Annotated in this window: 42 protein-coding genes and 1 pseudogene (2 of these 43 running past the window's edge); 29 read left to right on the forward strand and 14 right to left on the reverse strand. The window is 55.1% G+C overall.

Annotated elements, in window-relative coordinates; translation table 11 throughout:
- Window positions 1-745, reverse strand: partial view of an ABC transporter permease subunit gene (locus tag HC231_RS04330; RefSeq protein WP_208231217.1) — the 5' portion only. Its footprint begins 119 nt before the window's first position; the window shows 745 of its 864 coding nt (coding positions 1-745); it begins with the start codon at window positions 743-745; the stop codon falls past the left edge of the window.
- 99 nt (window positions 746-844) lie between these two features.
- Window positions 845-2,014 carry an urea ABC transporter substrate-binding protein gene (locus HC231_RS04335; protein ID WP_208231218.1) on the reverse strand — a complete coding sequence of 390 codons (1,170 nt, stop codon included), beginning with the start codon at window positions 2,012-2,014 and terminating at the stop codon, window positions 845-847.
- A 693-nt stretch (window positions 2,015-2,707) separates the two neighbouring features.
- Between HC231_RS04335 and HC231_RS04340 the strand changes: the two genes are divergently transcribed.
- Window positions 2,708-3,103 carry a DUF2502 domain-containing protein gene (locus tag HC231_RS04340; RefSeq protein ID WP_208229886.1) on the forward strand — a complete coding sequence of 132 codons (396 nt, stop codon included), beginning with the start codon at window positions 2,708-2,710 and terminating at the stop codon, window positions 3,101-3,103.
- Between the two features lie 52 nt (window positions 3,104-3,155).
- Here the strand turns inward: HC231_RS04340 and HC231_RS04345 are convergent, their stop codons facing one another.
- Complete coding sequence (locus HC231_RS04345; RefSeq protein ID WP_208229887.1) at window positions 3,156-5,108, reverse strand: bifunctional 2',3'-cyclic-nucleotide 2'-phosphodiesterase/3'-nucleotidase; 1,953 nt, start codon at window positions 5,106-5,108, stop codon at window positions 3,156-3,158.
- A gap of 209 nt (window positions 5,109-5,317) precedes the next feature.
- Between HC231_RS04345 and cysQ the strand changes: the two genes are divergently transcribed.
- Window positions 5,318-6,058, forward strand: coding sequence for a 3'(2'),5'-bisphosphate nucleotidase CysQ (gene cysQ / locus HC231_RS04350; protein ID WP_208229888.1), 741 nt, complete (start codon window positions 5,318-5,320; stop codon window positions 6,056-6,058).
- Between the two features lie 456 nt (window positions 6,059-6,514).
- On the forward strand, window positions 6,515-6,721 hold the full coding sequence (locus HC231_RS04355) for a DUF1107 domain-containing protein (RefSeq protein ID WP_208229889.1): 207 nt from the start codon (window positions 6,515-6,517) through the stop codon (window positions 6,719-6,721).
- Between the two features lie 354 nt (window positions 6,722-7,075).
- Here the strand turns inward: HC231_RS04355 and paeA are convergent.
- Together paeA and msrA are read right to left on the reverse strand one after the other, a co-directional pair.
- Window positions 7,076-8,400, reverse strand: a pseudogene (gene paeA, locus HC231_RS04360) (polyamine export protein PaeA).
- Window positions 8,401-8,593: 193 nt separating this feature from the next.
- On the reverse strand, window positions 8,594-9,232 hold the full coding sequence (gene msrA / locus HC231_RS04365) for a peptide-methionine (S)-S-oxide reductase MsrA (protein WP_208231219.1): 639 nt from the start codon (window positions 9,230-9,232) through the stop codon (window positions 8,594-8,596).
- Between the two features lie 315 nt (window positions 9,233-9,547).
- On the opposite strand from msrA, the gene tamA reads away from it, so the two are divergent.
- The 3 genes from tamA to HC231_RS04380 are packed head-to-tail and all read left to right on the forward strand — an operon-like array spanning window position 9,548 to window position 15,602.
- Window positions 9,548-11,284 carry an autotransporter assembly complex protein TamA gene (gene tamA, locus HC231_RS04370; RefSeq protein WP_208229890.1) on the forward strand — a complete coding sequence of 579 codons (1,737 nt, stop codon included), beginning with the start codon at window positions 9,548-9,550 and terminating at the stop codon, window positions 11,282-11,284.
- A 14-nt stretch (window positions 11,285-11,298) separates the two neighbouring features.
- Window positions 11,299-15,249 (forward strand): autotransporter assembly complex protein TamB, encoded by a 3,951-nt coding sequence (gene tamB / locus HC231_RS04375; RefSeq protein ID WP_208231220.1) that lies wholly within the window; start codon window positions 11,299-11,301, stop codon window positions 15,247-15,249.
- Between the two features lie 2 nt (window positions 15,250-15,251).
- Window positions 15,252-15,602 carry a gamma-glutamylcyclotransferase family protein gene (locus tag HC231_RS04380; protein ID WP_208229891.1) on the forward strand — a complete coding sequence of 117 codons (351 nt, stop codon included), beginning with the start codon at window positions 15,252-15,254 and terminating at the stop codon, window positions 15,600-15,602.
- Window positions 15,603-15,758: 156 nt separating this feature from the next.
- Here HC231_RS04380 and ppa read toward each other — a convergent pair whose 3' ends face one another.
- Window positions 15,759-16,289 carry an inorganic diphosphatase gene (gene ppa / locus HC231_RS04385; protein WP_208229892.1) on the reverse strand — a complete coding sequence of 177 codons (531 nt, stop codon included), beginning with the start codon at window positions 16,287-16,289 and terminating at the stop codon, window positions 15,759-15,761.
- Window positions 16,290-16,576: 287 nt separating this feature from the next.
- On the opposite strand from ppa, the gene HC231_RS04390 reads away from it, so the two are divergent.
- Complete coding sequence (locus HC231_RS04390) at window positions 16,577-18,163, forward strand: methyl-accepting chemotaxis protein (protein WP_208229893.1); 1,587 nt, start codon at window positions 16,577-16,579, stop codon at window positions 18,161-18,163.
- Window positions 18,164-18,231: 68 nt separating this feature from the next.
- Here HC231_RS04390 and plsY read toward each other — a convergent pair whose 3' ends face one another.
- Entirely contained in the window at window positions 18,232-18,846 is a 615-nt protein-coding gene (gene plsY, locus HC231_RS04395; protein WP_208229894.1) for a glycerol-3-phosphate 1-O-acyltransferase PlsY, read from the reverse strand.
- A 137-nt stretch (window positions 18,847-18,983) separates the two neighbouring features.
- Between plsY and folB the strand changes: the two genes are divergently transcribed.
- Window positions 18,984-19,337, forward strand: a complete 354-nt coding sequence (gene folB, locus HC231_RS04400; protein ID WP_048637641.1) for a bifunctional dihydroneopterin aldolase/7,8-dihydroneopterin epimerase — start codon at window positions 18,984-18,986, stop codon at window positions 19,335-19,337.
- A 343-nt stretch (window positions 19,338-19,680) separates the two neighbouring features.
- The gene (bacA, locus tag HC231_RS04405) at window positions 19,681-20,499 is read left to right on the forward strand and encodes an undecaprenyl-diphosphate phosphatase (RefSeq protein WP_208229895.1); all 819 of its coding nucleotides are present in this window, start codon (window positions 19,681-19,683) and stop codon (window positions 20,497-20,499) included.
- A gap of 44 nt (window positions 20,500-20,543) precedes the next feature.
- On the opposite strand, the gene HC231_RS04410 is transcribed toward bacA, so the two are convergent.
- Together HC231_RS04410 and HC231_RS04415 are read right to left on the reverse strand one after the other, a co-directional pair.
- The gene (locus tag HC231_RS04410) at window positions 20,544-21,791 is read right to left on the reverse strand and encodes a multifunctional CCA addition/repair protein (protein ID WP_208229896.1); all 1,248 of its coding nucleotides are present in this window, start codon (window positions 21,789-21,791) and stop codon (window positions 20,544-20,546) included.
- A gap of 84 nt (window positions 21,792-21,875) precedes the next feature.
- A complete protein-coding gene (locus tag HC231_RS04415) occupies window positions 21,876-22,496 on the reverse strand; it encodes a TIGR04211 family SH3 domain-containing protein (RefSeq protein ID WP_208229897.1) in 621 nt (206 codons plus the stop codon).
- Window positions 22,497-22,759: 263 nt separating this feature from the next.
- Between HC231_RS04415 and HC231_RS04420 the strand changes: the two genes are divergently transcribed.
- The 5 genes from HC231_RS04420 (at window position 22,760) to HC231_RS04440 (ending at window position 30,835) form a co-directional block, all read left to right on the forward strand.
- A complete protein-coding gene (locus tag HC231_RS04420) occupies window positions 22,760-24,094 on the forward strand; it encodes a CYTH domain-containing protein (protein WP_208231221.1) in 1,335 nt (444 codons plus the stop codon).
- A 54-nt stretch (window positions 24,095-24,148) separates the two neighbouring features.
- Window positions 24,149-27,001, forward strand: a complete 2,853-nt coding sequence (gene glnE, locus HC231_RS04425) for a bifunctional [glutamate--ammonia ligase]-adenylyl-L-tyrosine phosphorylase/[glutamate--ammonia-ligase] adenylyltransferase (RefSeq protein WP_208229898.1) — start codon at window positions 24,149-24,151, stop codon at window positions 26,999-27,001.
- 103 nt (window positions 27,002-27,104) lie between these two features.
- Complete coding sequence (hldE, locus tag HC231_RS04430) at window positions 27,105-28,538, forward strand: bifunctional D-glycero-beta-D-manno-heptose-7-phosphate kinase/D-glycero-beta-D-manno-heptose 1-phosphate adenylyltransferase HldE (RefSeq protein ID WP_208229899.1); 1,434 nt, start codon at window positions 27,105-27,107, stop codon at window positions 28,536-28,538.
- 15 nt (window positions 28,539-28,553) lie between these two features.
- Window positions 28,554-30,608 (forward strand): NAD-dependent DNA ligase LigA, encoded by a 2,055-nt coding sequence (gene ligA, locus HC231_RS04435; protein WP_208229900.1) that lies wholly within the window; start codon window positions 28,554-28,556, stop codon window positions 30,606-30,608.
- A gap of 2 nt (window positions 30,609-30,610) precedes the next feature.
- Window positions 30,611-30,835, forward strand: a complete 225-nt coding sequence (locus HC231_RS04440; protein ID WP_208229901.1) for a DUF3820 family protein — start codon at window positions 30,611-30,613, stop codon at window positions 30,833-30,835.
- A 31-nt stretch (window positions 30,836-30,866) separates the two neighbouring features.
- On the opposite strand, the gene HC231_RS04445 is transcribed toward HC231_RS04440, so the two are convergent.
- The 4 genes from HC231_RS04445 to garD all read right to left on the reverse strand — a co-directional run bounded on the left by HC231_RS04445 (window position 30,867) and on the right by garD (window position 35,683).
- A complete protein-coding gene (locus HC231_RS04445; protein WP_208229902.1) occupies window positions 30,867-31,223 on the reverse strand; it encodes a FlxA-like family protein in 357 nt (118 codons plus the stop codon).
- 213 nt (window positions 31,224-31,436) lie between these two features.
- On the reverse strand, window positions 31,437-31,793 hold the full coding sequence (locus HC231_RS04450) for a FlxA-like family protein (protein WP_208229903.1): 357 nt from the start codon (window positions 31,791-31,793) through the stop codon (window positions 31,437-31,439).
- Window positions 31,794-31,880: 87 nt separating this feature from the next.
- The gene (locus HC231_RS04455; RefSeq protein WP_208229904.1) at window positions 31,881-33,416 is read right to left on the reverse strand and encodes a methyl-accepting chemotaxis protein; all 1,536 of its coding nucleotides are present in this window, start codon (window positions 33,414-33,416) and stop codon (window positions 31,881-31,883) included.
- A gap of 701 nt (window positions 33,417-34,117) precedes the next feature.
- Window positions 34,118-35,683, reverse strand: a complete 1,566-nt coding sequence (gene garD, locus HC231_RS04460; protein WP_208229905.1) for a galactarate dehydratase — start codon at window positions 35,681-35,683, stop codon at window positions 34,118-34,120.
- Between the two features lie 500 nt (window positions 35,684-36,183).
- Between garD and HC231_RS04465 the strand changes: the two genes are divergently transcribed.
- The 4 genes from HC231_RS04465 to HC231_RS04480 all read left to right on the forward strand — a co-directional run bounded on the left by HC231_RS04465 (window position 36,184) and on the right by HC231_RS04480 (window position 40,569).
- Window positions 36,184-37,515, forward strand: a complete 1,332-nt coding sequence (locus HC231_RS04465) for an MFS transporter (protein WP_208229906.1) — start codon at window positions 36,184-36,186, stop codon at window positions 37,513-37,515.
- A gap of 77 nt (window positions 37,516-37,592) precedes the next feature.
- On the forward strand, window positions 37,593-38,363 hold the full coding sequence (gene garL / locus HC231_RS04470) for a 2-dehydro-3-deoxyglucarate aldolase (protein ID WP_208229907.1): 771 nt from the start codon (window positions 37,593-37,595) through the stop codon (window positions 38,361-38,363).
- A gap of 21 nt (window positions 38,364-38,384) precedes the next feature.
- Window positions 38,385-39,290 carry a 2-hydroxy-3-oxopropionate reductase gene (gene garR / locus HC231_RS04475; protein ID WP_281397414.1) on the forward strand — a complete coding sequence of 302 codons (906 nt, stop codon included), beginning with the start codon at window positions 38,385-38,387 and terminating at the stop codon, window positions 39,288-39,290.
- A gap of 136 nt (window positions 39,291-39,426) precedes the next feature.
- Window positions 39,427-40,569, forward strand: a complete 1,143-nt coding sequence (locus HC231_RS04480) for a glycerate kinase (protein ID WP_208229909.1) — start codon at window positions 39,427-39,429, stop codon at window positions 40,567-40,569.
- Window positions 40,570-40,610: 41 nt separating this feature from the next.
- Here the strand turns inward: HC231_RS04480 and barA are convergent, their stop codons facing one another.
- Window positions 40,611-43,388 (reverse strand): two-component sensor histidine kinase BarA, encoded by a 2,778-nt coding sequence (gene barA, locus HC231_RS04485; RefSeq protein WP_208229910.1) that lies wholly within the window; start codon window positions 43,386-43,388, stop codon window positions 40,611-40,613.
- A 109-nt stretch (window positions 43,389-43,497) separates the two neighbouring features.
- On the opposite strand from barA, the gene rlmD reads away from it, so the two are divergent.
- The 11 genes from rlmD to pyrG all read left to right on the forward strand — a co-directional run.
- Window positions 43,498-44,835, forward strand: a complete 1,338-nt coding sequence (rlmD, locus tag HC231_RS04490; protein WP_208229911.1) for a 23S rRNA (uracil(1939)-C(5))-methyltransferase RlmD — start codon at window positions 43,498-43,500, stop codon at window positions 44,833-44,835.
- A gap of 63 nt (window positions 44,836-44,898) precedes the next feature.
- The gene (gene relA / locus HC231_RS04495) at window positions 44,899-47,127 is read left to right on the forward strand and encodes a GTP diphosphokinase (protein WP_208229912.1); all 2,229 of its coding nucleotides are present in this window, start codon (window positions 44,899-44,901) and stop codon (window positions 47,125-47,127) included.
- 248 nt (window positions 47,128-47,375) lie between these two features.
- Window positions 47,376-48,176 (forward strand): nucleoside triphosphate pyrophosphohydrolase, encoded by an 801-nt coding sequence (gene mazG / locus HC231_RS04500; RefSeq protein ID WP_208229913.1) that lies wholly within the window; start codon window positions 47,376-47,378, stop codon window positions 48,174-48,176.
- A gap of 362 nt (window positions 48,177-48,538) precedes the next feature.
- On the forward strand, window positions 48,539-49,936 hold the full coding sequence (locus HC231_RS04505; RefSeq protein ID WP_208229914.1) for an NAD(P)/FAD-dependent oxidoreductase: 1,398 nt from the start codon (window positions 48,539-48,541) through the stop codon (window positions 49,934-49,936).
- Between the two features lie 161 nt (window positions 49,937-50,097).
- Complete coding sequence (locus tag HC231_RS04510) at window positions 50,098-50,937, forward strand: nuclear transport factor 2 family protein (protein WP_208229915.1); 840 nt, start codon at window positions 50,098-50,100, stop codon at window positions 50,935-50,937.
- A gap of 101 nt (window positions 50,938-51,038) precedes the next feature.
- The gene (locus HC231_RS04515) at window positions 51,039-52,520 is read left to right on the forward strand and encodes an aldehyde dehydrogenase family protein (RefSeq protein WP_208229916.1); all 1,482 of its coding nucleotides are present in this window, start codon (window positions 51,039-51,041) and stop codon (window positions 52,518-52,520) included.
- A 449-nt stretch (window positions 52,521-52,969) separates the two neighbouring features.
- Window positions 52,970-54,079 carry a spermidine/putrescine ABC transporter substrate-binding protein PotF gene (potF, locus tag HC231_RS04520; RefSeq protein WP_208229917.1) on the forward strand — a complete coding sequence of 370 codons (1,110 nt, stop codon included), beginning with the start codon at window positions 52,970-52,972 and terminating at the stop codon, window positions 54,077-54,079.
- A gap of 100 nt (window positions 54,080-54,179) precedes the next feature.
- Window positions 54,180-55,310, forward strand: coding sequence for a putrescine ABC transporter ATP-binding subunit PotG (gene potG / locus HC231_RS04525; RefSeq protein ID WP_281397385.1), 1,131 nt, complete (start codon window positions 54,180-54,182; stop codon window positions 55,308-55,310).
- A gap of 76 nt (window positions 55,311-55,386) precedes the next feature.
- Window positions 55,387-56,283, forward strand: coding sequence for a putrescine ABC transporter permease PotH (gene potH, locus HC231_RS04530; RefSeq protein WP_425490549.1), 897 nt, complete (start codon window positions 55,387-55,389; stop codon window positions 56,281-56,283).
- Window positions 56,280-57,125 carry a putrescine ABC transporter permease PotI gene (gene potI, locus HC231_RS04535; RefSeq protein WP_208229919.1) on the forward strand — a complete coding sequence of 282 codons (846 nt, stop codon included), beginning with the start codon at window positions 56,280-56,282 and terminating at the stop codon, window positions 57,123-57,125. The genes potH and potI overlap by 4 nt, the downstream gene beginning before the upstream one ends.
- Window positions 57,126-57,242: 117 nt before the next feature.
- A protein-coding gene (gene pyrG, locus HC231_RS04540) for a glutamine hydrolyzing CTP synthase (protein WP_208229920.1) crosses the window boundary here: on the forward strand, window positions 57,243-57,671 show its beginning. It continues 1,209 nt past the right edge of the window; 429 of the gene's 1,638 nt are visible here — the first part of the coding sequence; it begins with the start codon at window positions 57,243-57,245; the stop codon falls past the right edge of the window.

The following is a 57,671-nucleotide window of genomic DNA, read 5'->3' on the forward strand; positions in this document are numbered from 1 at the left end:
TCTGGATCGCCCCCAGCGTCATGGCGGCGGGAATGGTGCCGACCAGTACGTTGGCGCCGCCGACCACCACGGAAACAAAAGCCTGCACGATAAAGCTGCTGCCCATGGTGGGCACGGCGGTGAGCGTCGGCGCGTAGATGGCGCCGGCCAGCCCCGCCAGCCCGGCGCCCAGCGCGAATGTCTGGGTATAGAGACGGTCGGTTTCCAGCCCGAGACAGGCCGCCATGCGGGCATTCTGAATGGTGGACCTGGCGCAGACGCCGTAGTTGGTATGAAAGAACAGCCAGTACAGCAGCAACAGAATGGCGATGGCGAAAAGCGGCAACAGCGCTCGGTAGGTGGCGAAAGAGTAACCGCCTAGCGTGAAGGAGCCGAAAGGCGTGGACAGCCCTTCCAGCGACGGGCCGGCCAGCAGCAACATGCTTTGCTGCACGATCAGGCTGATCGCCCAGGTCGCCACCACCGAGTCGTACAGCCGGTGGTACAGATGACGCACCACCAGCCGTTCAATCACCCCGCCGGCGAACGCGGCGGCCAGTGAACCGGCCAGCATCGCCAACGGCAGCGGCAGACCGGACTTGTTCAGTGAGATCGTGACGTAGGCGCCGCACATGATGAATTCGCCGTGCGCCAGATTGATGACCCCCATCATGCCGAAGATCACCGCCAGCCCCAGCGCCGCGAGCACCAGATAGGCAAAGTTGTCGCCGAACTGATAAATCACCGAATAAAGAAAGGAGAGCATCTGCTGATAATCCTTGGTGCCCCGCGCGACACCGTAAGAAAGGGACAACACCAGGGAAGCGCCGTTTGGCCGACGCTTCCCTGACCGTAAACCGCCGGGTTATGGCTTGGGCGGATTAGACGGCGTGTACTGGCTGGTATCCGGCTTCACCGGCAGATTGCAGCCCGCCTCGCCCAGCCAGTATGGTTTGATGTCAGGCCAGACCTTGGGGATCTCGACGGAGTGATCTTCTTTGACGTGGGCCAGATAGATGGTATGGCTCAGGTGATGGCTTTTAGGATCGATGCAGACCTTGCCGGATGGGCCATCGGTACAGATATCCCCGCTTTCCAGCGCCTTGCGGACCGCCGTCTGATCGGTGCTGTTGGCGCGCTCAACCGCGAGTTTATATAGGTAAACGGCATCGTAGGCGTTGGCCGCTTCCTGATTGATGTAAGGCTCGTTGGGGAATTTGGCGCGGAAGCGCTGCTTAAAGTCGTTGCTGGCCGGCGTATCCACTTCCTCCATGTAATTCGCGGTAATGTACATGTCTTTCAGCGCGGGCGCCTTGAAGCGTTTATGCTCGTAGGCCTGAGCCACATTGACGGAACTGGCCATCGGCAGATTAAGTTTCGCCGCCGCCTGCTGCTCGTAATAGGAAGACTGATTGGTGCCCACCAGCAACGTCATAACGAAATCGGGCTTGGCCTGCTGGATATTCTGAATGGTTTGACCGAATTGGGAGACGCTGAGCGGGATAAACTCTTCGCCGACCATGGTGCCGCCGTTGGCTTCGACTATCTGGCGCACCCATTCCGCCGAGATCTGGCCGAAGTTATAGTCGGCGGCAATGGTGTAAACTTTCTTGCCGTATTTTTCCATCATCCAGGGGATGAGGGTGGAAAACTGCTGTTCGGGCACCGCGCCGGTAACGAAGACATTGGTATCGCATACGCCGCCTTCATACTGGTTGTTGTACCAATAGAGCTGTTTTTCCCGATCCATGATCGGCCGGATAGCTTCGCGCGACGCGCTGGAAAAGGCGCCGAAAATAACATCGACCTTATCGTTTCTGATTAAACGGCGGGCCATTTGCTGAAAACGGGTATTGTCGGACTGCGTATCATATTTTATTAATTCAACCGGGCGGCCAAGAATACCGCCTTTGGCATTGATCTCTTCGATCGCTAATTCGGTCGCATGAATTTTGGGAATAACGGGCAGAGCAAAATTACCGGAAGCGTCTTCCAGTAGGCCAATCTTTATCGGTTCGTCTGCTGCGGACGCCATACCTGAAAAGGTCACTGCAAGTGCGGAAGCGATCGCAAGTGTCAGAGCGGCGTAATTACCTTTTGTTCTGGACATAAATACCCCTGGCGTTGGTCTGGAAAGAAGCAAAAAAAAGAGCCCTGCATAGTCCGAAGACCTTGCATGGGCTCTATTGCCTTCACCACAAACCGACATCATTGGCGGCCTTGCGGAGAGTGAATGCCACTATAAAAAGCAAATCGAAGCGTTGTCAATGGTTAATTTTTCAATATAAATCATATAGTAAAAACATATGCCGGCGCACTATTATTGAACACAGTCGCACGAATTTTGTGCAGTTCGCCAGGTTGCGCCGGCAGTCCGCTAACGTCTGGTTATTTATAAAATATCCCTATGCTGTTATTTTCGCGGACGCCGTTAATCGCAATGAAGAAATAATAATTGTTAATAGAATGCACTGCATAAGGAATGAGAAAAAATTTCCGTCCGACGATAAATAACGATCAAACCGGCCGCCGTTTTATATTTTTATCCCCAGCAACCATTCGTGAAAATTACCGGCGAATATTTCGCCCAAGCAGGGGATCGTTGCCTTGTGGACCAATTGTTAAGAACTGTAAATCCCTGCAAATGGGTATTTATCTGATAGTGGCCGCCGGGAAATCCCCGTATATCTTCGCCTATCCGCCATAGCGGCAAGGGAGGAGTCACCCTATGTTTAAACCACTGTTAGTGAGTACGCTGTTAGTTGGAATGTTTGCCATGACGCCGGCGGCGGAAGCCAGCAGCGTTAGTATCGATCTGATGCCCGGCGTCACGTTGAATATCGGCGATCGCGATCGGCGTGGTTATTACTGGGACGGATATGACTGGCGCAGCGAGCGCTGGTGGCGTGAGCACCGGGGTTATCATCACGGCGAACGTAACCGGCATGGTTATTATTGGGATGGCTGGCGCTGGCGTGACGTCGGCTGGTGGCGCGAACACAACCGTGGCCCGCGTCATTTCGATCGCGGTCCGCGCGATTTTGATAGACATCATGCGCACCGCGATTCCCGGCGTGGACCGGGGCCGGGCTGGGACGACAGACGCGGTCCCGATCGGCACTAAGCGGATGTGAAAAACCGGGAGCCGGAAGGCTCCCGGTTTTGTTTCATGCCGTTTACCCGCCGTGTTGCAGATCGAGACGATAAACGGCGAATCCCGCCTGGTCCGTGCCGATGGCGCTCATCGGATACTGCGCTTTCTCTTTAATAAATGCCGCCGCTTTATCTGACGGCGAGGTTTCAAACCGTATATCCAGCGGCGTGTCGCTGGCGATTGGCGCCAGCCGCCAGTTATTGTCGGCCTGCGGCTTCACTTCCCCTGATTTTTGGGTTTCCGCGCTGATATAGGCGGCCAGTACCGCGCGGTTTTCATCCGGAGAGGCGAAGGCGATATGTTTTTCCCCGGTGCCGGCGAACTTCTCGCCATAGGCGCGATAGTTATTGGTGGCGATGAGGAAGACCGCATTGGGATCGATCGCTTTACCGTTGAAGGTCAGGTTTTTGATGCGGCGCGCGTTATCGTTGATTAAGGCGCACTCGCCGTCATAACGGGCCGGCTGAGTCACGTCGATCTGATAGCTCACGCCGTCGATGACATCGAAATTATAGGTGCGGAAACCGTCCCAGTTGAGCAGCTCCTGGGGTTTGTCGCTGCGAACGTCAATCTGATTGAACTGGCCCGCCGAGCACTCCAGCCATTCCCGCACCTCTTCCCCTTTCACTTTCACCACCACCAGCGTGTTGGGATACAGGTAAAGATCCGCCGCATTACGGAAGGTTAACCGGCCTTTTTCCACTTCGACGAAGCTGGCCGGATCGTTTTTGCGTCCACCGGCCTTAAAGGGCGCGGCGGCGGACAGCACCGGCAGATCGGCCAGGTCGGGATCGCCCTGAATAAAGTGTTCGACATAAGCGCGCTGGGCGTTGTTGACGATCTGCACCGTCGGATCGTCCTGGATCAGCGACAGATAGCTGTACATGTTATCGGCGGATTTGCCGATCGGCTTGCTGACGAAGTCACGTGTGTTGCGGTGCGCTTCGGACAGCACGCCGACCAGATTGGCGTCTTCCGCCGCCAGCGATTTTTTCTGCGCTTTATCATATATCGGCCTGGCTTCCGCTTTGGCCTTCTCAACCCGCCAAACGCCGCTGTCGTTATTCAGCGTGAAATCCACCACGCCAAGATGATCGCCCCACTGGCCGGGCATAACGGCAGGAATGCCATTGAGCGTACCCTGAGCGATATCGGCGCCTTTTATGGCGGCGAAATCCTGGCTGGGGAAGACGGCATGGGCGTGACCGAACATGATGGCGTCAATGCCCGGAATTTGGCTGAGGTAGTAGACGGAGTTTTCCGCCATGGCTTTGTAAGGCTCGGCGGAGAGGCCGGAGTGTGGGATCGCCACCACCAGATCGGCTCCTTGCCTGCGCATTTCCGGCACCCACTTTTTGGCGCTTTCGGTAATGTCTTCGACCGTAACTTTGCCCGACAGATTGGCTTTATCCCATACCAGTATTTGCGGCGGCACAAAACCAATGTAGCCGATGCGCAAAATATGGGCGTTGCCTTCGCGGTCGGTTACCGATTTATCTTCAATGCGATAGGGCGTAAACAACGGTTTGCCGGTTTTGGCGTCCAGCACGTTGGCGTTCACATAGGGGAATTTTGCGCCGGCCAGCGCCTTATGCAGGTAATCCAGACCGTAGTTGAACTCGTGGTTGCCAATGTTCCCCACGGAGTAATCCAGCGTATTGAGCGCCTGATAGACGGGATGAACTTCTCCCTCCTTTAAGCCCTTGGCCGCCATGTAATCCCCTAACGGGCTGCCCTGGATGATATCGCCGTTATCCACCAGCACGCTGTTCGCCGCTTGGGCGCGCGCCGCATGAATCAGGCTGGCGGTGCGCACCAGACCGAATTTATCGGTCGGCATATCTTTGTAGTAATCGAAATCCATCATATTGCTATGCAAATCGGTGGTTTCCATTACCCTTAAATCAACGGTGGCGGCGTGGACGGTGGCGGAAATAAGCGTGGCAAGCAGGCTTAATGCCAGCGAATGCTTCATTACATTGACTCCTTTGCAGCTGTTATTGGAGGTATATCTCATATAATGATGAATTTATGGTTAAGCATCACTGGGAAATGTGAAGATAATCATAAAATAACGCCCCTAATCGTAGTTTGTTTCACCGTTGTATAATGATAAGTATGGATCGTGTGTGGCGGCGGGGAGTTATCCGTTCCACGGCATAACCGATAACAATGAGGTAGAAAATGCTGGAACATATTTGCCAACTGGCCCGTGATGCAGGGGATGCCATCATGCAGGTATATGACGGGCATCAGCCAGTTGAGGTGGCGCATAAGAAAGACGATTCGCCGGTGACCGCTGCCGATCTGGCTGCGCATCGGGTGATTAAAACCGGCCTGGCGGCGGCATACCCGGATATTCCGCTGCTGTCGGAAGAAGATCCGCCGCAGTGGCCGGAGCGCCGGCATTGGCAACGTTACTGGCTGGTCGATCCGCTGGACGGCACGAAAGAGTTTCTCCAGCGCAATGGTGAATTCACGGTGAATATCGCGCTGATTGAAAACGGTCAGGCGGTGCTGGGCGTGGTTTATGTGCCGGTTACGGGGGTAATGTATTCCGCCGCAGAGGGCAAAGCGTGGAAAGAAGATAAAGAGGGCCGCCGGCAGATTAGCGTTCGGGATGCGCGCCCGCCTCTGGTGGTGGTGAGCCGTTCCCATGTGGATAAAGAGCTGAAAGATTATCTTGCCCAATTGGGGGAACACCAAACGGTCGCTATCGGCTCGTCGCTGAAATTTTGCCTGGTGGCGGAAGGGAAGGCGCAGCTTTACCCCCGTTTCGGACCAACCAATGTGTGGGATACGGCCGCCGGACATGCGGTTGCCGTGGCTGCCGGCGCACAGATTCATGACTGGCAGGGTAAACCGTTGTCGTATGCGCCGCGTGAATCGTTCCTGAACCCCGGTTTCCGCGTATCGCTGTTCTGATCCGTTCCCGTTTTTCCCTCCAGCGATCGCTATGCGGCAGGAAACGCCTGCCGCGATTATCTCGCCGTTTTTTTCATCCGCGTGCTTTTTCGCCAGGCGTCGAGCAAGGGGCGATCGCTGTCGTCGTTTTGTCATGTACGTTCAGTAGATTAGCCAGCGGTCGGAAACGAGGCGGAAAAATCCGCCTGGTTTGGAGAGACCGGTCTGCCCTGCAATCCGTTGGCGCAGAAATCATGAATACTGCTTTTTTTGAATATTTACACTAATTGTGGGTGAAATATTTGAATACCGCTCTGTAAAAGTGTGTAAAAGCAGTTAATGATACTGTTCAGCGCGGAACTAAATGTCGTTTAATAGAACTAAATCAGTGTCCATTATTTCATTAGCGCTCTGAATCCTTTGCCTTGTTGGTCAGAGGAAGCGCGTAAAACAAGAAAATGGGAGGAGAGTACAACGATGAGGATCTTCGAACGCTACAATCCTATGAAGGTCGCCAAGTATGTAAAAACCCTGTTCCGTGGACGAATTTACATTAAAGGTATTGGCGCTTTTGAATTCGATTACGGCAAAATTTTGTTGCCAAAGACGCAAGACAAACAGCATTTGCTGGTGATGTCTGAAGTGAACCGTCAGGTCATCCGATTACAGGCCGAGATGGGGTGAGGGTAAACCCGCCGCGATCGATAAGGATCGCTCGCCTGTAACGATAACGGCCCATTAAGGGCCGTTTAGTTTTTTACGAACAAATAAAGTTTTAGCCCGCTTATCCCTGCGCTGGGCCTGTTTGTGGTTCACATAATGCGGGGTTGATGGCGGGTTTTGCCGCTACTCGGCGTAAGAAATTATACAGCGTTGAACTTGGCCGCCGGGCGCGAGCTGTGATATCGCCGATCTATGATATCGCATAGAAAGGCGGTATTGCGGCGCATAAAACTGTCTCCGAGTCAGCATAAATAACCGTGACTAAGAGACGGCCGGCAAGGGAGAGAGGTTGGGCGGGGATAAACCGCCGACAGGCTACTTTTTCTCTTCCGTTTTCGCTTCGCCGGAGGCGGCGGGTTTATCCTCCAGCCGGGTGACCAGCAGTTGGTCGATTTTATAGCTATCAATATCCACGACTTCAAATTTGAAACCAGAGAAGCGGACAAAATCGGTGCGTTTCGGGATCTTGCGCAGGGTGTACATCATAAATCCGCCGATGGTTTCATAATTACCCGCATGAGGGAAATCATCGATGCACAGCGCGCGCATCACATCTTCTATCGGCGTTCCCCTTCGATCAGCCAGGAGTTTTCATCACGGGCGACGATCTGTTCCTCCATCCCCTGACCGACGAGATCGCCCATCAACGTGGTCATGACGTCGTTAAGGGTAATAATGCCGACCACCAGCGCATATTCGTTCAGAATAACGGCAAAATCTTCTCCCGCCGTTTTAAAACTCTCCAATGCCTCGGACAGAGTCAGCGTATCCGGGACGATCAGCGCGGGACGAATTTGCACGCCGCTATGCAGTTCAAGGCTTTGGTTGCCCAGCACGCGGTTAAGCAAATCTTTTGAGTCCACATAGCCGACAACCTGATCGATATGGCCATTGCAGACCAGGAATTTGGAGTGCGGCTGCTGGGCGATTTTCTCTTTGATCTGCGCTTCTTCTTCATGCAAATCGAAAAACACCACGCTTTCGCGCGGCGTCATGGAGGAAGGCACCGTGCGCGACTCCAGTTCAAACACGTTTTCTATCAGTTCGTGTTCCTGCTTGCGCAGCACGCCCGCCAAGGCGCCGGCTTCGACTACCGCGTAAATATCATCGGAGGTGATGTCATCCTTACGCACCATCGGCAGCTTAAGCAGCCGGAAAATAACGTTTGCCAGGCCGTTGAACAACCATACCAACGGGCGGAAGATAAACAGGCAGAAGCGCATAGGATTGATAATGCGGATAGCAACGGCCTCTGGGGCAATCATGCCAATGCGTTTCGGGGTGAGATCGCCAAATAGAATAAACAGGCTGGTGACGAGCACGAACGAACAAACAAAGCTGACTTTGTCGGCCGATTCCGGCGACATGAATTGTTCAAATAGCAGAGTGAAGGTGGGTGAAAAGGCGGCATCGCCGATAATACCGGCCAGAATGGCGACCGCATTGATGCCGATTTGAATGACGGTAAAGAAAATGCCGGGGGTTTCCTGAAATTTCAATACCATATCGGCGTTGAGATTTCCCTCGTCGGCCAGCTGTTTGAGTTTTATTTTACGGGACGCGGCCAGCGAGATTTCGGACAGCGCAAAAAATGCACTAAGGGCAATGAGAAGAATAATAAGTAATAGACTGTTTAACATAATGTTTTCGCTTTGACCCGGAAGCGGGAAAGGCAATCCTCAGAAAGGCAAAATATCTTAAATAACGCACTGGAAGCCGTTAACGGGGCTGGGAACCAGCCCAAATCTTTACGATACCCGTCATATTTCATATTGAAGTCTATTGGGTATCCGGCGGGGATTATAACAGGAGTGGTGAATTTACTGCCATATCTCAATGCTGAGGGGGCAGACAAATGCCGATACCGCCTAGTCCGCAGTAACCTTCCGGGTTTTTATACAGATACTGCTGGTGCTCGTCTTCCGCATAATAGAAAGGGCCGGCGGCAACGATTTCCGTGCTGATGGTCCGGGTATCGCCGTTGTCTTTCATCGCCTGTTGAAAACGCTGATAACTCTCCTTGGCTTCCTTTTCCTGCTCCGGCGTAAGCGTATAAATCGCGGAGCGGTATTGGGTGCCGATATCGCCCCCCTGGCGCATTCCTTGTGCTGGATCGTGGTTTTCCCAGAAAAGTTGCAACAGCTGGCTATAAGCGATCTCTTTGGGATCGAACACCACGCGCACCGCTTCGGCATGGTCGGTTTTCCCGCTGCAAACTTCGCGATAGGTGGGGTTGGGCGTATAGCCGCCGGTATAGCCCGCGGCAGTGCTGTAGACGCCGGGTTGCTGCCAAAAAAGACGCTCTACCCCCCAAAAACATCCCATCGCAAAGAGCGCGACTTCCATATGGTCGGGCACATGGGTCATGGAGTGACCATTAACGGCATGCAGTCTGGCGACCGGCATCGGCGTGATGCGTCCGGGCAAGGCCTCTGATTGTTTAATTCGCTGCGTTTTATCGACGTTACCTATCACTTTTTGTGCCCTCAGCGTTACAAATCAACGTTATGTCTTCTGAAGCATAACCGAGAAGTTTTACTCTGTCTTTATAACCTATATATGTTTAATGTTAAGATTATGTTCACTTGTAACGCTGCATTTTAGAATTTACCGATTAAAATCTATAGCTAAAGGAAAATATTAATATTTCCTGCTAACGTTGCGGGCAAATGGCGTTTACCGACATAACGCAATATTAAACGATATACTTGATGTAATAGAACACGGTTATCAGGGAGCTAAGTGATTATTTCCACTGGACAAAAAAACTGCCATTCGGGTTTCTGTATGCCACATCGCCGTATTTGGGGTTTATTGTGCGTACTACTCTTTCCCTCCGCCAGTTTCGCCGCCAATGTACGTTTGCAAGTCGTTGGATTGGATGGCGCGCTGCAAAAGAATGTGCGGGCGCGTTTATCCACGATCGCCGCCGATGAAGTTAATGCCGATGGCCGTTTCCGGTCGCGCGTAGATGATGCGATTCGTCAGGGGTTGCGCGCCCTGGGATATTATGATCCGCAAATTGCGTTTGAATTTCGTCCCGCGGTCAATGGCGGACGTCCGGTCCTGATCGCCACCGTAACGCCCGGCGAACCGGTAAAAATAGCCGACGTGAACATTGCCCTGCGGGGCGGCGCTCATGACGACAAAGATTATCAGCAGCTGGTGAAGGATGATGCGCCCAAGGTAGGCTCCGTGCTTAATCACGGCGATTACGACAGCTTCAAAAACTCTCTGAATAGTTTGTCGTTGCGTAAGGGGTATTTCGATGCCCGCTTTCTGCAGAGTCAGTTAGGCGTTATACAGGAAGAGCGGCAAGCCTTTTGGGATATCGATTTTGACAGCGGCGAGCGTTACCGTTTCGGCGAAATTAAATTCCAGGGATCGCAAATCCGTGAGGATTACTTGCGCAATCTGGTGCCGTTTCACGCCGGCGATGCCTACAGCAGCGAAAATCTGGGGGAATTCAACCGTCGTTTATCGGCCACGGGCTGGTTTAATTCGGTGGTGGTCTCGCCTGATTTCAGCCACTCGAAGGAAACTAAAACCCTGCCGCTGGATGCGGTCGTCACTCCCCGCACCCGTAACCGTATAGAGACCGGGGTCGGGTATGCGACCGACGTGGGGCCGCGCTTCAAAACCACTTGGAACAAGCCCTGGATCAATTCCTACGGGCATAGTCTGGAGAGCAGCCTCAGCGTATCCGCCCCTGAACAGTCCCTCGATCTAAGTTATAAAATTCCGTTGCTGAAGAACCCGTTGGAGCAGTATTACCTGCTGCAAGGCGGTTTCAAACGTGAAGATCTTAACGATACGCAGTCCGACTCGACCACGCTGAACGTAGCGCGTTACTGGGACTTATCCAGCGGTTGGCAGCGGGCGGTTAATCTGCGTTGGAGTCTCGATCACTTTACGCAGGGCAGCGTGACGGACACCACTATGTTGATCTATCCCGGCGTAAGCATTAACCGTACCCGTCAGCGGGGCGGGCTGATGCCGGTGTGGGGAGACAGCCAACGTTACTCTATTGATGTTTCCGATACCCTATGGGGATCGGATATCGACTTTGTCGTTTTGCAGGCGCAAAACGTCTGGATCAGAACGCTGGCGGAGAAGCACCGTTTTGTCGCGCGCGGCAATCTGGGGTGGATCGAAACCAACAGCTTTTCGCGTGTTCCGCCGTCCCTGCGTTTCTTCGCCGGCGGCGATCGCAGCATTCGCGGCTATAAATACAAATCCATATCGCCGCGTGACAGCGAAGGTAAATTGACCGGGGCGTCTAAGCTGGCCACCGGGTCGCTGGAGTATCAATACAACGTGTCGGGAAAATGGTGGGGGGCGGTGTTCGTGGATTCCGGCGAGGCCGTCAACGATATCAAGCAGAATGATTTTAAAACCGGCGCGGGCGTCGGCGTTCGCTGGGCGTCCCCTATTGGTCCGGTGAAGTTTGACCTGGCGACGCCGATTGGCGACCCGGAGAAACACGGCGTGCAGTTCTATATCGCTTTGGGGCCTGAATTATGAGTGTGATGAATAAAATGGGCCTGATGAAAAAAATTGGCATTGGTTTTCTCGCTTTCCTGTTGTTATTGCTTATAGCGCTGGTGTTGCTGGTGGGGACGACGCCGGGTTTGCATCTGTTGCTGAATGGCGCCGCGCGCTTTGTGCCTGGGCTGGAAATCGCCGAGGTCAACGGCGGCTGGCGCGACCTGACCTTGAAGAACATGCGTTATCAAATGCCGGGCGTTACGGTTAAGGCGGAGGTGTTTCATTTGTCGCTGGCGCCGGGCTGTCTGTTGAGAAGCCAGCTATGCGTCAACGATTTGTCGGCGCAGAATGTCGACGTGGCCGTGGATACCAAATCGTTGCCCGCCTCGGAGGAAACCCCGGCGCCCAGCGAACCGCTGACCGAATTATCCGCGCCGTTTCCCATCGCCTTACGTCAGTTGGTGTTGAATAACGTCCATGTCACCGTAGACGATACGGCCATATCACTGGGCGAGTTCCGCACCGGTATGGAGTGGAAAGAGCGGATGCTGACGCTGCTGCCCACCAAAATCGGCGCGCTGTTGGTGGCGTTGCCGAAAACGCCGGTCGATGTGCTTGAGGATGGCAAAGTGACGGCGGCGGAAGTGGCGGCGGCCGTCAAAGAAACCGCCGCCGACGTTCGCGCGTCGGTGGAAAACGGAACGACGCAGACGATTGAAATCAATAAGACGTTGCCCGGCGCGCAAACGCAGCCTGGCGAGACGGCCACGGCCGCCGCCGATAAAAACAACGCGGCGCAGAAAACCGCCCCCGCAGGCGACGCCACCCCCGCTCAACCGGAGCAGCCGCTCGGCGAGCGCTTGGCCGAGCTATTCTCCAAGCCTTTATTGCCCGATTTGCCGCAATTTACCCTGCCGCTGGATCTCAACATCGCGGAAATTCATGGTGAACAACTGCGGCTGACGGGCGATCAGGACATCCTGATCTCCGATCTGCGGATCCAGGCATCAACCCGTGAACAGCGCCTGAGTCTGGATAAGTTTATCGTGCAGTCGCCGCAGGGCGGGCTGAACGTGAGCGGGAATGCAACGCTCAGCGATAGCTGGCCGGTCTCCTTCACCGCCAACGGCGTACTGAACGTCGATCCGCTGAAGGGGGAAAAACTCAAACTCACCGTTGGTGGCGGACTACGTGAACAACTGAATGTCGCGCTCAACCTGTCCGGCCCGCAGCGGGCGCAGCTCAATCTGCAAACCGAACTGGCGCAGGCAGGGTTGCCGCTGGGGCTTACGCTGCAAACCGATCGGGTGCGCTGGCCGTTAACCGGAGAGGCGCAATACCAGGCGAACGACCTGCAATTGCAGTTGAACGGCAAAGCCACGGATTACACCCTCTCGCTACGCAGCGATGTGCGCGGAACCGATTTGCCGCCCGCCTCGCTGGCGCTGGACGGGAACGGTAATGTACAGCAGTTTAATCTGACGCGTCTGCGTCTGTCCGCCCTGGAGGGGCATGCCGATCTGAGCGCCGTGGTGGACTGGAGCAAGGCCATTAGCTGGCGCAGCGAACTGGTTTTGAGCGGCATCAATACGGCGAAACAGTGGCCGGAGTGGCCGGCGAAAATTGACGGCAAGGTGACCACGCGCGGCAGTCTGTATGGCGGCAACTGGCAGCTACAGGTGCCGGAGCTGCGTCTGGATGGCAATGTGAAGCAGAACAAGCTGTCCGCCAGAGGCGAACTGCGGGGAAACGCCGCCGGCCAGTGGCAAATTCCGGGGCTTAATCTGGCGCTGGGCGTCAACCAGCTTAACGTTAAGGGCGAACTGAGCGATAAGTGGCAGTTGGATGCCGATATCAATGCGCCGTCGCTCACCGGCACGCTGCCCGGTCTGGCCGGACGCGCCGTCGGTACGCTGAAACTGCGCGGCAACCTGCGTGAACCGCAGATATTGGCGGATATCACCGCATCCGGTCTGCGCTGGCAGGAGATGACCATCAGCCGCATCAAAGTGGATGGCGACGTACGATCCGAGCAACAGATTCAGGGTAAGCTGGCGGTGCGTCTGGAGCAACTGCATCAGGAAGGTCTGGATATCGGTTTGCTGACGTTGAATGCCGACGGCAATGAAAAACAGCATCAGCTGCGCCTGAATATGGAAGGCAAGCCGGTATCGGGGCAGTTGGCGCTGTCCGGCAGCTTCGACCGCCAGACCCAGCGCTGGCGGGGGACGCTGAACAATACCCGGTTTGATACGCCGGTCGGCGAATGGCGTTTAACGCAGTCGATGGCGCTGGATTATCAGAATCTCCAGCAGAAAATCAGTATCGGTACGCATTGCTGGCGTAACCCTAATGCCGAGCTTTGCGTGCCAAGAACCATTGAAGCCGGGCCGAGCGGTCAAGCGAGTATCAGATTAAACCGTTTCGATTTAGCCATGCTCAAGCCTTTCCTGGGGGAAGATACCGTCTTGGCGGGAAGTTTCACCGGGGGGGCCGATGTAAGCTGGCAGCCTGGGCAGAGTCTGCCGCAGGCGAAAGTGACGTTGGTGGGCAACGGCGTGAATGTTCGTCAGCAGGTGCAGGGCAAAACGCTGCCCGTTGCATTTGAGACGCTGACGCTGAATGCCGGGATCGATCGCGGCCGCGCGCAGCTTGGCTGGCTGATAGCCATTCGTGATAACGGCCGCTTCAGCGGCGATGTGCAGATTACCGATCCGCAGGGGAGACGTAATCTTGGCGGAACCATCGCCATCAATAACATCTCTCTGGCTTTGCTTACCCCGGTGTTGCAACAAGGGGAAAAAGCCACGGGCATGTTGAACGCCAATTTGCGTCTGGCGGGGAATGCGGCGCGCCCGCAGGTATTCGGTCAGGTGGCGTTGGATCAGTTTGACCTGGACGGCAGTTGGATGCCGATTGATTTGACCAATGGCCAGTTGGCGGTGAATTTCAACGGCATGTCTTCAACGTTGCAGGGTTTTCTGAAAACGGACAACGGGCAGTTAAATCTGAGCGGGAATGCCGATTGGGCGCAACCGGAGGCATGGCGGGCCAGTATTGCAGCCAAAGGGGATAAAATTCGGGTAACCGTTCCGCCGATGGCGCGTCTGGACGTCTCGCCGGACATTGTGTTTGAGGCGACGCCGCAGTTGTTCGCGTTGAATGGTTCGGTCAATATTCCCTGGGCGCGTATTGTGGTCAATGAACTGCCGGAGAGCGCGGTGGGCGTTTCGTCCGATGAAGTGATGCTGGATGCGAATCGTCAGCCGCTGCGGGAAGCCTCGACTTCCATCCCCATCAACAGCAATCTGACCATCCGCATCGGCGATGATGTCCGGCTGGATGCCTACGGACTGCGGGCCCGTTTGCAGGGCGACCTAAAAATGATACAGGATGAACGCGGGCTGGGGATCAACGGACAGGTCAATATCCCTTCCGGCCGCTTCAAGGCCTACGGACAGGATCTTATTGTGCAAAAAGGCGTGATTCTGTTTTCTGGTCCGCCGGATCAGCCGGTACTCAATATTGAGGCCGTGCGTAATCCCGATAATACGGCTGATGACGTGACTGCCGGCGTGCGCGTCACCGGCATGGCCAGCGCGCCCAAGCTGGAGGTGTTCTCCGATCCGACCATGTCGCAGCAAGAAGCGCTGTCATATCTGCTCAGAGGCGAGGGGCTCGACAGCAGCGGCGCCGATAGTTCGGCAATGACTTCGATGCTTATTGGTTTAGGGGTTGCACAAAGTGGTCAAGTTGTGGGTAAAATCGGCGAGGCTTTTGGGGTGAGTAATTTAGCTCTGGATACACAGGGCGCTGGCGATAGTTCTCAAGTGGTCGTCAGCGGTTACGTTCTTCCCGGCCTGCAAGTCAAATATGGCGTTGGCATATTTGATTCTTTGGCAACGTTAACGCTGCGTTACCGTTTGATGCCAAAGTTATACTTGGAAGCGGTGTCTGGTCTCGATCAGGCATTAGATGTGCTCTATCAGTTTGAGTTCTAGCGATGCGAATTATTGTCTACGGCAGTTTACGACGCAAACAGGGAAACAGTCACTGGATGACCAATGCTCAATGGTTGGGGGATTGCCAACTCGCTGGATACGAGTTGTATAACCTCGGCCATTATCCGGCGGTGGTGCCTGGTGATGGGAAGATTTATGGCGAAGTGTATCGTATCAGTTCGTCGATACTGGCGGAGCTGGATGCATTGAAACGAGATGGTCACGAATACCGACGTGAACTGATCGGCACCCCATTGGGGAACGCCTGGATCTATTTATATAAACATTCGGTCGCGGGCTTGCCGCGCATCCCCAGCGGGGATTGGCTGCAGCGTGAAGAAGAAGAGCCATAAACAATTTTCGGAAGAATTTTTTCAACGCCGCTTGCGGCGTTTAGTTTGCAAACAATCCTTCATGGTCTAACCCCGCCCGTTCGCTTAATGGATTAACTCCTCCCCCAGACAAGAGGGAGGTTGGGCGGGGTTATAGCGGCAAACTGTCAGCCAACCTTATTTCTTCTTGGCGCGTTCGAAAGAGGCGACGATCTCCGCTTTAGCGGCTTCGGCGTTATCCCAACCTTCTACTTTTACCCACTTGCCTTTTTCCAGATCTTTGTAATGTTCAAAGAAATGGCCGATCTGCGCACGCAGTAATTCCGGCAAATCGTTGACGTCTTTGATGTGATCGTACTCTTTTGTCAGCTTGCTATGCGGCACGGCGACCAATTTGGCGTCTTCGCCCGCTTCGTCGGTCATTTTCAGTACGCCGACCGGGCGGCAGCGAATAACCGCGCCGGGCTGCAGCGGATAAGGCGTCGGCACCAGCACGTCAACCGGATCGCCGTCCAGCGACAGCGTATGGTTGATGTAGCCATAGTTGCATGGGTAGAACATGGCGGTAGACATGAAGCGGTCGACGAACAGCTCGCCGGAGTCCTTATCAATTTCATATTTGATCGGATCGGCGTTAGCGGGGATTTCAATAATTACATAGATATCTTCCGGAAGATCTTTACCTGCCGGGACATTGTTCAAACTCATGTCGTTTTCCTTCTCTTCAAACATGAAATGGAGTGGCGGTCATTATAGCCAAAACAGGCTTAATGTCCCCGACTTTTAGCGCTTTCTGCTCGCCCCTGATTCTCCTTGCGCGGTATGTCATTACTTATGTAATAACGTAACAAACTTATTAATTCGTTCTTAAGTTACGAAACCGGAGCCGGGTTAAAGATGTGGCAAAAGGCCGCCGATAAGATGTGCCTCGCGCAAATGGCGTTAATCAGTTGTTGTTTTTATGGGATCGAGTTTTATAAATTCAGGAGGGAACGATGTTGAAAAATATCACCATTAAGGTGAATTTGATTGTGTTGCTGAGCGTGATGGTATTGCTCTTGACATTGGTTAGCGTTATTGGCGTCAGCTCTATTAGTCAGGGAACCAAATCACTGACGACGATTGACAAAATACAGGGAAAAGAGGTTAGCGCGTTGGCGAGCAGCTACGCCGCGTCATTACGCGCGCGGACCGCAGCCGCGCTGGGCGCACAGCAGTTGAGAAGCGGAGAACTGCTGCTGGCCAAGGAATCAATCGCGCGGGCGCAGAACTATGCCGAGGTTTCCCATAAGGAGATGGAGCGGTTTTTGGCATACGGCACCGTTACGGCGCACGGCGCGAAGCTGGCCGCGGATATCAAAAATAGCTACGAAATTTATGTCAACAGCGGCATCCATCCTATGCTCGACGCCCTGAAGCGCGGCGACGTGACCGGTTATGAAACGCTGTTGCAGCATGTCGTTCCTTCTCTCAGCGCCGAAATGGATAAGGCCAACAATGCCTTTCGCGATTTCGCGCTGGAAGTCGGGCAGGATATGCTCGACCAGGCGGAAAGTTTTGCTTTTAGCCGTCTGATCACCATCGGTTGCTCCCTTGCGCTTGCCCTTGTGGTGGTGCTGATCGCCTGGCTGGCATTGAAGAATCTGGTATTGAGTCCTTTGAATAAAGCGATATCTCAGCTGGAATTTATCGCTCTTGGCGATCTAACGCATCAGATTGAAGAGGGCGGCAAAAATGAAATCGGCCGCCTGATGCAGTCGATGAAAAGCATGCAGCATTCGCTCTCTCTGGCCGTGGGACGGGTGCGTGATGCCGGCGGGCAGATTGATATCGGCACCGGCGAGTTGTCGATGGGAAACACGCATTTGGCGGCGCGCACCGAAGAATCCGCCGCGTCGATCGAACAGACGGCGGCCAGCATGGAGCAGTTGAATGCGACCGTGAAGCTGAATGCCGAGAACGCCGAACAGGCTTATAGCCTGGCGCAGAATGTGGCGGATATTTCCGATCGGGGCAGCGACGCGGTGGAGCAGATGGGTGAGAAGATGAAGCTGATCTCCCAAAGCTCGGAACGCGTCGCCGATATTCTGACGGTCATCGACGGTATTGCCTTCCAGACCAATATCCTGGCGCTGAATGCGGCGGTGGAAGCCGCGCGGGCGGGCGAGCAGGGCAGAGGATTCGCGGTGGTGGCCGGCGAGGTGAGAAATCTGGCGCAGCGCAGCGCCCAGTCAGCCAAGGAAATTAAAGCGCTGATGCTGGATTCTCAGCTGCGCGTCACGGAAGGCGCTCAAATGGCGAAGACGGCCGGCGATATCATGAACGAGGTATCCGAGGCCGTAGCGCATATGACGACCCTGATGCGAGAGATATCCAGCGCGTCGCGCGAACAGAGTCACGGTATTGAGCAGGTGAATGTCGCGGTGTCGCAGATGGATGAAGCGGCGCAGCAGAATGCGTCGCTGGTGGAGGAGTCGGCGGCGGCGACGCGTTCGCTGGAAGAACAGGCGCGGCAGTTGGCGGAGAGCATGGCCGTATTCCGACTACCGCGTCAGGAGTTAGTGGGGATCGGCCGGTATTGAGCCTGACCGGATAGCGTTGTACGCCGGCCATCTCCGCCGCGGTGGGATGGCCGGCGCGTAGCGGGATGTTACTCGGCTGGTTTTTTCTTCTTCCGTAGTTTGTTCCAGATTTTGCTTTCCTGACCGCGCCATAAACGCTGAATGTTGTCGTGATGACGCACCAGTATCAGGCAGGAAAGCATGGCGACGGGAAAAGTAAACTGCGGCTTAAACCACCAAACATAAAACGGCGCAATCAGCGCGCTGATAATCGCCCCCAGCGACGAGTAGCCGCTCAGCAGCACGGTAAGCAGCCAGGTTCCCGTCATCAGACCGGTAAGATCCCAGCCGATTGGCGCAATGGCGCCGAATGCCGTGGCGACGCCTTTGCCGCCCCGGAAATGAAAAAATACCGGATAGATGTGGCCGAGACAGGCGGCGATGGCGGTCAAACCCAGGTAGAGCGGAGGAACGCCCAACGCATACGCCGCCCACACGGGCAGCATTCCTTTCAATATGTCGAAGACCAGTACGGTGGCGGCGACGGATTTGCCGCCGATACGTAATACGTTGGTGGCGCCGGGATTTCCTGAGCCATGCTCGCGAGGGTCCGGCAGTCCGGCGATCCGGCAGACCAGAATCGCGCTGGAAATGGAGCCACACAGATACGCGATTAATATCATACCAAGCGCGGTAGCACTCATAACGCGGTTCCGTTTAATAGAAAGACGTTCAATAAAAGGACGTTTAATAAGGGTCGTTTTACTCTTTGCATCTGTGGATAATACGCATATTCCGTCGGAAGTGGTATCCGACAACGACAAAAACAGAGAATGGCGTGATGGATATCGTATTTATTGAGGAACTTACCGTAATCACCACTATTGGCGTTTACGACTGGGAACAGACCATCCAGCAGAAGCTGGTGTTCGATATCGAAATGGGCTGGGATAATCGTCAGGCGGCGGGAAGCGACGACGTTAACGACTGCCTGAGCTATGCCGATGTCAGCGAGGCCGTGATTGCGCTGGTGGCGGGACAGCGCTTCGCGCTGGTTGAACGGGTGGCGGAAGAGGTGGCGACAATGCTTATGCAGCGTTTCTCCATCCCCTGGCTGCGCATTAAGGTTTGCAAGCCGGGCGCGGTGGCGCAGGCGCGGCAGGTCGGCGTAATTATTGAGCGCGGGACGCGATAAATCCGATTTTACTTAAATAATGCTGCGCTGCGCGTAACGAAACAGTAACCTGCGAGGTCTATAAAACGGGTATAGCGGCCGCCGGCAACGCCGCCGCTTTTTTATGGGCCGTCGCAAGCGACGAGCAGAATCGTTTCAGGCGTTTTTGTATGGCGGGCTATCCCTGCCCGCCCCCTTTCGGGCCGTCGCAAGCGACGTTCAAAAACGCTCCGGGCGTTTTTGTATGGCGGGCTATCCTTGCCCGCCCCCCTTCGGGCCGTCGCAAGCGACGTTCAAAAACGCTCCAGGCGTTTTTGTATGGTCTAAAGTTGTTGTTTTAATAATAAGAAGCAAAGGATTCTAGATGGCAGATCTGCATTCATTGTTAGTTGCATTTATTCTTGGTGTGGTTGAGGGGCTTACTGAGTTTTTACCCGTATCTTCCACCGGTCATATGATTATTGTCGGTCATTGGCTGGGATTTGCGGATGACAAGGCAAAAACCTTTGAGGTGATCATTCAGCTCGGCTCGATTCTTGCGGTGGTCGTGATGTTTTGGCGTCGCTTGTTTGGCCTTATCGGCATCCATTTCGGTCAGGTTCCGCATGAAGGCCATACCCCCGGGCGTTTAAAACTGAGCCATATCCTGCTGGCGATGATCCCGGCCGTGGTGCTTGGCCTGATTTTTCACGATGTGATCAAATCGCTGTTTGAACCCAGAAACGTCATGTATGCGTTAGTGGTCGGCGGCCTGCTGCTGCTGGCGGCGGAATGGTTGAAGCCCCGGCATCCACGGGCCGTCGGGCTGGATGACATTACTCACCGCCAGGCGTTTATGATCGGCTGCTTCCAATGTCTGGCGCTCTGGCCGGGTTTTTCCCGCTCCGGCGCCACGATTTCCGGCGGGATGCTGGTAGGCGTCAGCCGTTATGCCGCATCGGAGTTCTCTTTTATTCTGGCGGTTCCCATGATGCTGGGCGCGACGGTGCTGGATCTTTATAAAAGCTGGCATTTTCTGTCGCTGGCCGATGTGCCGATGTTCGCCGTAGGTTTTATCACGGCCTTTATCGTGGCGCTGATTGCGATTAAAACCTTTTTGCAGATTATCAAACGCATCTCTTTCGTTCCTTTCGCGATTTACCGCTTTATCGTCGCGGCGGCGGTGTATGTGGTGTTTCTGTAATTCTGCCGCAAAGTAAAAAAGCCGCGCTGTGGCGCGGCTTTTGCTTATATCGCTGACGGGGCGTTATCCGCCAGTTGCGCTTTCCACCGTTGCAACGCTTTGCTACGGCGGCGATTAAGCTCGTTGCGTACCTCAATGCCCTGAAAACCGTCGGCGACGACTTCCGCGCTGGTGACGCCGCACGCGACGCGAAAAGCCTCGCGCAGATAATCGCCTTGCGGGTAAGCGGTTTCCTCAAAGCCGGCGCGCCCGCGGGCGTCCGCTTCGCTGGTGATCGCCAACTGTTCCAGCCGCTGCGGTTTCCGCCAGACATCCAGGGCGTCAAACAGCTTCAGCAACGTCTTAGGCTGCAATACCTGAACCGTATGCACCAGATCGTGATATTCCGCGACCAGTTTCGCCAGATCCCGAATATGGTTGGGAATTCGCAGTCGCAGGCACAAAGCCTCAACCAGTTTCACCCCCGCCGGACCGTGACCGTGATGCCGGGGCCAGAGTTCCGGCGGCGTCAGTCCTTTGCCAAGATCGTGGCACAGGGTGGCGAAACGCACGTCGACATCCGGGGTGAGACGGGCGGCGATAGCCAGCGTCATTAGCGTGTGAACGCCGGTGTCGATTTCCGGGTGCCATTTGGCCGGCGCCGGAATGCCGTAAAGCCTATCGATTTCGGGAAACAGTACGGCAAGCGCGCCGCAATCTCTGAGCACCTGAAAATAGACCTGCGGGGATTGGGTTGCGAGCGCCTTTTCGGTTTCTTTCCAGACGCGCTCCGGCGTCAGATAAGCAAGTTCGCCCTCATGCGTCATTTTTTGCATCAGCGCCATGGTTTCTTCGGCGATCTGGAAACCAAGGTCGGCGAAGCGGGCGGCAAAGCGCGCCACACGCAATACGCGTAGCGGATCTTCGCTAAAGGCGTCGGAAACATGGCGCAGCAGGCGGTGTTCCAGATCCCGGCGGCCGTGATAGGGATCGACCAACTCGCCCTGTTCCGTACGGGCAATCGCATTAATGGTCAGATCCCGGCGCAGTAAGTCCTGCTCCAGCGTGACATCCGGCGCGGCATGGCAAACAAAACCGGTATAGCCGTTGCCTGATTTTCGCTCGGTACGGGCCAGCGCATACTCCTCATGGCTGACCGGATGCAAAAATACGGGAAAATCTCTCCCTACCTGCTGATAACCCTGCGCCAGCATTTGCTCCGGCGTTGCGCCAACCACTACCCAGTCTCGTTCGGTAACGGGCAAATTAAGCAGACTGTCCCGTACGGCGCCGCCGACAAGGTAAATATTCAACCTCTGGCTCCTGTGAATGTATCGTCATATTCATGACATATTACCATTTTTGCGCATTATTACCGTTACAGACAGCAGATAACGCTAACTCATCCAGCGGTCATTCTTTTTGCGGCGGGGGATAATATGCGGCAGCAGCAGGCCCAACAGGAGTCCGGCGCCGGCCACGCCGCCGCCGTACAGGAACCATTGCAGAATGATGGTTCGCTGTTTATCGTCAAGCTGGACATTCGCGGCGCTGACTTTCTTCTGAGCCACGATGAGCTGATTTTTCAATTCCTGATTTTCGTTACGCAACCCGTTGATAATACCATCGCTGGCGGCGACTTTCTGTTGCATTTCGGCCGTGCGCTGGTTCCAGGTTTGATCGATATTCTTCAGTTTTTCCGTCAGATCGTTGACCTGATGTTCCAATTCCGGCACGCGGGTTTTCAGGCTGGGGGTTTCGCTCAACTGATCGAGCGGGATCCAACTGGTGCGGTTTCTGTCATCGCGGATTTGCGCGTAGCCCGCGGCTTGATTAACGCTGAGCACCGCCACTTCATCGCCCGCGTTCAACGTACCGACGATACGGTATTGATTGCCTGGGCCGCTATGAATATAGGTCAGTAACTCATCGGAAATATAACGTTTTTCTTCCGCATGAACGGTCAAACTTGAAGCAAGGGTCATCAAGGTAAAGCAAATCAGGAGTAATTTCTGCATAAGATCATCATGTTGCGTGAGTCATAGGATGATAGTAGAGGGTTAAGTCTGACGAGGCAATGGTTAAACCTGAATGAGAACTTTCTCACTCTTGTTCAGGATGCCAGCTTTCCAGGCCGTTGATATTGCGCGCTGATGGGAATCGAACCGATAACCGCGCAGGCGGAAACAAGCAAAAATCAGAGGGTGCGGCAAAAGTGGCAAGGTGAAGTAAAATGTTATCTACTAACGGAATTGGCGCTGAACCCGATGTGGTAAAAGTTATGAGTGAAGAAATTGAACTGAAATTTATTGTTCACCCCGACAGTGTTGATTCGCTGCGCAAACAGCTATCTGTCTGGCAGAGCGAATACAGCCATGCCGAGCATATCCATGCCCAGCGGCTGTCGAATACCTATTATGAGACGGCGGACAATTTCCTGCGCCGGCATGGCATAGGGCTGCGCATCCGCGGCGAGAACGAACGCTATGAAATGACGGTGAAAACCGCCGGTAAAGTGATTGGCGGGCTGCATCAGCACTCGGAATACAACGTGCCGCTGGAAAAAGCGGAACTGGATCTTGCTCTCCTACCGGCGGATATCTGGCCTGAAAACTGCGATCCCGCAGCGCTTCAGCACGCGCTGCAACCGTTGTTCAGCACTGACTTCACCCGCGAGAAGTGGGTGGTCACTTATCATCAAAGCCTGATTGAGGTTGCCCTTGATCAGGGCGCGATTCGCGCGGGCGAACTCAGTGAACCGCTGAGCGAGCTGGAGATGGAGCTTAAGCTGGGGCAGACTTCGGATCTGTTTGAACTGGCGGCGGAAATCGCCGAGTTTGGCGGTCTGCGTCAGGGTAGCCTCAGTAAAGCCGCCCGCGGGTATCATCTGGCGAAAGGCAATCCACCCCGCGAGTGCCGTCCGGTCGGCATCCTGGTTCTGGAGCCGAAAACCAATATCGATCAGGCGATTGGCGCGGCATTGGAGTACGCGCTGGGCCATTGGCAATATCATGAAGAGCTGTGGGTTCGCGGCAATATGGAGGCTCGCCGCGCATTGCCGCAGGCCGGCGCGCTGATTCGCGAAATGCTGGTGTTGGTCGGGGGCGTGATTCCCCGCAAGGTAACGACTCTGTTCCGCGCCGCGCTCGCCAGCCTGGAAGATAAAGTACAAGGTTCCGAAAATGCGGAACCCCTATGCTACAGCGTGGAGTATTTGCAAAGTAAGCTGGTGCTTACTTCATGGCTGGTCGAGGCAGGCTGGCGCAGCCATATGGATAATAAAGAGCGTATTAAGCTACAGGGTTCTTATAAACGTTTCGCCGACATCATGCTGGGGCGTAGTTGCGCCGAGCTGAAACACACCTTCGTCGACTCCCTGAGCGACGTACAATATGTACAGCAACTGCCTCGTTTACAGCGCAATATTTGCGCTCTTCAGCTGTTATCCGGCGCCTATCCGGCCGAACAGGTGGAGGCGTATATCGAGCGCTGGCGGGCTTTAATCAAGGCGGTTGAACAACTGTCAGACGAGCGCTCGCCGTCGCCATATCTGGAAACCTGCCGTAAACAGGCGTTGGCTCAGCCGCCGTTCTGGTTACACAGCGGCGAAAATTAACCGTTAACTGCGCTCACCCGCGCTTGAAGCGGGCGGCGTCTCAAGGGAATCACCATGTCGACACTTCCTTTGCCGTCTTTGCCGCCGCTGCTGGCGGAACAGTCTCAACGGGCTCTGTTCCGTCTGCAAGAGGTTGCCGCCGACCACGCTCCGGCGACGGAGAGCGATCTCGCCGTATTGGCGATGAGCGATTTCGTCGGCGATGCGCTGATTCGCTACCCGGACTGGTGGGAGGAACTGCGCCGGCAGCCGCCGCAGCCGGAAGAGTGGCGGCATTATTCCGCGTGGCTGAGCAAGGTTCTGGCGGAAGCGCGTGATGAAACGGCGCTGATGAAGGTTCTGCGGCAGTTTCGCCGTCATATGTTGGTGAGGATCGCCTGGTCGCAGGCGCTGCGCGTCAGCAGCACGGAGCAAACGCTGCGGCAGCTCAGCGAGCTGGCGGAAACGTTGATCATCTCGGCCCGCGACTGGCTGTATCAAGCCTGCTGCCGGGATTGGGGCACGCCCGTCAATGCGCAGGGCATTCCCCAACCGCTGCTTATTCTGGGTATGGGCAAGCTGGGCGGCGGCGAACTGAATTTTTCTTCCGATATCGATCTGATTTTCACCTACCCGGAGAGCGGTCAAACGCAGGGCGGACGGCGCGAGCTGGATAACGCGCAGTTTTTTACCCGTTTAGGCCAGCGGCTGATTAAGGTGCTGGATCAGCCCACGGTCGATGGCTTTGTGTATCGTGTCGATATGCGGCTGCGGCCGTTTGGCGATAGCGGTCCGCTGGTGCTGAGCTTTGCCGCGATGGAGGATTATTACCAGGAGCAGGGAAGGGACTGGGAGCGCTACGCCATGGTTAAAGCCCGGCTGTTGGGCGGGATGGACGATGAATACAGCCAGGAGTTGCGCCGTACGCTGCGGCCTTTTGTCTTCCGGCGCTATATCGATTTCAGCGTTATTCAATCGCTGCGCAACATGAAGGGGATGATTGCCCGCGAGGTCCGCCGGCGGGATTTGCGCAACAATATCAAGCTGGGCGCGGGCGGCATTCGTGAGATTGAGTTTATCACCCAGGTTTTCCAGCTTATCCGCGGCGGCCGCGAGCCGGGGCTGCAGGAAAGGGCGCTATTGCCGACGCTGCGTCATATCGGGGAACTGGGCCTGCTGGCGCAGTCGCAGGTGGTTGAACTCAGCGAGGCGTACTGCTTTCTGCGCCGGCTGGAAAATCTGCTGCAGGCGATTGCCGATGAGCAAACGCAAACCCTGCCCGACGATGAACTCAATCAATCGCGGCTGGCATGGGGCATGGGCTTTGATGACTGGACGATGCTGCAGCAGGCGTTGCTGCGGCACACGCAGTCCGTACGCCGCGTGTTTGATGACTTAATTGGCGACGACGTACAGGATAATAGCGCTACTCCCGAACACGACAGCTATCGCAGCCTGTGGCAGGATACGCTGGATTACGCCGATCTGGCCTCGCTGACGCCGCACCTGACGGAAAGCGTGCGGGAAAAATTGCTGCGCGAGGTGGTTGATTTTCATCATGATGTGACCAAGCGCACTATCGGCCCGCGTGGACGCGACGTACTCGATCAACTGATGCCCAATCTGCTGGCGGAAGTGTGCGCCCGGCAGGAAGCCGATATCATTTTATCCCGCTTAACCCCGCTGCTGCTGGGGATCGTCACCCGCACCACCTACCTGGAGCTGCTGCTGGAATCGCGGCCCGCGTTGGCGCAGTTGATTCGGTTGTGCGCGGCTTCGCCGATGGTGGCTAGCCAACTGGCGCGCTATCCGCTACTGCTTGATGAACTGCTCGATCCCGCCACCCTCTATCAACCGACCGCGCCGGAAGCCTATGCCGATGAGTTGCGTCAATATCTGATGCGCGTCCCGGAAGACGATGAAGAGCAGCAGTTGGAGGCGGTGCGCCAGTTCAAACAGGCTCAATTGTTGCGTATCGCCGCCGGAGATATTGCGGGCGCGCTGCCGGTGATGAAAGTAAGCGACCACTTAACCTATCTGGCCGAAGCGATTATCGCCGCGGTTGTACAGCAGGCATGGTCGCTGATGGCCGCGCGTTACGGTCAGCCGTCGCATTTGCGCCAGCGCGAGGGACGCGGTTTCGCCGTCATCGCCTATGGCAAGCTGGGCGGTTGGGAATTAGGCTACGGCTCCGATCTGGATCTGGTTTTTCTGCTGGATTGTCCGCCCGATGTCATGACTGACGGCGAGCGCAGCATCGATGGCCGCCAGTTTTATCTGCGGCTGGCCCAGCGCGTGATGCATCTGTTCAGCACGCGCACGTCGTCGGGCATTTTGTATGAGGTGGATGCGCGTCTGCGGCCCTCCGGGGCGGCGGGCATGCTGGTCAGCACGGTTGACGCGTTTGATGATTACCAGCGTAACGAAGCCTGGACCTGGGAACATCAGGCGCTGGTGCGGGCGCGTATGGTTTACGGCGAAAGCGGCATACAGCAGCAGTTTGAGTCGATACGCCGCAATATTCTCGGCCGTGAGCGCGATCCCGACAAACTGCGCACCGAAGTGCGTGAAATGCGCGAGAAGATGCGCCAGCATCTGGCGAACAAAGACAAAACGCTGTTTGATCTGAAAACGGACGCCGGCGGGATCACCGACATTGAGTTTATCGTTCAGTATCTGGTGCTGCGCTATGCTTCACAAGAGCCGCGTTTGACTCGCTGGTCGGATAATGTGCGAATTCTAGAGATGATGGCGCGCTACGGCGTGATGGAAGAGAGTGAGGCCGATGCCCTGAAACTGGCTTACGTCACGATGCGCAATGAGCTACACCATCTGGCGCTGCAGGAGATATCCGGCCGGGTAAGCCAGGATAGGTTTACGGCTGAACGGCAACAGGTTTTACAAAGTTGGAGCAAGTGGCTGGGTTGAGAAGCGCTTCGCATTCTGTTTAACCGGGGAGCGCTTTTTGCTGGTAATAATCAGGCCTGTGATATTATGACGCGCATTATGCGAAATGAGCTTGGAGTATGGGATGAAAGTTACGCTGCCTGATTTCCGCCGCGCGGGCGTATTAGTGGTTGGGGATGTCATGTTGGACCGCTACTGGTATGGGCCGACCAGCCGGATTTCGCCGGAAGCGCCGGTGCCGGTGGTGAAGGTGGATACGATAGAAGAGCGGCCGGGCGGGGCCGCCAACGTGGCGATGAATATCGCATCCCTGGGCGCGCTTTCCCGCTTGGTCGGCCTGACGGGGATTGACGACGCCGCGCGCGCCCTGAGCAGCAAACTTAACGAAGTCAACGTGAAGTGCGATTTCGTCTCCGTGCCGACGCATCCGACGATTACCAAACTGCGCGTGTTGTCCCGTAATCAGCAGTTGATCCGGCTGGATTTTGAAGAGGGTTTCGACGGCGTCGATCCGCAGCCGATGATTGAGCGTATCCAGCAGGCGTTGCCGAATATCGGCGCGTTGGTGCTGTCCGATTACGCGAAAGGGGCGCTCGCCCATGTTCAGACGATGGTCCAGACGGCAAGAGCGGCGGGCGTACCGGTATTGATCGATCCGAAAGGAACGGATTTTGCCCGTTACCGCGGGGCGACGCTGTTGACGCCTAACCTGTCGGAATTCGAAGCGGTGGTCGGGCGTTGTCAAAATGAAGAGGAACTGGTGTCGCGCGGTATGCAACTGGTGGCTGATTACGATCTCTCCGCGCTGCTGATCACGCGTTCCGAGCAGGGTATGACGCTGTTGCAGCCGGGAAAAGCGCCGTTGAATCTGCCGACGCAGGCGCAGGAAGTGTATGACGTGACCGGCGCGGGAGATACGGTTATCGGCGTGCTGGCCGCGGCGCTGGCCGCAGGCAATCCGCTTGAAGAAGCCTGTTTCCTGGCTAATGCCGCGGCGGGCGTGGTGGTCGGCAAATTGGGCACTTCAACGGTAACGCCGATCGAGCTGGAAAACGCCATTCGCGGCCGCGCGGAAACCGGGTTCGGCGTGATGAGCGAGCCGCAACTGAAAGAAGCCGTGGAGCAGGCGCGTCAGCGCGGCGAAAAGATCGTCATGACCAACGGCTGCTTCGATATTCTGCATGCGGGACACGTCTCCTATCTTTCTAATGCCCGCAAACTTGGCGATCGCCTGATTGTCGCCGTGAATAGCGATGCCTCGACCAAACGCCTGAAAGGGCCGAGCAGGCCGGTTAACCCGCTGCCGCAGCGCATGATCGTGCTGGGAGCATTAGAGTCCGTTGATTGGGTAGTGGCGTTTGAGGAGGATACTCCGCAGCGTCTGATTGCCGAAATCCTACCGGATATTCTGGTAAAAGGTGGCGATTATCAGCCGCATCAAATCGCGGGCAGCGAAGAGGTATGGGCCAACGGCGGCGAGGTTAAGGTGCTGAATTTTGAAGACGGTTGTTCCACCACCAACATTATTAACGCCATTAAAGCCGGTAAGTCTGAATAACTGACTGAAATAAGTATGAATCCATTGAATATAGCGTCAGACGAAGTGCGTGAGGCCACCTCACGGATAGCAGAACTGCGCACGTTATTGCGCCATCATGAATATAAGTATCACGTGGAAGACGCGCCGGAAATTCCCGATGCCGAATATGACCGGCTGATGCGCGAGCTGAAAAGTCTGGAAGAGGCTTATCCCCAGTTGGTGACCAGCGACTCGCCGACTCAGCGCGTCGGCGCCGCGCCGCTCGCGGCGTTCGAGCAGGTTCATCATGAAGTGCCGATGCTGTCGTTGGATAACGTATTTGATGAAGAAAGCTATCTGGCGTTCAGCAAACGTATCGGCGATCGGTTGAAAAATGAGGAAGACCTGACCTTCTGCTGTGAATTGAAGCTGGACGGACTGGCCGTCAGTCTGCTGTACGAAGACGGCGTGCTGGTGCGCGCGGCGACGCGCGGCGACGGCACTACCGGCGAAAATATTACCTCCAACATTCGCACCATCGGCGCGATCCCGCTTTGTTTAAGCGGTGAGGGCATTCCGCGCCGCCTGGAAGTGCGCGGTGAAGTTTTTATGAAACATAGCGGTTTCGAGAAACTTAATGAAGAGGCGCGCCGCACCGGCGGTAAAGTCTTTGCTAACCCGCGGAACGCGGCGGCGGGTTCGCTGCGTCAGCTTGATCCCCGCATTACGGCCAAACGTCCGCTGACCTTTTTCTGCTATGGCGTGGGGCTGCTGGAAGGGGGAGAGCTGCCGGGCAGTCATTGGCAGCGCCTGATGCAATTCAGGGCGTGGGGCTTACCTGTCAGCGACCGCATCAAGTTGTGTACCGGCAGTCAGGAAGTGCTTGATTTTTACCGTCATATTGAGCAGGAACGCGGTTCGCTGGGTTTTGATATCGACGGCGTGGTCATCAAGGTGGACGACCTGGCGCTGCAGGAGCGGCTGGGGTTTGTCGCGCGTGCGCCGCGTTGGGCGATAGCGTTTAAATTCCCCGCGCAGGAACAATTGACCTGGGTACGCGATGTTGAGTATCAGGTCGGCCGCACCGGCGCAATTACGCCGGTGGCGCGTCTGGAGCCGGTAGCCGTGGCGGGCGTGATGGTCAGCAATGCGACGCTGCATAATGCTGATGAGATCGAACGCCTTGGATTACAGATCGGCGATCGGGTGATTGTGCGCCGTGCCGGTGACGTTATCCCGCAGATTGTGGGCGTGGTGGCATCGGAACGCCCGCAAGACGCCCGGCCGATCGTGTTTCCCACCGCTTGCCCGGTTTGCGGTTCCGACGTGGAGCGCGTCGAAGGCGAGGCGGTTACCCGCTGTACCGGCGGTCTGATTTGCGGCGCGCAGCGTAAAGAGTCCCTGAAACACTTTGTTTCCCGCCGGGCGCTGGATGTGGACGGTTTGGGTGACAAAATCATCGATCAACTGGTGGAAAAAGAGTATGTCAAAACGCCGGCCGATCTTTTCCGCCTGAGCGCCGGGATTTTAACCGGTCTTGATCGCATGGGGCCGAAGTCGGCGCAAAATCTGGTCAACGCGCTGGAAAAAGCGAAGAACACCACGCTGGCGCGATTCCTGTACGCCTTGGGGATCCGTGACGTCGGCGAAGCGACGGCGGCCAACCTGGCTGCGCATTTCGGTTCGCTTGATGCGTTGTTCGCCGCGGATGAAGAGGCGTTACAGGAGGTTCCCGATGTGGGAACGGTGGTCGCCACCCATGTGCGTCATTTCCTTGAGGAAGAGCACAATCAAAAGGTGATCCGTGAGTTAACCGATCCTGACGGCATCAATATTCACTGGCCCGCGCCGGCGCAGATCAAGGCTGAAGAGATCGACAGTCCGTTTGCGGGTAAGACGTTGGTGCTGACCGGCTCCCTGAGTATCCTGTCCCGCGATGAGGCCAAAGATCGGCTGACGGCGCTAGGCGCGAAAGTGAGCGGCAGCGTATCGAAGAAAACCGATATGGTCATTGCGGGCGAAGCGGCCGGCTCCAAGCTGACAAAAGCGCAGGAGTTGGGGATCCCGGTGATTGATGAAGCTGAGATGATTCGTTTGCTGGGAGAGTAGCGGTGGAAAAAGAAGACCTGATTGAGATTGCCAATATGCAGATGCCGTTTGGTAAATACCAGGGGCGTGCTCTGATCGATCTCCCGGAAGAGTATCTACTGTGGTTCGCCCGTAAGGGCGAATTCCCGCAAGGGCGTCTGGGCGAGCTGATGCAAATTACGCTGGCAATCAAAATAGAAGGTCTGCAAGGTCTGGTTAAGCCATTGAAACGTAATCACAAGGCATGATTTTATCTCATGCCTTGCCTGCTACTTGCCGTTAAACATAAAGGTTAATTTGATTTTCTTCCGTTGGGCGATTAACGCCATCGGCCTGCGCTGACAGACTATTCTCATCTGTTCCGGTATCTTCTACAGACTGCTTCGCCTGGGCGCTTTCTTGCGCTTGTTGGGCCTCAAGTTGAGCGATCTGCGCTTCAATAGCCTGGATCTGGGCCTGCAACGTTTCGCTCTGAGTTGACGCTGTTTCTGAGTCTCCAGATGAACTTGATACGTTCTCAAGCTGCTCTGTCAGTTTTTCAAGCTTCTGAGTTAATTGATTGATCTTCTGAGCATAGGTTTGCGAATCGCTGCCCGAAGATGACGTTACTGATGAAACCGCACTGATGCTGGACATTTCTCCTCCTGATAAAGATCACACATAGTGTGAATTTATTATCGGTAAATACGCTTTCGTATTGAGGATAATTGGGTTGTTAAGACGAATGATTGTCGTCAAAACTTGGTAATACATGTAACAAAAGGTGTTTATCTTGTTTTTGTCGCCGCCTTGCCATTGTTTACGTTTTCATCGCAACTGATATTTCAGTCGCGTATTTTTATGATGACATTATACGTAAAGATCAAGCCGGCCGTTTTCCGATGCGGCGTCGCCTATATCCTGGGCTTCCGATATGTTGGCGTCCGCCGGCGGCGGAGAAACCGGTTGACCCTGTTGCAAGGCGGATACCTGGGAATGGAGAGCAACCAATTGCGCTTGGATAATCTGTTTCTGTTCCTGAATTTGAGTATTACTTAAACCGTCATCTCCACTGACGGCGGTGGTATTGAGTTGCGATAGCTTTTCGTTAAGATGGCTAATGCGTTGATTAAGCTGTGTAACCTGTTGGTCGACATCGTTAGCAGTATTAGATGTGATCGGCGCAATAGAAGAAACTAAAACCAGAGCAATAGAAGATGTAGACATCGTTTTATCCTCAACGTAAAAATTCCTGACGGCAACTTTACGATTATCGGTTAAATTTCCCCCAACTTTAATATTTAGAAACAATAATCAGCGGCCATAGACACTAATCGCGCTATTTAAGCGTTTCGCCTGGTTGTTCAACCCTTCGGCGGTTTCTGTCGATTGCGTAACCATATCCGTATTGTGCTGCGTCATCTCTTCGATATGGGCAATTGATGTATTGATTAATTCCAGCGCGGATGTTTGCTCGTGGGCGGCATTGCTGATCTCTTTGATCATCGTTGAAACTTGCAGCACCTCGTTCACGATATCGCCGATATGTTTACTGGCATTTTCCACCATCTCCCCGCCTGACTTAACGCTTTTTACATTGTCGTCAATCAGCGCTTTGATCTCTTTCGCCGCGGATGCCGAGTGTTGCGCCAAATTGCGGACTTCGGCGGCCACTACGGCGAATCCTTTACCCTGCACTCCGGCGCGAGCCGCTTCAACGGAGGCATTCAAGGCAAGGATATTGGTCTGAAAGGCGATACTGTCGATCACGCTGATGATATCGACGATTTTATTACTGGCATTGGAAATCGAATCCATCATGCCGCTGGTTTCCTGCATGATTTCCCCGCCTTTGATGGCGGTGCGGCTGGCGGTCTCCGCCATTTGTGTGGCCTGAGCCGCGGTTTCAGAGCTCTGCTGAACCGCAGCGGTAATTTGCTCTATGGCCGCGGCCGTTTGTTGCAGATTGGCGGCGGTTTCTTCCGTCCGGCTATTCAGCGCGACGTTGTTTTCGGCCAGTTTCTGGCTGACATCCGTCATTCCGTTTACCTGGGTGCTGACATCATCGACCAGCGAGTGCAGGTTGAGCCCGAATTGGTTGATGGCCCGCAGCAACAGGCCGATCTCATCAACCCGGTTCAGTCGTATCGGTTTTGCTTTACGGCCTGAGACGACATGCTGCGCCTGTTTCAGAATCGTTTTTAGCGGTTGGGTAATTTGCCGTTGCAGAAAGGTATCCAACAGCAGGATTAACGGCAGAGTAATGGCCGTTAGCCAAAGCGGGTTCACGCCGGCAAGAGAGAGTAAAACCGGGATTATTCCAGCAGTTAGCATCGTCAGACGTAGGCGCCAGCGAACGGACAATTTTTGTAATATTGATAACGGGGAGAATATGCCGCTTCGCACCACTAATCCTTTATATAGCTTACGATTCCCGGCCTGCTTTTTCTTCATTGCAGCATATAGAGGTTCAGCCTGTTTGATTTCATCCGCGCTCGGCGTATTGCGCACGGAGATATAACCCGTTAATTGATTTTGATGATAAACCGGTGTGACATTCGCCCGAACCCAATAATAGTCGCCATTGTTACGTCTGTTTTTTACCAGTCCGGTCCAGCTATCGCCTTGCTTTAAGGTCGACCACATATCTGCGAACGCTTCGACGGGCATATCCGGATGGCGTACAATATTGTGCGGTTGGTTGATTAATTCGGATTCAGCGAAACCGCTGACGTTGATAAATGCAGAATTAGCGTAAGTAATATGACTTTCTCTATCCGTTGTGGACATCAATGTCGTATCCATATCCAACAGATATTCCTGCTGTGTGACAGGCGTATTTAATCTCATCAGAAACCCCTGAGTGTTCATACCCTTATTTATTTGAAGTTTCAGCATTTTTCCGCTAACGCGCAGCTAGCGATAGTCATCCGCCTGACGGTTTATCGGAGAAATAAACGTATCGGGATTGATTAATATTTCTTACTGAAACGCCAAATTTTTGGGGTATATTGCTGTGTAAATTAATCAATGTTCAAAATATGCTCCATCCTTCAGGCTACTGCCATGCCGGCGTATCGTGAAGCGTATGGAGGATATATACCGTTATTGTAATAAGCGTACCGTCGATTTTTAGCGATAACTTGACGTTTCGCCAACGGCCTTCTTTTTAAGATCAATACCTGAATATATTTTCTGTCTTGTCAGGTATTGTAAATTTATGATGAGGAGGATCCCGATGTCAATGAATTCATTTAATTATTAATAAATCAATAGTGAAAAAGCGTTATTAAAGCGAGTAATTAAGAATGATAGGCATATTCAATAAATGGATGGCGGATAGGATGGATGGAAAGATGATATTGCCTATTTGTTAAATATTATTATGCAATAATTTTTGATTTTACTTCGAATGTTGCAAATTATGGTTTTTTATGCGGGCTTATTGCTAATTCGGCAAGGGTGAATACTGGCTATATTGATCCCACATCAAAAACGGTAATAAATAAAATGGCCGGAATTTGTTCCGGCCACAAGAGGAAATATTTCAATCAGGTAACAGGCGCCGGGTTAAAAACGGCTAATGCATTGTGGAGGCCCCATTGATCGGACCAGGTTTTCTTCCGGCCGCTGGCGATGTCCAGAATGAAGCGGAAAAGTTGCCAGCCGACATCTTCAATCGTTGCGTCGCCTGTCGCAATGGTGCCGGCATCAATATCCATCAGGTCGTACCAACGATTCGCCAGCACGGTGCGGGTAGCCATTTTGATGACGGGAACGGCCAACAGTCCGTAAGGCGTGCCGCGACCGGTGGTAAATACCTGCACGGTGATGCCGGAGGCAAGCTGTTGCGTGCCGCAAACAAAATCGCTGGCAGGCGTCGCCGCGTAAATCAGGCCGCGTTTGGTCGGCCGCTGCCCCGGAGAAAGCACTTCGACGATGGCGCTGGTGCCTGATTTGGCGATTGAGCCCAGCGCTTTTTCCACTACGTTGGCCAGTCCGCCTTTTTTATTGCCCGGCGAGGGGTTGGCGCTGCGGTCGGTTTGGCCGTTATCGAGATAATTATCGTACCAGGCCATCTCTTCCAGCAGGCGCTTGCCGACGTCTTCGTTTATGGCCCGCGGCGTCAGCAAATGGATGGCGTCCCGCACCTCGGTAACTTCGGAAAACATCACGGTGGCGCCGCAGCGCACCAGCAGATCGGAGGCGAAGCCGACGGCCGGATTCGCCGTCACGCCGGAAAATGCATCGCTGCCGCCGCACTGCATGCCGACGACCAGTTCGGAAGCGGGGCAGGTTTCACGCTGACGTTTGTTCAATCGCTGTAGGTGCCGATCGGCCGTGGTCAGAATATCGTCCACCATCGATTTAAAACCGACGTGGTGTTCGTCCTGCAAACGCACGATGCTGCTTTCATCCAGCGAGATAGCCTGCACATCCGGCGTTCCTTCCAGCAGACGTTCTGGCTGCAATTTTTCACAACCCAGACCGACAACCAGCACCTCGCCGCCGAAATTGGGATTCAGAGACAAATTGTGAATGGTGCGGATAGGCACGACGGCTGCCGGAGCATTGATGGCTACGCCGCACCCGTAGAGATGATTGAGTGCGACAACGCCATCAACGTTCGGATATTTAGGCAATAAATCCCGCTCGATGATTTTAACCACATAGTCAACCACGCCCGCTACGCAGTGTACGCTGGTGGTGATGCCGAGCAGATTTTTCGTGCCGACGCTGCCGTCCGGATTGCGGTAGCCTTCAAAGGTGTACCCCTCCAGCGGGGGAAGCGCGGCGGGAACTTTGGTCGCCAATGGCAACGTTTCCAGCGCCGGGGCTTTGGGCAATTCGACCAGTGACTCATCAATCCAGCTGCCCTGGGGAATATCCCTTAAGGCATAGCCGATAATTTCGCCATAGCGAATAATGGGCGCGGATTTGGCGATATTAACCAAGGCGACTTTATGACCCTGCGGGATATGCTCAATTAATTCTAATCCAGTATCAAAACGAGTGCCTGCTCGTAAGCCGTTGTCATTAACAATGATGGCGACGTTATCGTCATTATGAACTTTAATGTAAAATGCTTTCGAGGAATTCTGCGTGTTCTGCGACATAGTCTCTCCAGTCAAATACTTATTTCAGAAAACCAATGGTTTTTGTTTTGTTATAGAGTGGGTAATGTAAGTGCTGGCTACATCATATCTGATTTTTAAACGCACTGAATTGTGCAATTGAATAATATTTTTAAATTTTAACCGGGGATGATCTGGCGAATATCCAGCATGTTGTGATCTTCCTCACTTTGTATTTTTTAAACGCGTATCATGCGGATGATAGTGTGATTTTTATCGCAACTTTCTGTGCATAACACATAAAATATTATTTATTGAATGATGATTGTTGTGCATTTTAACAGTGCTATTCCGTACCGCTATTTTTATACTGATAACGTTTTATAAGAACTCGAAGTAAGGTCCGCTAATGTGAGGTTTATTGATAATGCTCTTTGTTTAAAGCGCTTGAATAAATAAAACCCTCAGTATTCTTTTAGCGCTGGCGACTATGTTGATTTATTTGACTTAACATTCTAATAACGATACTCAAGGGGATTTTTATGAATTCCGATGCGGTTGTTGCACATAAAAAAACCTATGTGCGCTACATCATATTATTAATTATATTTACTGTTACCGCGATAAATTATGCCGATCGCGCAACGTTATCAATAGCAGGTACGGAAGTTGCAAAACAGTTGCAGTTGGATGCGGTACATATGGGGTATATTTTTTCCGCGTTTGGCTGGTCGTATTTGGTAATGCAAATACCGGGCGGATGGTTGCTTGACCGCTTCGGTTCAAAAAAGGTTTACGCCTACAGTATCTTTTTCTGGTCGCTGTTCACCTTCCTGCAAGGGTTTGTGGATTGGGTTCCTTTAGTGTGGGCGCCGATGACCCTGTTTGTTCTGCGCTTTATGCTAGGTTTCTCTGAAGCGCCGTCTTTCCCGGCCAATGCCCGTATTACCGCGGCCTGGTTCCCGACGAAAGAGCGTGGCACGGCATCCGCTATTTTTAACTCGGCTCAATACTTCTCGCTGGCGATTTTTTCTCCGCTCCTCGGCTGGTTGACCTATCAATGGGGCTGGGAACATGTCTTTTTAGTAATGGGGGGATTAGGTTTTATTCTAACCGTGGTATGGGTGAAGTTTATTCATAATCCTACCGACCATCCCGATGTCAGTCCGCAGGAATTGGAATATATTTCTAAAGGCGGTGCTGTCGTCGATATGGATCATAAAAAAGAAGGCGGCAAGAAAGATGGCCCTAAATGGAATTATGTAAAACAACTTCTTACTAATCGTATGATGTTGGGCGTATTTATGGGGCAATATTTTATTAATAGTATTACCTGGTTCTTTCTTACCTGGTTCCCTATTTATCTGGTTCAGGAAAAGGGCATGTCTATCCTGAAAGTCGGATTGATTGCCGCCATTCCGGCGCTATGCGGTTTCGCCGGCGGCGTGCTGGGCGGCGTAGTATCGGATATATTGCTTAAGCGCGGCTTCACATTAACCGCCGCCCGTAAAATTCCTATCGTGCTGGGTATGCTGCTTGCCTCAAGCATTATTCTCTGTAATTACACGGAAAGTAATGTTTTGGTTGTGTTTCTGATGGCGTTGGCCTTCTTTGGCAAAGGCTTCGGGGCATTAGGTTGGCCGGTTATTTCCGATACCGCGCCTAAAGAAATTATTGGCTTGTGCGGCGGCGTATTTAATGTTTTTGGCAACGTAGCGTCAATTGTAACCCCGCTGGTTATCGGCTATTTGGTTAAAGAACTTCATTCATTCAATAGCGCGCTGATTTTTGTCGGTATCTCCGCGCTAATGGCGATGTTCTGTTATCTGCTGGTGGTGGGGGAAATTAAACGAATGGAGTTAAAGAAAAATTAATGATGGGTGATGATGATCTTTATTCATTCATTACCGGGAATGCTAATTAACGAACTTTAATTAAATAGAAGGTTATTATGAGTAACGCGATACTGCCTAACCATTTTCGCCGGAATTTATGCCAGGGAAAAAACCTGATTGGCTGCTGGTGCGCGCTGGGCAATCCCATTTCCACCGAAGTGCTGGGGCTGGCGGGGTTTGACTGGCTGGTTCTGGACGGCGAGCACGCGCCGAACGACATCAGTACCTTTATTCCGCAGCTTATGGCGCTGAAAAGCAGTGTCAGCGCGCCGGTTGTCCGCCCGCCGTGTAATGAGCCGGTGATTATCAAGCGGTTATTGGATATCGGCTTTAATAACTTTCTGATTCCTTTCGTGGAAAGCGAGGATGAAGCGAGCCGAGCCGTCGCGTCGACGCGCTACCCGCCGGCCGGGATCCGCGGGGTTTCCGTCGCGCATCGCAGCAATGCCTATGGGACGGAACCCGACTATTTCGCCACCATTAACGACAACATTACCGTCCTGGTTCAGATCGAAAGCCAGCAAGGAGTCGACAATCTGGATGCCATCGCCGCCGTTGACGGCGTCGATGGCATTTTTGTCGGTCCGGGCGATCTCTCCGCCGCGCTGGGCTATCTGGGGCAGCCGAACCATCCCGAAGTGCAGAAAGTGATCCGCCATATCTTTGAACGCGCCGCCGCGCACGGCAAGCCGGCCGGTATTTTAGCGCCGGCCGAAGCCGATGCCCGCCGGTATCTGGAGTGGGGCGCGACCTTTGTGGCGGTCGGCAGCGATTTGGGCGTATTCCGCGGCGCCACGCAGGCGCTGCGCGACAAGTTTAAACAGTGATTTCCGCACGGTGACAACTACATCAGACATGAGGTGACAACGATGAAAATTGGTTTTATTGGACTGGGCATTATGGGGAAACCGATGAGTAAAAATCTGCTCAAGGCGGGTTACTCATTAGTGGTGATGGACCGTAATACCGAGGCCGTCGCGGAGGTGGTCGCCGCCGGCGCTACGTCTGCGGCATCGCCGAAACTGGTGGCGGAGCAGTGCGACATCATCATCACCATGTTGCCTAACTCTCCGCACGTAAAAGAGGTCGTGCTGGGAGAGGACGGGGTGATTGACGGCGCACGGGCTGGTAGCGCCGTGATTGACATGAGTTCGATCGCTCCGCTGGCCAGCCGTGAAATTGCCGCGGCGCTGGCGGAAAAAAATATCGGGATGCTGGACGCGCCGGTCAGCGGCGGCGAACCGAAAGCGATTGACGGTACGCTATCCGTGATGGTCGGCGGCGATAAGGCGCTATTCGATAGCTGCTTTGACATCATGAAGGCAATGGCCGGTTCGGTGGTGCATACCGGCGATATCGGCGCGGGCAACGTCACCAAACTGGCGAACCAGGTGATCGTGGCGCTGAACATCGCGGCGATGTCGGAAGCCCTGGCGCTGGCGACCAAAGCCGGCGTAAATCCCGAACTGGTTTATCAGGCGATCCGTGGCGGACTGGCGGGCAGCACGGTGCTGGACGCCAAAGCGCCTATGGTGCTGGATCGCAATTTTAAACCGGGTTTCCGCATCGATTTGCACATCAAGGATCTGGCCAACGCGCTGGATACCTCGCATGGCGTAGGCGCGCAGCTGCCGTTGACCGCCGCGGTGATGGAGATGATGCAGGCGCTGAAAGCCGACGATCTGGGAACGGCCGATCACAGCGCATTGGCTCGCTACTACGAAAAATTAGCTAAAGTTGAAATAACGCGGTAGGCATTACGTGATGGTTGTCGGAGCGGCATACATGGCTGTACGCCGCTCTGGTCGTCGGGGTAATCATTCTGATAAACGCCGGTTCAGCAGTTCGGATTATTGATGAAATCGGATCGTTTATGAAATCGGATCGTTTATGAAAATAGTTATCGCACCGGATTCTTATAAAGAAAGTATGTCTGCGCAAGATGTCGCTACGCAAATTGAGAACGGGTTTCGTGAAATATTTCCCGATGCCTGCTATGTCAAATTGCCGGTTGCAGACGGTGGCGAAGGGACCGTTGAGGCTATGGTGGCGGCCACAAATGGAAAGATCGTTAATGTTAAGGTCACCGGTCCGTTAGGCGATAAGATTGAAGCCTTTTTTGGGCTGTCGGGCGATGAAAAAACGGCCTTCATTGAAATGGCCGCCGCCAGCGGTCTGGAACAAGTGCCGGCCCAGCAGCGTAATCCGCTGCTAACCACCAGCTATGGCACGGGCGAGTTGATCCGCTGCGCGCTGGATTACGGCGTGGAGCATTGCATCATCGGCATTGGCGGCAGCGCCACCAATGACGGCGGCGTGGGGATGGCGCAGGCATTGGGCGCGAAGCTGCTCGACGCCTCCGGCGGACAGATCGGTTTTGGCGGCGGCGAACTTGATAAGCTGGCCAGCATTGATATCAGCGAGCTGGATGCGCGCATAAAAAGCTGTCGTTTTGAGGTGGCGTGCGACGTCACCAATCCGCTGACCGGTAAGCAAGGGGCGTCGGCGATTTTTGGCCCGCAGAAAGGGGCGACCAAACAGATGATTGAGCAATTGGATAATGCGCTCAGGCATTATGCTTCGGTCATCCGCCGTGATTTGGATACCGATGTAGAGCAGGTTCCCGGCGCGGGCGCGGCAGGGGGAATGGGCGCCGGATTACTGGCGTTCTGCGGCGCTGATTTGCGGCAGGGAATTGAGATCGTCACGGAAGCCTTGGGGCTGGATGAGATCGTGCGGGATGCGTCGCTGGTGATTACCGGCGAGGGCCGCATTGATAGCCAGACGATTCACGGCAAGGTACCGATTGGCGTCGCCAGAGTGGCAAAGCGCTACAATAAACCGGTTATCGGCATCGCGGGCAGTTTGACCGCGGATGTCGGGGTGGTGCATGAGCATGGTTTGGATGCGGTATTCAGCGTGCTGTACAACATCTGTACGCTGGAAGAGGCGCTGGATAACGCCGCGGACAATGTGCGTATGACGGCGCGTAATATCGCCGCCGCCATTAAGCTGTCGCAGGAGTTATCCTAGGCGGATGCCCTTGGATGAACGCAGGCGCCGTCCGCCGACGCTCAGCGCAGGGCGGTTATATTCAAGTGCCGCCGGGCCGCGTCGCTGACATTGTTGATTTCATCCAGCAGTTCCAGCCACTCCGGCTCCAGCTCGCTGGCATCGATCCCTTTGCGAAGCTGCTGCTCCAGATAGCAGCAGATCTGCTTCAGACGCGGAACTCCGCTGTAGCTGCAACTGCCGTGTAGCTTGTGGATCAGATCGACGATGGTATCGCTCGGCCGATCGTTCATCATATCTTCTACCTGCCGGCGTACCTCCGGCAGGAAGTCGAGCAGCATCTGCAATAGCTCGCGCGCCAGTTCCGGCTTATTGGCCGCCTGCCGCTGCGCCAGCGTCCAGTCCAGAGAGAGCTGCTTGTCCAGGCGCTCATCCGCGGGGGCGGGAATCGTCTCTTTTCCGTGGGAATAGCGGGCCAACACTTTTTTCAGCATCTGTTCATCAATCGGTTTCGCCAGATAGTCATCCATACCGGCCTGCAACAGATGATCGCGTTCATCGCTGATGGTGTGGGCGGTGACGGCAATAATCGGCGTTTCCGCGTGATTGGGGAGTTGACGAATCAACTCGCTGGTGCGGATGCCGTCCATGCCCGGCATCTGGATATCCATAAGAATAACGTTCACATCCTGTTCTCTGGCTTGATGAATGGCCTCTGCGCCGTTTTCGCACAAAATGACCTTCTCTACCTGTTCTTCCAGCAGCGCGCCGATCAATTTCAGATTGGCCGGGTTATCATCCACCGCCATCACGCTCAGCGGCAGCGGTTCGGCGGGATGCGACGGCGGCTGCGGCGTCTTGATGACCTCAGGCAGAAGAGGCAGTTGGAAAAGCGAGTTGTCTTGCAGCAGCGGCAATAAGCGGGGCGCCGAGATCGGTTTGCTCAGGCAGGCGTGAACGCCAAACAATTTCAACTGTTCCGCATCCATTTGCGCCAGGCTGGGCAGCGCCAGGATCACGCAGGGCGCCCGGCGGCAGACGTCGCGCAGCTTGGGGGTGTAATCGAGCAGCGTGTTGCGGTAATGCACGGGAATGCCCAGCAGCAGGATATCAAAAGGCGCGTCGGGGAGTTGCTCCAGCGTAGCGCTGTGGCTTACCGTCAATGGCGTTTGTTTCAGAATATCCAGCGTGGCCTGCGCCGCCGCCGGGTTGGATTCGATGTACGCCAGGCTTTTGCCGCGCAGCATCGGATACATATTATGTTTGGGGGTGGCCTGGGGGTTTAACGGCAGGCTGATATGGAACCAGAACGTAGAGCCTTTATTTAACTGGCTGTGGAAACTGATATCGCCGCCCATCTCTTTGATCAGCCGTTGCGTGATCACCAGACCAAGCCCGGTTCCCCCGTGCCGCCGCGAAATACTGGTGTCCGCCTGGCGGAATGCCTGAAAAAGTTGCGACTGCTGCCGTTCGGCGATGCCGATGCCGGTATCGCGGATTTGAATTTCCAGATGAACGTGATGGCGCTCCTGCCGGCGTTTTTCCACCCGGATATCAATGTTGCCCTGTTCGGTAAATTTAATGGCGTTACCCAGCAGGTTGGTGATGATTTGCTGGATCCTCATCGGATCGCCGATGAACTGTTCCGGCACATCATTCTGGATGGCGAGGGTAAGCTCCAGCCCTTTTTCATGGGCGGTGTGGGCCAGCAGCATGACCACTTCATCCAGCGTGTTATGCAATGAAAAGGGAATGTTCTCCAATACCAGTTTGCCCGCTTCCAGCTTGGAGAAATCCAGCACATCATTAATGATATTCAGCAGGTTATTGGCGGAGCGTTCGATGGTCAGCAGGTAGTCGGTCTGTGTCGGGTTCAGCGATGTTTTCAGCATCTGGCGGGTAAAGCCGATAACGCCGTTAAGCGGCGTTCTTAATTCGTGCGACATATTCGCCAAAAACTCGGACTTGATTCGCGCCGCTTCCTGCGCCCGCTTTTTGGCCAGATCCAGCTCGACATTCTGGATCTCCATCTGTTCAAGCGTTTCCCGCAGATCGTAAGTAGCCTGATCGATGTTTTGCTGCATCTCTTCATGATAAGCGGTTAATGACATGGCCATGGAATTGATGCCGTTTTTCAGCATATCCAGCTCACCGAGCATATGGCCTTCGACCCGGCTGTCCAACTGTCCGCGCCGGATCCGGTCGACCGTTTCGACCATATTGCGGATCGGCGCGGTGACGTCGCGCATCAGGCGATAGGCAAACAGCGCCGCTACGCCCATACATAACAGCAGTAGCAGGCCGGCGATACAAATTTCCTGATATTGCAGCAGCTTGATGGAATTGATATCCAGCTCAACGGCAAGATAGCCGATCGGCTCCATGGCGTCGGGCAAGGCTGGTTTGATGTCGCGGGTAAACTCGCTGTCGGCCATGATGGGCATATGCAGGATCAGTAAGTTGCCCGAATGGTGGAGATTCGGCTCGCCGTTATTGGGCGTTTGCTGGGTTAGATGCTCAGATACGGCTTCATGATGAATGTTAGTCGTGACGATCAGCCGATCTTGGCCGTCGAAAATGCTGATGGCCCGGATGATATCGGAGTGCCGGCGGTGAAGGGTATTGATCAGCGGCTGAAGAGTGTCCCACTGATTTTTGGCAATGGCATAAGCGCTGGCCACCGCCAAAGGCTCAATGATGCTGGTGCCCGTGTCGGCCAATTGCGCCTGTAATTGGTTATATCGGTTGATGCCGAAAAAGATACTGAGTAACAGCCCGATCAGTAACGTCGGCGCTAAAATCAGTATTAACATGCGTGCACGCAGACTGTATTTGGTCATGGGGCTCCAATGTGGGAGAATTAATTAACGAATTACCCGGCATCTTGAAGTCTATTGGGTATCAGTATTCAGCTTGAAAATTAGAGTTTTTATAAACCGATTATAAATTATGGCGCAATTCTACTCTCCAAACCGGCGTGTGACGACCCGGCAAATAATAATCGTCGCGGTAGACACCCTTGATCCCTTTGGTCAGGGCGTCGCGCGCCATCAGGGTAAAACCGTTTTTGTCGCCGGCGTGTTACCGGGTGAACAGGCGGAAGTGCAATTGACGGACGAAAAGCGCCAGTTCGCGCATGCCAGGCTTAAACGCCTGCTGACGCGCAGTCCGCAACGCGTTGAGCCGCAGTGTCCGCACTTTAACGTTTGCGGCGGATGCCAGCAGCAGCATGCCGATATTGCGTTACAGCAGCGTAGCAAGTCGTCGTCGCTGATTCGGCTGATAGAACGGGAAACGGGCGTGACCTCACAGATTGCGGCCCCCATTGCCGGACCGGCGTACGCATACCGGCGGCGGGCGCGGCTTGCGTTATACTATCAGGCGAAACAGCAACGCCTGTTGATGGGATACCGTCAGGCGGGATCGCACGATTTGGTCGATATCCGGGCTTGCCCGATATTGCGGCCGGAACTGGAAACGCTATTGACGCCGCTGCGCGATTGTCTGAGCCGGTTACAGGCGGTAAAGCGATTAGGGCATGTTGAACTGGTGCAGGCGGATAACGGCCCGTTGCTGGTGTTGCGCCATCTGGATCCGTTGAGTCAGCCGGATAGCCGGACGCTGCGTGACTTTGCGCAGCGGCATGCGGTATCGGTTTATCTGGCGCCGGATGCGCAATCCCTGACCTGCCTGCACGGCGAATCCCCGGTGTACCACGTCGCGGGGTTAACGCTGGCGTTCAGTCCGCGGGATTTCATTCAGGTCAACGATGCGGTCAACCAGCAGATGATCGACCAGGCGTTGAGCTGGCTGGATGTTCAGCCTCAGGACCGGATACTGGATCTGTTCTGCGGGATGGGCAACTTCACGCTGCCGTTGGCCCAGCGGGCGGCCAGCGTCGTTGGCGTTGAGGGCGTGGTTGCGTTAGTGGAAAAGGGGCGCGAGAACGCCCGGCGCAACGCCCTGTCCAATGTCACATTTTTTCACCAAAATCTTGAGGATGACGTTACTCGGCAGCCATGGGCCGCTCAAGGTTTTGATAAAATATTACTTGATCCGGCGCGAGCTGGCGCTGCAGGCGTGATGGCGCAGATTGTCAGATTGTCTCCCCGGCGGGTGGTTTATGTTTCCTGTAACCCGACCACGCTGGCGCGCGACAGCAAGATATTGCTCGATGCCGGTTATCGATTATCGAATGTTACTATGCTGGATATGTTTCCACATACCGGGCACCTTGAATCGATGGCCCTGTTTTTGCGCGATTCCGGTGAGGCGGATACCCAGTAACTTCAGGAGGGCAGACAACACGCCTGAGGCTTGAAAGATGACGGGTATAAGTAGGGAGAAATTATGGTTGCGGTAAGAAGTGCGCATTTGAATACGGCTGGCGAATTCGTACCTGACGCGTGGATTGCTTCGCTTGGAATAACCAGTCAGCAATCGTGTGAACGTTTAGCCGAAACCTTGCGTTACTGTGAACAACAAACCCAGGATCATCCCGATGCCATGCTGCTGCTGTGGCGGGGTATCGAGATGGTGGAGATCCTGTCCACGTTGAGTATGGACAATGACAGTATGCGCGCCGCGCTGCTGTTCCCGCTCGCCTACGCCGACGTCGTGGATGAAACCACGCTGGGCGAAAAATTCGGCAAAAACATTGTGGATTTGGTGCACGGCGTGCGCGATATGGACGCCATTCGCCAGCTAAAAGCCACCCAGAATGACTCCGTCGCCTCTGAGCAGGTGGATAATATCCGTCGTATGCTGCTGGCGATGGTGGAGGATTTCCGCTGCGTGGTGATCAAACTGGCGGAGCGAATCGCTCATCTGCGGGAAGTGAAAGACGCCCCGGAAGAAGAGCGGGTTTTGGCGGCGAAAGAGTGTACCAATATCTATGCGCCGTTAGCCAACCGGCTGGGGATCGGGCAGCTCAAATGGGAGCTGGAAGACTTCTGTTTCCGCTATCTGCATCCTGAAGAGTACAAACGCATTGCGACGCTGCTGCACGAGCGCCGTATCGATCGCGAACAGTATATCGATGATTTCGTGAAAACGCTGCGCGCCGCCATGAAGGAAGAGGGCGTGCAGGCGGAAGTCTACGGGCGGCCTAAACACATTTACAGCATCTGGCGCAAGATGCAGAAAAAATCGCTGTCATTTGACGAACTGTTTGACGTGCGGGCGGTACGTATCGTGGTGGAGCGGTTGCAGGATTGCTATGCCGCGCTAGGTATCGTGCATACGCACTATCGTCATTTGCCCGACGAGTTTGATGACTACGTCGCCAATCCTAAACCGAACGGCTACCAGTCTATCCATACGGTCGTGCTGGGGCCGAAAGGCAAAACGCTTGAGATCCAGATCCGCACCCGGCAGATGCACGAAGACGCGGAACTGGGCGTGGCGGCGCACTGGAAATACAAAGAAGGCACGGTGGTCGGCGGCCGCGCGGGTTACGAAGGCCGGATCGCCTGGCTGCGTAAGCTGATCGCCTGGCAGGAAGAGATGGCGGATTCAGACGAAGTGCTGGATGAAGTACGCAGCCAGGTGTTTGACGATCGGGTTTACGTGTTTACGCCGAAAGGCGACGTGGTCGATCTGCCGGCCGGCTCGACGCCGTTGGATTTCGCCTATCACATTCACAGCGATATCGGTCACCGCTGCATTGGGGCGAAAATCGGCGGGCGGATTGTTCCGTTCACCTACCAGTTGCAGATGGGCGATCAGATAGAAGTGATCACTCAGAAACAGCCGAATCCAAGCCGCGACTGGCTGAATCCTAACCTGGGCTATATCACCACCAGCCGCGGGCGCTCCAAAATCCATAACTGGTTCCGCAAGCAGGATAGAGACAAGAACATTCTGGCGGGCCGTCAGATTCTGGATGATGAGTTGGAACATCTGGGGATCAACCTGAAAACGGCGGAAAAACTGCTGCTGCCGCGTTATAACGTGAATTCGCTGGATGAGCTGTTGGCGGCGATTGGCGGCGGAGATATTCGTCTTAACCAGATGGTGAATTTCCTGCAGTCGCAGCTTAAGCAGCCCAGCGCCGAAGAGCAGGATCGGGAAGCGCTGCGTCAGCTGACGCAGAAATCCCCGCCGCCGGCCGCGCGTAACAAAGACCACGGGCGCGTCGTCGTCGAAGGGGTCGGCAATCTGATGCATCACATTGCGCGCTGCTGTCAGCCGATCCCCGGCGATGATATCACCGGGTTCATCACCCGCGGGCGGGGGATCTCCATTCACCGCTCCGACTGCGAGCAGTTGGAAGAGCTGCGCAGCCATGCGCCTGAGCGGATTGTGGATGCCGTGTGGGGGGAAAGTTATTCCAGCGGCTACTCTTTGGTCGTCAGGGTAACGGCCAACGATCGCAGCGGCCTGCTGCGCGATATCACCACCATCCTGGCGAATGAAAAAGTTAATGTGCTGGGGGTTTCCAGCCGTAGCGATACCAAGCAGCAACTGGCCACCATTGATATGGAGATCGAGATCTATAACCTGCAGGTGCTGGGGCGCGTGTTGGCCAAACTTAACCAACTGCCGGATGTGATCGACGCGCGCCGCCAGGGGGGATGAGTGGATTTTGGGGCTGCCTTTGGGGGTTTTTCAATGGCGTGATTTCAGCCAAAAGCCCGGGTTCAAAGGGATGCGGCGTTTGAGCATCCCTTTGTCGGGCGTGGCGCAATGCGTCAGAGAAATACGGATATTTATCACGCACGACATTATTCACCGGCCTGCAATATGAAGCGTTTTTTGTTTAATTACTATCCGTATGTCGCTATCCGGCAGCATATTATTTACCCTATTTTTAAATTGAGATACCAATGATTTCACCCGCTATTGAGCGCTTGCTCGCCGTTATGAAAACTCTGCGCGATCCGGAAAACGGCTGTCCGTGGGATCGTAAGCAGACGTTTGACACCATTACCCCTTATACGTTGGAAGAGACTTACGAAGTGCTGGACGCCATCAGCCGTAAGGATTTTGACGATCTGCGCGACGAATTGGGCGATCTATTGTTCCAGGTGGTGTTTTACGCGCAGATGGCGCAGGAACAGGGACTATTCGATTTCTCCGATGTCTGCAACGCCATCAGCGACAAGCTGGAACGCCGTCATCCGCATATCTTCGCGGATGCGGAGACGCCGGCAGACAGCGAAGCCGCGCTGGCAAGCTGGGAACAGACCAAGTCGCAGGAGCGGTCGGCAAAGGATCGCCGTTCGCTGGTGGATGATATTCCCGATGCGCTGCCGGCGCTGATGAAAGCGCAGAAGATTCAGCAGCGCTGCGCCTCCGTCGGCTTTGATTGGAATAGTCTGGGCCCGGTCGTCGATAAAGTTTACGAGGAAATCGACGAGGTCATGTATGAAGCCAAACAGGCCGTCGTCGATGAAGAAAAACTGGGCGAAGAGATCGGCGATCTATTATTCGCCACCGTCAATCTTTCGCGCCACCTGGGGCATAAGGCCGAACGGGTATTGCAAGAGGCCAATCGCAAATTCTGCCGCCGTTTTCGGCAGGTAGAACAGATTGTTAGCCAATCCGGCCGTACCATGGAGCAGGCCACGCTGGAACAAATGGAGGCCGCCTGGCAGCAGGTAAAAACCAGGGAAAAACAGAGTTAACCGCAATACGCGCGCCGCCGGCGAAGGTTCCATTTCCTTTTTTCGTCATTCCGTAAACGGGGATCTATGGCGGAACCGCGCGCCGTTTCTTCAATGAAAGCCCGTCGTTACGGCGGGTTTCCCCGTCCGTCTCCCTGAACGCCGCGCGGCGAGTAATCAACGGGGGTGACGGCCAATCCGATAGCTTTTCCTGATGGCTCCCTGAATATCCATGCGTCACATCCTCGCTAATAGCGCGGCTTTTTGCCATTGCGCTTTTTCTTGCGGACCCGCACGGAAAATGACGGTCTTTGTTTCATCTCGTGCTGTGTTTAGGCTCAAAGCATGAGTAGTTGAGACCAGTTGTTTTTTAGGAGTCTTTTATGACGCTGCATTTGAATCAGGACGCGTTTGTCAACGTAAAACCTTATCCTTTCTGGCTGGAAACGCTCGCTGAGGAAGCGCCGGCCCCTGAGCTGCGGGACAGCATTTTCTGCGATCTCGCCATCGTCGGCGGCGGTTATACCGGCCTGTGGACCGCGCTGCTGGCCCGCCGGCGCTGGCCCGAAAAAAAGATCGCCGTTATCGAGGCCAAACGCTGCGGTTCCGAAGCGAGCGGCCGCAACGGCGGCTTTTGCTCCCCAAGTATTTCTCATGGCGTTTCCATCGCGGCCAGCCGCTGGCCGCAGGAAGCGGAAAAGATCATTGCCATGGGGATAAACAACCTGGATGAACTGGCGGCGGATCTGGATGATTGGGGCATGCAGATTGAATTCGAACGCACGGGGCAGTTGAATCTTGCCCGCCATCCCTGGCAAATAGAGGGGTTGCGTTCGATGCAGGAGGAGTACCGGCGCTTCGGCCTGGCGTGCGAATATCTGGAAGGCGACAAACTGGCCGAAAAAATAAACACCCCCTTTTATCGCGCCGGGATTTTCGAGCCGAATTACGCGCTGGTCAATCCGGCTAAAATGGTAAGCGAACTACGCCGGGTTTGTCTGTCGCAAGATATCGCCCTGTTTGAAAACAGCCCGGTAACCACATTGACGCCGCATAAACGGCATGTCCTGCTACAAACGCAGTCCGGCGAGGCCATCGCCAAACAGGTGGTGCTGGCGACGAATATCTCCAAGCCGCTGCTGCGCCACCTGGAGTCGACCGTCATCCCCGTCTATGACTATGCGATCGTCACCAATCCGCTGAGCCGGCAGCAGTTGGAGGCGATTGGCTGGGTCGGACGCCACGGCATCTCCGATAGCGGCAATAAGTTCCACTATTTCCGCAAAACCGCCGATAACCGTATCCTGTGGGGCGGGTACGACGCCATCTATCATTTCGGCAGCCGCCGCGACGAGTCGCTGACTCAGCGGCCTGAAACCTTTAACCGTCTTGCCGAACAGTTTTGCGAAGTTTTCCCCGCCATCAAGGATATCGGATTCAGTCACGCCTGGGGCGGCATCATCGACGCCTCCGCCCGTACGACGTTTTTCACCGGCTGTGAAGCCCAGGGCAAGATTGCTTACGCTTTGGGCTTTACCGGTCTGGGCGTCTCGGCCTGCCGTTTCGCCGCGTTGAACATGCTGGATCTCCTCGCCGGGGAAAAAACGGAGCGTACCGAATTGCGTATGACGTCCAGGGCGCCGTTCCGTTTTCCGCCGGAGCCGCTGCGTTTTGCCGGCGTGCAAATGGCTGTCCGTTCATTGGCGCGTGAAGACCGGGACGGGCATCGCAACATTTTGCTGAAAACGTTCGATGCTCTCGGCATCGGTTTCGATTCCTGATTGAACGCGCGCTCTTGCCGGCGGAACCGTCCGGCGAGTGGCCTAAGTCTGCCGTTGCCCAACGTACGCGTCATCTTCGTTCGGCGGGTAATGGTGTAAGACGGCCGTTATTTTATAGTATGAATCGGTGATTATATGATGAACCAGCGATGAGAGTGATTATGGACGATGATGCCCACTGGCCTGCCCGGCTTGAGACCGCGCCTTGTCCCCCTGGGACGGCAAATCTTCAAACGCAGACGGTCATGATGAATTATTATCAGGCCTGGTGGCGGCGTGACATTGACATGCTTATGAGCCTGTTTTCTCCGCAGGTGGAGTATAACGACTTTTTTCAAGGGTGCCGCATCGCGCCGGCCGAACTGCGCGACTATCTGCTCGCTTGCCTGTCGAAATCGGCGGATGAAGCGCTGCGTTATGTCGATCGCCTGCGTATCGACGGCGATACCGCGCTCTTGCAATATCAGACGCCGCTCAGCGATAGCGATAACCACACCTTTCTTTGCTGCTGCGAGATCGTCACGGTAAATGACGGCCGGATCGTCAGGATAAACGAGTATGCATCCCTGCTGTCCCAGCATAAAACTCCGCAGGGCGGCGCGGACCGGAGGATGACGATCCAGCGGCTGGGATTGTCCGCCCGGCAGTTGAGCATGATGACCAGCGATATCCAGCAGTACTTTTCCCAGCAGCGGCCTTATCTGAACGCCGAACTGGATATGGCTCAGGTCGCGTCCGCCACCGGCTATACCCGCAACCAGATATCCTTTTTTCTTAACCAGGTGATGGGCTGCACGTTCTACCAATATCTTAACCGGCTCCGGCTGCGCCACATATTGGCGCTGTGGGACAGCGATCCGCGTCCGCCTACGCGCATTGAAGATGCCTCCAAGGCGGCGGGCTTTCATTCCTTGTCGACCTTTTATCGCTGTTTCCGGGAAGAAACCGGGATGTCGCCGAAATCTTATCTACAGCAAAAGTTTTCCGGGGGAGATTTTTGACGCCGCAGAAAAGGGGAGACCAGTAATCCGATCCCGGCGCTTTCTTTAAATGTTTACCGTGGCGTAGCCGAGGCATCCACGTGTTCAGGGAGACAACAATTATGCACGATCAGCTTTACATCGATGGCGAATGGCAAACGGCGGCGAGCGGCGCCCGTTTCGCGGTGTTCAATCCGGCTACCGGAGCTGAAATACGGCATGTCGCGGCGGCCGGCGCGGAGGATGTCGGGAAAGCGGTGGACGCGGCCAGACGCGCCTTTGATGACGGCCCCTGGCCGCGCTTGAGAGGCAAAGAACGCGCCGGCTATCTCCGCGCCATCGCCAATATCATGCGTCAGCGCCACAACGCGCTGGCATGGCTTGAGGTTGAGGATAACGGCAAACCGCTGCCGGAGGCCCGGTGGGACATCGACGATGCGATTGGGTGTTTCGAATACTACGCCGATCTGGCCGAAGAGCTGGATACGGAAGAACAGCGCATACCACTGCCGGATGAGCGTTTTAGCTGCCGGGTAGTGCGCGAGCCGGTGGGCGTCGCCGGACAGATCATTCCCTGGAATTACCCGCTGTTGATGGCCGCCTGGAAAGTTGCGCCGGCATTGGCCGCCGGTTGCACCGTCGTACTCAAACCATCGGAACTGACGCCGCTGGGGGCATTGGAGCTCGCCGCCATCGCCGACGAAGCCAGTCTGCCGGCGGGAGTCTTGAACGTCGTGACGGGATTGGGCAATGAAGCGGGAGCGCCGCTCGCCGGCCACCCCGGCGTCGATAAGCTGGCCTTTACCGGCAGCGTGCCGACGGGACGCGCCATCATGCAGGCGGCCGCTCAGGATATCAAAAACGTCAGTTTGGAGCTGGGGGGCAAATCCGCGTTTATCGTTTTCGATGATTGCGACATCGACGCCGCCGTGGAGTGGACGCTGTTCGGCATTTTCTGGAATCAGGGACAGGTCTGCTCCGCCACCTCGCGCCTTCTGGTGCAGGAAGGCGTATACGAACGCCTGATCGAACGGTTGATCGAAGAAACCCGCCGTATCCGCATCGGCGAAGGCGGGCAGGAGGGCGTCCTGCTTGGCCCTTTGATCGGCGCCGGACAGTACGAAAAAGTGTTGCAGGCGATCGAACGGGGCCAGCGCGAGGGCGCCGTCTTGGCGTGCGGCGGCCGGCGTCCCGCGCATTTGTCGCGGGGCTGGTTCGTCGAACCCACGATATTTCTGGATACCCCGACGCAGAGCGCGCTGTGGACGGAAGAGATTTTTGGCCCGGTGCTCGCCGTACGCCGGTTTAGCCATGAAGAAGAAGCGGTGCGCCTGGCGAACGACAGCCGCTACGGTCTCGCCGCGGCCGTCATGTCGGCCGATGCGCAACGCTGCCGGCGCGTCAGCCGGGCTTTGCGCGCCGGCATCGTGTGGGTCAATTGCTCGCAGCCCACGTTTACGCAAGCGCCCTGGGGAGGATACAAGCAAAGCGGCATCGGCCGTGAACTAGGCGTCTGGGGACTGGACAACTATCTGGAGACTAAGCAGATCACGGAATATATCAGCGAAAGCGAGTGGGGATGGTATCTGAAGCGTCAGGAGTGACGCCGCCATCCTGGGGCCGCGGTTACAGGACGGCCCGAAGAAGTTAGGTTGCGTTGCAGGCTTGACCCGGCGCTCTGATTCGGCAGGCGGGCGTTCGGGCTGGTTTTCTGGCTGCACGTTTATTGATAACCGGGACGGTAATCGATCTAGACCGTCCGTCCGTCTGCCGTTTAGCGTTTTTGCAGCACAACATCTGTTTTTCCTATTTCTCATCAACGGCATTTTATTCTATAAATAAAGTATTAACCCAGTAACAATGAGATATTTTCCTGGTTTATTGCTATTTTTCACTATTAAATATCAAAATATAGTAAGTAAATCCTTTTTTCGTGAAGAGATGTTTGTTCCTGTCCGCCGTTTTGCGGAGCGTCGCCATGCGACGTGAAAAAACATTCCCGCAATACGCGTCATCGTTTTTTATTTACCCCCAGGTATGGAGGAGGCAACGGATGTTCACCCAATGTAAGGAATGGTTTCTAAGGGCTGTTGCAGGTTTGCTGATGGCCGTGTCCGCCATCGCGTCTGCGGAAGATAAGGTATTGCATATCTACAATTGGTCCGACTATATCGCGCCGGATACGCTGGAAAAATTCCAGAAAGAGAGCGGCATAAAAGTCGTTTATGACGTTTTCGATTCCAACGAGGTGTTGGAAGGCAAACTGATGGCCGGAAGCACCGGGTTCGATCTGGTTGTTCCGTCGGACAGTTTCCTCGAACGGCTGCGGGGCGCGGGCGTCTTCCAGCCGTTGGACTGGAGCAAACTGCCGAATGCGAAAAATCTCGATCCCAAACTGATGAAGCTGATCGCTCAGCACGATCCGGGCAATAAGTACGCGGTGCCCTATCTGTGGAACACGACGGGGATCGGTTACAACATCGATAAGGTGAAAGCGGCGCTGGGCGAAAACGCGCCGCTGGACAGTTGGGATCTGGTGCTGAAGCCGGAGAACCTGGCGAAGTTGAAGAACTGCGGCGTCGCGTTTCTGGACGCGCCGGAGGATATCTTCGCCGCCGTGCTGAACTATCAAGGGAAAGACCCCAACAGCAACAACGAGAAGGACTACAGCCAGTCGGCCACCGATCTGCTGCTGAAGCTGCGTCCCTACATCCGCTACTTTCACTCATCCCAGTACATTAATGACCTGGCCAACGGCGATATCTGCGTGGCGATCGGCTGGTCAGGCGACGTCATACAGGCGGCTAACCGCGCAGTCGAGGCGAAAAACGGCGTAAACATCGGCTACAGCATTCCGAAGGAAGGCGCGCAGGTGACGTTCGACATGTTCGCCATTCCGGCGGACGCCAAGAACGTGGATGAGGCCTACCAGTTCCTGAATTATACCATGCGCCCGGAAGTGATCGCCGATATCAGCGACTACGTTTTCTACGCCAATGCGAACAAGGCCTCGGAACCGTTGATCAGCGAAGAGGTGCGCAATAATCCGGGCATTTATCCGCCGGATGAGGTCCGCGCCAAGCTGTTTATCACGACGGACAAGTCACCCCGGCTCGATCGTACCCGCACCCGCGCCTGGGTCAAGGTGAAAAGCGGCCAATAACCGCAGGCAAACGGGCGCCCGCCCGCCTGTTTGCGTGATATCCGCGTCATGCCTTGTGGCAATGACGTCGTTTTCTGCTTCCGACGAAGGAGAGTAGCAAGTGAAAGAAGCAGCGATTTCCCAGTCCAAACCCCAGAAAGCCGCGATGCCTTTGTTGGAGGTTCGCAATCTGACCAAAACCTTTGACGGACAGGCCGCGGTCGATGACGTGAGCCTGACGATCTACAAAGGAGAACTGTTCGCGCTGCTCGGCGCGTCCGGCTGCGGCAAGTCCACGCTGTTGCGTATGCTGGCCGGATTCGAACACCCCACCCAGGGACAGATTGTGCTGGACGGGCAGGATCTTTCCCTGGTGCCGCCGTATCAGCGCCCGATCAACATGATGTTCCAGTCCTACGCTTTGTTTCCCCATATGACGGTGGCGAAGAATATCGCCTTCGGCCTGACGCAGGACGGGCTGTTCAAGTCCGAGATCAACGAGCGGGTGGATGAGATGCTGGCGATGGTGCATATGCGGGAGTATGCCGACCGCAAGCCGCACCAGCTTTCCGGCGGTCAGCGCCAGCGTGTGGCGTTGGCGCGCAGTCTGGCCAAGCGTCCGAAGCTGCTGTTGCTCGACGAGCCGATGGGGGCGCTGGATAAGAAGCTGCGCGACCGTATGCAGCTCGAAGTAGTTGATATTCTGGAGCGGGTCGGCGTGACCTGCGTGATGGTGACGCACGATCAGGAAGAGGCGATGACCATGGCCGGGCGCATCGCCATTATGAACCGCGGCAAGTTCGTGCAGATCGGCGAGCCTGAAGAGATCTACGAACACCCCAGCACCCGTTTCAGCGCCGAATTCATCGGCTCCGTCAACATGTTCGAGGGGCTGCTGAAGGCGCGCCAGGATGATGAGCTCATCATAGAGAGTCCGGGGTTGGATCATCCCCTGAAGGTAGACGCCGACGCCTCCGTGGTGGACGGCGTGCCGGTATATATCGCGCTGCGTCCGGAGAAGGTCATGCAGTGCGAGGATGAGCCCGCCGACGGCTGCAACTTTGCCGTGGGAGAGGTTGTGCATATCGCCTATCTGGGCGACCTGTCCGTTTATCACGTTCGGTTGGGCAGCGGCCAGGTGATCAGCGCCCAATTGCAAAACGCCTACCGCTACCGCAAGGGCGCGCCGACCTGGGGCGACGAAGTGCGCCTGCGCTGGGATGCGGACAGCTGTGTGGTTTTAACGGTATAGAGAGGAACGAACGATGACATTGTTTACCGAACATCACACGGCAGAGACGCCGGGCAAGACCGGTTTATTGCGGGTGATGGCCCGCTGGCGCCTGAAACACGGCCGCAATCTGGTGATCGCGCTGCCGTACCTGTGGCTGCTGCTGCTGTTTATGCTGCCGTTTCTGATCGTGTTCAAGATCAGCCTGGCGGAAATGGCGCGCGCCGTGCCGCCCTACACCGATCTGCTGTCCTGGGAGGACGCGCGTTTGGCGCTGGTGCTCAACCTGGATAACTATCTGCATCTGCTGAGCGATCCCCTGTATATCGAGGCGTATCTGCAATCGTTGCAGATAGCGGCGGTATCGACCCTGTGCTGCCTGCTGGTGGGTTATCCGCTGGCGTGGGCGGTGGCGCACAGCCGGCCGGAGATGCGTAATATTCTATTGCTGCTGGTGATTCTGCCTTCCTGGACCTCGTTCCTGATCCGCGTCTATGCCTGGATGGGCATCCTGAAAAACAACGGCGTGCTGAACAACTTCCTGATGTGGCTGGGCGTGATTCATGAGCCGTTGGTGATTCTGCATACCAATCTGGCGGTCTACATCGGCATCGTCTATTCCTATTTGCCGTTCATGGTGCTGCCGATCTACACCGCGCTGACCCGGCTGGACTATTCGCTGGTGGAAGCCGCAATGGATCTGGGCGTGCGTCCGATGCGGACTTTCGTCAGCGTTATCGTACCGCTGACGAAAGGGGGCATCATCGCCGGCTCGATGCTGGTGTTCATTCCCGCGGTGGGCGAGTTCGTGATCCCCGAACTGCTGGGCGGACCGGACAGCATCATGATCGGCCGCATCCTGTGGCAGGAGTTTTTCAATAACCGCGACTGGCCGGTGGCGTCGGCGGTGGCGACGATCATGCTGTTGCTGCTGATCGTGCCGATTATCTGGTTCCACAGACATCAGAGCAAAGACATGGGAGAGCCGACATGAACAATCTACCCGTCGTGCGTTCTCCCTGGCGCATTCTCATCCTGGTATTGTGCTTTACCTTTCTGTACGCGCCGATGCTGATGCTGGTGGTGTACTCGTTCAACAGTTCTAAGCTGGTGACGGTATGGGCGGGCTGGTCTACGCGCTGGTACGTCGAACTGTTTCATGATTCGGCGATGATCAGCGCCGTGGCGTTAAGCCTGACCATTGCCGCTGCTTCCGCCTCGATGGCGGTGATTCTGGGCTCGCTGGCGGCGGTGGTGATGGTGCGTTTCGGCAGGTTTCGCGGCTCCAACGGCTTCGCCTTCATGCTGACGGCGCCGCTGGTGATGCCGGACGTGATTACCGGCCTGTCGCTGCTGCTGCTGTTCGTGGCGCTGGGACACGCGCTGGGCTGGCCGTCGGAGCGGGGCATGCTGACCATCTGGCTGGCGCACGTGACCTTCTGTACCGCCTATGTGTCGGTGGTGATCGGCGCCCGCCTGCGCGAACTGGATCGCTCTATCGAGGAGGCGGCGCTGGATCTCGGCGCGGGGCCGGTGAAGGTTTTCTTCGTGATCACCGTGCCGATGATCGCCCCGGCGCTGATCTCGGGCTGGCTGCTGGCGTTCACCCTGTCTCTCGACGATCTGGTGATCGCCAGCTTCGTTTCCGGACCGGGGGCGACGACGCTGCCGATGCTGGTCTTTTCCAGCGTGCGTATGGGGGTGAATCCGCAGATTAACGCTCTGGCGTCGCTGATTTTGCTGGTCGTCAGCATTATCGGTTTTATCGCCTGGCGGTTTATCGCCAGAGCGGAAAAACAGCGGCAGCACGATCTGCAGAAGGCCGGGCGCGGCTGAAGCTGAGGGGGCGGCGGCGAGGGAAAACGAATATTTGTGGCGTTCATCAGGTTCCGGTATACTACTTTCCCGTCCTGGTATTTCCATCGTCTTTAAACCTAAACTCTCAGGTTCAGCATGACAACTAATTATATTTTTGTGACCGGCGGGGTCGTCTCCTCTCTGGGTAAAGGCATTGCCGCAGCCTCTCTGGCGGCTATTCTCGAAGCCCGTGGCCTCAACGTTACCATCATGAAACTGGACCCGTATATCAACGTGGATCCGGGCACGATGAGCCCGACACAGCACGGTGAAGTGTTCGTCACCGAGGACGGCGCGGAAACCGATCTCGATCTGGGTCATTACGAGCGATTCATCCGTACCAAGATGTCCCGCCGTAATAACTTCACGACTGGCCGAATCTACTCTGACGTACTGCGTAAAGAGCGTCGTGGCGACTACCTGGGCGCCACGATTCAGGTTATCCCCCATATCACGAATGCGATCAAAGAGCGCATCCTTGAAGGCGGCGAAGGGCACGATGTGGTGCTGGTTGAAATCGGCGGA

The sequence above is a fragment of the Brenneria izadpanahii genome (assembly GCF_017569925.1).
Lineage (GTDB): Bacteria > Pseudomonadota > Gammaproteobacteria > Enterobacterales > Enterobacteriaceae > Brenneria > Brenneria izadpanahii.

Excerpts from the sequence above, each read along its gene's own strand:
- HC231_RS04335 (WP_208231218.1), bottom strand. The coding sequence starts at position 2,014 with ATGGCGTCCGCAGCAGACGAACCGATAAAGATTGGCCTACTGGAAGAC.
- HC231_RS04340 (WP_208229886.1), top strand. The coding sequence starts at position 2,708 with ATGTTTAAACCACTGTTAGTGAGTACGCTGTTAGTTGGAATGTTTGCC.
- HC231_RS04345 (WP_208229887.1), bottom strand. The coding sequence starts at position 5,108 with ATGAAGCATTCGCTGGCATTAAGCCTGCTTGCCACGCTTATTTCCGCC.
- cysQ (WP_208229888.1), top strand. The coding sequence starts at position 5,318 with ATGCTGGAACATATTTGCCAACTGGCCCGTGATGCAGGGGATGCCATC.
- HC231_RS04355 (WP_208229889.1), top strand. The coding sequence starts at position 6,515 with ATGAGGATCTTCGAACGCTACAATCCTATGAAGGTCGCCAAGTATGTA.
- tamA (WP_208229890.1), top strand. The coding sequence starts at position 9,548 with ATGCCACATCGCCGTATTTGGGGTTTATTGTGCGTACTACTCTTTCCC.
- tamB (WP_208231220.1), top strand. The coding sequence starts at position 11,299 with ATGGGCCTGATGAAAAAAATTGGCATTGGTTTTCTCGCTTTCCTGTTG.
- HC231_RS04380 (WP_208229891.1), top strand. The coding sequence starts at position 15,252 with ATGCGAATTATTGTCTACGGCAGTTTACGACGCAAACAGGGAAACAGT.
- ppa (WP_208229892.1), bottom strand. The coding sequence starts at position 16,289 with ATGAGTTTGAACAATGTCCCGGCAGGTAAAGATCTTCCGGAAGATATC.
- HC231_RS04390 (WP_208229893.1), top strand. The coding sequence starts at position 16,577 with ATGTTGAAAAATATCACCATTAAGGTGAATTTGATTGTGTTGCTGAGC.
- plsY (WP_208229894.1), bottom strand. The coding sequence starts at position 18,846 with ATGAGTGCTACCGCGCTTGGTATGATATTAATCGCGTATCTGTGTGGC.
- folB (WP_048637641.1), top strand. The coding sequence starts at position 18,984 with ATGGATATCGTATTTATTGAGGAACTTACCGTAATCACCACTATTGGC.
- bacA (WP_208229895.1), top strand. The coding sequence starts at position 19,681 with ATGGCAGATCTGCATTCATTGTTAGTTGCATTTATTCTTGGTGTGGTT.
- HC231_RS04415 (WP_208229897.1), bottom strand. The coding sequence starts at position 22,496 with ATGCAGAAATTACTCCTGATTTGCTTTACCTTGATGACCCTTGCTTCA.
- HC231_RS04420 (WP_208231221.1), top strand. The coding sequence starts at position 22,760 with ATGAGTGAAGAAATTGAACTGAAATTTATTGTTCACCCCGACAGTGTT.
- glnE (WP_208229898.1), top strand. The coding sequence starts at position 24,149 with ATGTCGACACTTCCTTTGCCGTCTTTGCCGCCGCTGCTGGCGGAACAG.
- hldE (WP_208229899.1), top strand. The coding sequence starts at position 27,105 with ATGAAAGTTACGCTGCCTGATTTCCGCCGCGCGGGCGTATTAGTGGTT.
- ligA (WP_208229900.1), top strand. The coding sequence starts at position 28,554 with ATGAATCCATTGAATATAGCGTCAGACGAAGTGCGTGAGGCCACCTCA.
- HC231_RS04445 (WP_208229902.1), bottom strand. The coding sequence starts at position 31,223 with ATGTCCAGCATCAGTGCGGTTTCATCAGTAACGTCATCTTCGGGCAGC.
- HC231_RS04450 (WP_208229903.1), bottom strand. The coding sequence starts at position 31,793 with ATGTCTACATCTTCTATTGCTCTGGTTTTAGTTTCTTCTATTGCGCCG.
- HC231_RS04455 (WP_208229904.1), bottom strand. The coding sequence starts at position 33,416 with ATGAGATTAAATACGCCTGTCACACAGCAGGAATATCTGTTGGATATG.
- garD (WP_208229905.1), bottom strand. The coding sequence starts at position 35,683 with ATGTCGCAGAACACGCAGAATTCCTCGAAAGCATTTTACATTAAAGTT.
- HC231_RS04465 (WP_208229906.1), top strand. The coding sequence starts at position 36,184 with ATGAATTCCGATGCGGTTGTTGCACATAAAAAAACCTATGTGCGCTAC.
- garL (WP_208229907.1), top strand. The coding sequence starts at position 37,593 with ATGAGTAACGCGATACTGCCTAACCATTTTCGCCGGAATTTATGCCAG.
- HC231_RS04480 (WP_208229909.1), top strand. The coding sequence starts at position 39,427 with ATGAAAATAGTTATCGCACCGGATTCTTATAAAGAAAGTATGTCTGCG.
- barA (WP_208229910.1), bottom strand. The coding sequence starts at position 43,388 with ATGACCAAATACAGTCTGCGTGCACGCATGTTAATACTGATTTTAGCG.
- rlmD (WP_208229911.1), top strand. The coding sequence starts at position 43,498 with ATGGCGCAATTCTACTCTCCAAACCGGCGTGTGACGACCCGGCAAATA.
- relA (WP_208229912.1), top strand. The coding sequence starts at position 44,899 with ATGGTTGCGGTAAGAAGTGCGCATTTGAATACGGCTGGCGAATTCGTA.
- mazG (WP_208229913.1), top strand. The coding sequence starts at position 47,376 with ATGATTTCACCCGCTATTGAGCGCTTGCTCGCCGTTATGAAAACTCTG.
- HC231_RS04505 (WP_208229914.1), top strand. The coding sequence starts at position 48,539 with ATGACGCTGCATTTGAATCAGGACGCGTTTGTCAACGTAAAACCTTAT.
- HC231_RS04510 (WP_208229915.1), top strand. The coding sequence starts at position 50,098 with ATGGACGATGATGCCCACTGGCCTGCCCGGCTTGAGACCGCGCCTTGT.
- HC231_RS04515 (WP_208229916.1), top strand. The coding sequence starts at position 51,039 with ATGCACGATCAGCTTTACATCGATGGCGAATGGCAAACGGCGGCGAGC.
- potF (WP_208229917.1), top strand. The coding sequence starts at position 52,970 with ATGTTCACCCAATGTAAGGAATGGTTTCTAAGGGCTGTTGCAGGTTTG.
- potH (WP_425490549.1), top strand. The coding sequence starts at position 55,387 with ATGGCCCGCTGGCGCCTGAAACACGGCCGCAATCTGGTGATCGCGCTG.
- potI (WP_208229919.1), top strand. The coding sequence starts at position 56,280 with ATGAACAATCTACCCGTCGTGCGTTCTCCCTGGCGCATTCTCATCCTG.